This window comes from Thermostichus sp. MS-CIW-41 (assembly GCF_054058915.1).
The window spans coordinates 1-57,671 of record NZ_JBSSBO010000004.1 but is presented as its reverse complement, the minus strand read 5'-3'; the positions used below and the strand labels follow the sequence as shown (position 1 = coordinate 57,671).

Sequence of the window (57,671 nt, the reverse complement as noted above, 5' to 3'; positions counted from 1 at the left end):
AAGGGCTTGGTAAAGAGCTGCCACAGAGCCATGTAAGCTGCCATAGAGTGCAGTTGCCAGTAGATGGGGTTGAGCAGGGCATAGAAGGCCAGATCGTAGTAACCGCGGCGGAAGACCGCGACCAGGTTCAGGTAAATCCCAATGGCGTTGCCCACCAGGAGGTTAAACAAGCCCAGATAAACCAGCCAACTGGGGAAAATGTTTTGCAGCCAATGGGCGCGGGTGATCAGCCAGTAAATAAACAGCAGCCACATGATGGGGCTGGTGAGAAAGGTAAAGAAGCTGCCGCCAATAAAAAACTGGTAAGACAGCCAGTTCTTCAGGCCCAGCTTGCGCAACGAGCGCAGGGGGTTGCGGTTGTGCACCAGCCAAGTTTGCATGTAGCCCTTGATCCAGCGGGAGCGCTGCCGGATCCAGTTTTTAACGGCGCAGTTGGCCTCTTCGTAGGTGGTGGAGTTGATCACGCCCACAGTATAGCCGTGCTGGCTGGCGCGGATGCCCAAGTCGGCGTCTTCAGTGACGTTGAACGGATCCCATCCCTGCAGCTCCCGCAGGCGGTCAGTGCGAAAGTGGTTGCTGGTGCCACCCAGGGGGATGGGCATTCTGAGAGTTTCCAAACCCGGCAGCAGATAGTCGAACCAATAGGAATACTCCAGGGTGAACATGCGGGTGAGGAAGTTCTCGCTGCGGTTGAAGTAGTTGAGGGCAGCCTGGACGCAGACCAAGCTGGGATCCCCTTTTCGGAAGGCAATGACTGCTTTTTTGAGTTGGTCTGGATCCGGAATGTCTTCAGCGTCGTAGATGGTCAAGTATTCGCCGCGGGCAAAGGCCAGTCCATAGTTACAGGCTTTGGGCTTGGTCTTGGGTTTGCTGTCGGGCACCAACAGCAGGCGCACGTAGCGGGGGGGCTTGGCAGCTCGAGCTGCCTCAATGGTGTCTCGGTCGTTTTCCTCCAACAGAATAAGCACATCCAACCGCTCGTGGGGGTAATCCAGCTTAGAGAGAGACTTGATCAAAATCGGCATTACTTCCGGCTCTTTGTAGACCGGCACCAGGATGGTGTAGATGGGCAAGTCGCGATCATCCAAAGCGGCTACTTCCTCATCGGTAATCTGGTGGAAGCGATCGGCGGATCCCACTAGGCTGAGCAGCAGTTTGAACAGGATCGAAGCGACGTAAAAAAGATTGATCAGCAGCACCAAAATGGTCAGAGTCGTCCAGGGAGCAGTGGCCAACCCCAATAGAAATAGCAGCAGCAGGCCGTAGCCCACTGCAATCTGAGAAGGAGTAAACACCCGCGAGGCCGATTCCTCCGGCAGGCGGGCCATCAGCTTGTACACCGCCTCTTGGCTGAAGCGGGATCCCTGGTCTTGGCTGAGCAGTTGCGTGATATCCTGCTCGGTGCCCAGCACCTTTTCAATCCGCAAGCCTGGCCGCCAGCTGTAGAGCAGCTCATCCACCGCCCAGTCCAGGGGGTCATTGACCATCACTGTAAGGGTGTGCTCATCCGTCCAGCTCAAGGGGTAGAAGAGGTGGCGCATCATCACCTCGGGATCAAACTGCCGGCTCAGGCTCTCGTCGCGGTGGAGCAGCCCTGTCCCCATTAGTTCTGAGACAGCGGGGTAGCCCAGCAAATGGGCTAGGATGCTGAGATACTCGGGGGTGGAGAGGTAGCTCAGCCGGGTCAGCACCTGCCCCAGGCTGGAGCCGGTGCGGCGGCGGATCTCCAAAGCCTGCTGCCACTGCTCTAAGGTAAGACGGCTGCCCAGCAGCTCGGCGGCCAGCTTGCGCTCAAGGATGACCGTCAGGATCTGCTTTTCAGTGGCTGGGATCTCCCAGAGTTTTTCTGCTTCCGGGCACAGGTGTTTCACAGACTGCCAAATGGCGGGGAAGCCCGGCTCTTCTGTGGCCACCACAACAGTTTGCGGGTCGAGCCAGCCACAGGGCAAAAAGCGCACCGGCACCAAATCAATAGGCTCAATCAGCCAAGGCAGCTCTGGATCTAGGGAGTGCTTGAGCAGCCAGTCTCTCAGCCTAGGCCGGTCCAGAATCTGGCGACACAAGTTGACAAACTTGCCCGGGTGCATGACTCGCAAGCTCCAAAGAGCCCTAGGCAAGGAGCAACTAGCTGCTTCGCGATACTCCTCAGCCTCAGCCAATTGCTGCCGGGTAAGGTAGCCCGTGCGCAAAAGCGAGGATTTGAGGGACTGGAGCATGGCTGGAAACCCTATTCGCGCAAGTGGGACGGAGTCCTTGCTTGGCTCAAGTCTGGTTTAACCGGAAGTCCTCTGCCAACCCCCCTAGGAAAGGGTGGGCGACTCAGGGCGGCGGGCCAAGCGTTGGTAGGTATTCCAGGCTCCTACTGCCAGCAAAAGGGCCAGCAGCAGCACTAACCAATAGCGGTATTGCCACAACAAAAGCTGCCAACTGAAGCGACCAGGGTAGCGCACTCGATAGCCTGCCGGCGTGAGATCCCAGCTCTGTACTTGGGTGAGATCGGGGGCAGCGGCATAGGCGGTGAGCACGTTTCCCTGTAGCTGGTTGGCCAGGCGGGTGCGCGGATCGGCAAGGCCGCGGCTGAGGCGCTCTGCCAAAGCCGGGTCAGATCCCCACCAGGAAAGCCAAAGGTTCGGCTTACCTTTCAGGAGAAAGTACTGCAAAAGGCCGAGGTTTTCTTGAGGCTGAGCGGCCAAGGCCACCTGCCGGTTGAGGGGATTGATGATTTCAAACTGGGATCCCAGCCGGATGGGGCTATTAAGCTCCACCTGATCTGGCCCAGCCACGATCACCTGCCAGGCAAAGTTCCCCGTCTCCAGGTTGGCTTCCTCTTTGGGCAAAACCTCAAGGGTGGGCAGCAGGGGTCGGGCAGCCAGCCGGCTGAGGGCACCGACCAGGTAGGCGGCAGCCGGCAGCAGTTGGGGATCCCCTACCCACACTTGGCCGGATCCTCGAAGCACCGCCGGGATCTCCTGCAGCTCGCCAGTGGGGGCTTGGTAGCCGCTCCAGATAAAGCCAGAGCTATCCGAGCGCACTTGCAAAGTCAGCGGGGTCAGGGATCCCTGGCAATTACCGGGGCTGGCGCCATAGTCAAAGCGGAGCTCCAGTTGATTAAAGCGGCGCAGCAGGCGGGTGGGGAGGGGGATGGTCTCGTTGAGCTGGGTGCGCCCGGTTAGGTTGTAGGTGCGCAACAGAACGCCATTCAAGAACACGTAGCCGGTGAGGCGATCCCCCACTCGGCCATCCACCGGGTTCATAATGACATCTAGTTGCGCCGCCAGATCCCGCGGCCGCCCCCCCAATTGGGACAGGTTGAAGTTGAAGACCAAAGACTGGCTGCCAAACCCCCGCAACATGGGATCCACGATCCCCAGCTCTCGCAGGCTGAGGCGGTTGGCCCTGAGCGCTCTCTCCAGATCCGCCACCCTTGTCACCTGGATGCCGCGGCTGACCAGCCCCGCCCGCTTCCATTCTTCATAGAGAGCAAGAATAGCTTCCCGGCGGGCGGCCACTCGCAGGCGGGATCCCTCTGGGGTAATTTGATGCTGCAAGTGGGGGGTGAAATTGGCCGGCTCTAAGATCACCTGTGCCCCCTGCTTCGGACGATTGCTCCACAGGATAGGCGTTTGCGGAAACAGGTGAGAAAGGAGGCTGTACAGCCACAGAGCTGCTTCCGCCGTCTCAGAGGAAGGATTGGCCGGCACTACCAAAGTAACCTGAGGATACAGCCGGCCCAGAAAACCGGCCACCGTGGCATCAGGAACGAGGGGCACCAGCTCAAAGAAACTATCCCGCCCTACCGTCAGCAGCAAATTGCCGGTATTCAAGTCGGCGCAAATATCGTCGCTGATGCTCAGGAAAGGCTGCACCGACAAGGTGATAAATCGCTCGCCAGCGGCCAAGCTGGGGATGGGCACCCGCACCACCGGCTCCTGCCGCAGGTCCCGCACCAGAAAAAGGCCCATTAGCTCCTCGTTGATCAGCACCCGCACCGTGGACGTGGGCTTGAGCACCGGCGAGGGATCCAGGCGCAACTGCACAAAGCTGGCCTCAGGGTCAAGGCCGTTCAGGGGGGCAGGGATCCCGATATCTAGACGCGGGTTAGCTCCTTGCAGCAGCACCGAGCGGTCGTAGCCCAGCCTTTGCAGAGAAATGACTTCCGCTGCGTGGACAGCCGTCGGCCCGCAACACCAAAGCAAACCGGCAACCCACAAAGCCCACTGCCTTGCCTTCTGCATCACCTTGACCCCCTCTTGCTTATCCCTCACTTGTCTAGTGCAGGCAAGCCCCTTGGCCTACCTGACCCAGGTTTGCCCGACATGCAGAAATCTGTAAGCTTTCGGGGTCTGTACGCACAAATCGTGGATTCGGATGCCCAGGGGATCCCTTTACTGGCGGGCGTAGTCGTCCTCAAAGCGCACGATGTCGTCCTCCCCGAGATATTCCCCGTTTTGCACCTCGATCAACACCAAGGGAAGGGTGCCGGGGTTTTCCAGGCGGTGCTTGGTGCAGGGGGGAATGTAGGTGGACTCGTTGGAGCTCAGCAGCATCACCTCTTCTCCACGGGTAACCTTCGCTGTGCCCCTGACCACGATCCAGTGCTCGCTGCGGTGGTAGTGCATCTGCAGGCTGAGCCGATGGCCAGGCTTCACCTCGATGCGCTTGATCTTGTACATCGGGCCTTCATCCAAAACCCAGAAGGATCCCCAAGGACGGGTTTCTGCTTGAGAGGGTACCAGCTCAAGCGCTGGAACTGCTGCATCATTCACGCCCCGCACAGCCTGCAACATAAGATCATGTCCTTGCAAAGTCGTCCCCATCCTCTCTCAGAATCCGAGAACCCCTCATCGACAATCTGGCTGAATTGGCCTACGCCAAAACTCGTAGAAAAAGACTCTCAAGACAGGGAATGCTAGTCTATCCCTGTGTCCAGTGCCTAGACACGTCAGCCCATCCCCACGCCCTACTTGAGACATGTTCTCATTAACACTAAATAGCTCTTGAGGCTCGATTGGCGATTTAACCAGTTACCCTCCAATTAATCTCCAATTAATTCTAAATTCTTGAAGCTACTGAAGTAACCCATGTTTCTCAACAGGCTCAGGGCTTTCTTGCGGCTCTTCGGGTCTACCGGGATCCTGTTTCTGCTGCTGGCTAGCCTTCTGTGGGGTTTGAAGGAAGGCTGGAGCTGGGTGAGCTTGGAGATGCAGTTTCTTGGCTACAAGGGATCCGTGGCGGCCTTGGGGCCGGATCCGCGCCTGCCCATTGTGGGCACCACCTTTCCTCCCTTGCTGGTGCTGGCTACGGCCATTCTGGGACAATCCCCGCTGTTGTTGCAGACTGTCTTCGGCTCTCTGGTGCTGGGCTGGGTGTGGCGGCAGTTACGCCGTTTGCCGGTGGAAGTGGGATGGCGCTGGCTGTGGGGTTTGTTGATGGTGGTGCAGCCGGCTTTGATCTTGATGCTGCTGCGCAGCCCCGCTTGGACGGCCACCTCGCTTTTGCTGGGGGTAAACATGGCCTTGTTGTTTCCCCTGGCTGACGAGAAACGAGCAGCGGGGAAGTCAGTGGCGGCAGGGGATGAGCTGCCTATTACCCTGAGGCTGCTGCTCGTTGGGCTGGCGCTGGGGCCCCTGATGGTGCTGCGCTGGGAAAGCGGATGGCTGCTGCCCTGGGCGGGGATGCTGCTGCTGGTGGCCTTTCGCCGAGAAGTCTGGGGGTTTCGCTGGGCCTCGCTGTTGGTGGCCGGCTTTGTCAGCCTAGCCTTGATCCTGAGCTGGCTGTATGTGAATTGGCTGTCGGTAGGGGATCCCTGGGCTTTCACCTACCAGGTGGGCAGCGGTCTGCGGCTGCCGCAATTGCGGGAAGACTTGCAGCAGGCGGGTGGCTGGCGGGGGGTGCTGGAGGCTGGGAAATGGCTGGCGGTGCTGGCCCCTGCCTATCTGCTGTTGGGGCTGGGATCCCTGCTGGGCCGAGGCCCGGGTCGCTGGGTATGGGCTCTGGTCTGGGGGATGCCGCTGGTCATCCTGCTGGCTTCTCTAGGGCAGGGGCTGTTTTTGCGGGAGCTGAGCCGCTTTGGCCTTTTCTGGGTGCCGCTGCCTTTGCTGATGGGCGCCTACTTGTGTCGCGGAGCCGGCCCCGGCTGGGCTAAGCGCCTGTTGATCACTGCCCTCTTGGGGTTGAACTGCCTCACTGCCGGTTATGGGGTGAGCCAAGAGCCGGGTTTCGTCATGCCCCTGGTGGTCGAGGAGCGGGATCTCTGGGAGCGGCTGGTGGCAGGGTTAGTGCCCCTTAGTGGCGAGTTGGAAGCTGCCCAAAACCTGTATGAAGTAACCTCTGCTGGGCAAGCCCTAGAAGACTGGCGGAGGCTGCGGCAGGAAAAGCGCCAGGTTGGGCAGTATCTCTATCGCCACCTGTTGCCCGGACAAAAAGTGCTGGTGGACGATGACATCCACTTTGAGGCTATCTTTTGGGCAAGGGATCCCCGCTCTTTCCTTACTCCTCACCAGTACGAGTTTGCCCTGGCCCTTCAGCATCCCCAGGAAAGGGTGGACTACCTCTTGGTAGCGGGGCTGGCGGATCCCTTGCGGAGCGCCGATCGCATCCTGCAATTTTGGTCTGAGCTCAATTTTGAGGGGCTGCCGGGCTTCAGGGAGGTTTATAGCTCCCCCCAAGTGCGGCTGTGGGCTCGCCAACACCAAGAGGAACCGCAGGAGGAGAGGAGATGAAAAGGAGACGATCCTGGCAGCGGCGACAGGTGCTGCAAGCGGGCGGAGCGCTGCTGGCTGCCTATGGGGTTGCCGGCTGTGGCCAGGAGTTTTTGAGTCAGCAGGGGAGTCGCAGCCTGGAAAATGCCGAGACGGGAAGCATGAACTTGTCAGAGCTGCTGGCCCGCTGGCAGGTGGGCATTGGCGAGGATCCCGGTCGCTTCCTCTGGGAAATCGAGTCGGATCCGCAGGTGGCGGCAGTGGCGCAGGGGTGGGATCCCCATTTCCTGAGCGGCTGGCTGAACAGCTTTGATCACCGCCAGGGGGATCTCTCCTTTTGGCGCAACTGGCACCAGGCCGGGCTTTTGCGGCAGTGGTTTGAGCGGGGCTATACCCTCCACATCATCACCTGGGAAGACGACACCCACCGCCCCTGCGGCGACTACCACATCTCCAAGCAGTTTGTCCAGGATGTAGCCGAATTGGCCGGCTATATCGCTCAAGCCAACCCCCAAGGCCGCCCTACCTATTGGAGCCTGGCCACGGAGTTTTCCTATTGGCGGATCCCAGCAGATACCTACAACGCCGACACTGCTTTCTACTACCAAGCCCTAATGCGCAATGTCCTCACAGCCCGCCAAGCCATCAAGGAGCGGCTGCCGGCAGCCGAAGTAGCCCTGTGCTGGGGGGGCTGGATTGCCACCTTTGACGACCCTTCCCGGGGGGCAGGCCGCAGCATGGTGGAGCCCTTTGCCGAGACCCTGAGCCGGATGGACGGGATCGCCTTCCAGTCGATGCGCCAGCGGCGGCCAGGGGAGTTTAACCCAGAGCTGAACGGCCCGGATCCCGGTAACCCAGAGCAAATCCGCCTCTGTTGCCGCCTGTTTTCCCCCATCCACTCCAACCTGATGTTGGCCCACTACGAGCCATCGATTAAGGACAAGCACCCCAGCGGCGGACGGGCCGACACCGTCCATACAGACTTTCAGCTCATGAGCCAGCCGGAGTGGCTGCAGGAAGTGTCTCAACTGGGGCTGCGGCACCTGTCCTTGATGCACTACGGCCTGTATAAGGGGGATCCCTTCGGAGCGCTGACCGCCGCTCGCCAATTCCGGGCACAGGTGGGCCTACCGGCTGCCACCTCATAGTTAGCAGTCGTTCCAAAGCCGGTTTTGTCCCGGATCTTGGCCCAGAGCTTGATCCTGGGGATACAATCCCCCTGAAACTGCCGGGATCCCTGCCATGGAGAAGCTGAGATTTCTAAGGGCAAGCCTGCTGGCGAGTCTAGTGGTTAGTGCAATGCCGCCGGAGCTGCCGGCCTGGGCAGGATGCGGTTTTCCCCGCGGTGCCGGCAAGACTTTTTTTTCGCTGCAGCCGGAGGTCTATCGGCCTCGCACCCGCTTTGATCAGGGGGGACGCCTGCAGCCGGCCCTTTCGGAGTACGGAGAAACCCGCCTCAACCTTTTCGCCGAGACTGGCCTTAGCGATCAGCTCACTCTCAACCTCAACACCAGCTACGTTTTCATCGAAAATCGCTTTGCCAGCGGGGCTGACACCGTTACCCAGCGCAACCAGGGCCTGCGGGATCTGGAACTGGGCCTGCGCCATACTTGGGGGAACGGGGATCCCTTCCTTTCGGCCCAATTGACGGCCTTGATCCCGCCGGGATACGCCACCCGAGACATCCCCCTGCCCTTGGGGTACGGTGTTTTCGGCTACGATCTCAAAGTTGGGGTGGCGGCCAATACCCAGTTGGGATCCCTGCCTGCCTTTTTCGACTCCTGCCTCACGTTCCGGGACTACCTGGGCTATCCCGGGGATCGGGTCAAGGCCAACCTGACCTTCGGGGCAGACCTGACTCCTGAGCTGCAGGCCATCCTGGCTTTGGATGGGGATTTTACGTTGGGCAACGGCGCGCCTTTGTTGTTCGGGGATTTGGCGGTTCAGGATCCCGACTACGACAACCTCAAGCTTTCTGGCCAGCTCAACTGGCGGCTGGAGGGAGGGTTAACGCTGGGCTTGGGGGGGTTTCAGTTCCTGGCCGGTCGCAACACCAATGCCGGCGGCGGCTTTACCGGCTATGTGTGGCTAAGTTACTGAAACCAAACAAAATGTTGCAGGATATCCCCTACGGTAACAGGGATCCGCAGGGGCAGATCTAGGATGAGTCTTGGCAAACTACGGCCCGGAGAACGGATCCCATGTCTCGATTTGAGAACCTCATTGCCGCTATCGACGGCAGCGGCCCCACTGAGCAAATGGTGCATACCCTTCTGTCTCTGCCGGCCTTTGCCCAGTGCCACGTGACATTGCTGCATGCGGTGCCTTCCCAGACCTCTGCCGAGGAGATGCGGGCTGCCTGGCAAAAGGGGCAGGAACTGTTGGCCCAAACCCTGCAGACTTTCCCCCCCCGCCCAGGGCTAAAGATCAGCACGCAACTGGTGGAAGGGGATCCCAAGGTGGTGGTGCTGCAGGTGGCCGAGTCCCTGCCCAATCCGCTGATTGTGATGGGATCCCGGGGGCGCAACCGCATCATGGCCATTTTGCAGAACTCGGTGAGCCAATATGTGTTCCAGCTCGCCTCCTGCCCAATGCTGCTGGTCAAAGACGACGCCTACGTCAAATACCCCAGCCATGTCATGGTGGCCCTCAACAACTCCCCCGCTGCCCAGGCCGCCTTTGCCACGGCCCTTGACTTGATCTCCGGCATTCAAGGGGCCCAGATCTTCCTGGCCTCTGTGCAGTTGGATGCCGACAACCCAGGTAGAGATGAGGCCCTAGATCGGGCAATCGACATCCTCAAAAACCGGCAAATCGGCCACCAGGTGTTGACGGCTGTCGGGGATCCGGCTACGGAGATTGTCCGCCTGGCTGAAGAAAGCAAGGCCGATCTGCTGGTGATGGGATCCCCGGATCGCCGGCCCAGCATTGCCCGCAGCATCCCCGACCTGGATCGGCTGCTGGGGCGTTCCATCTCCGACTATGTGCGGGTGCACATCGGCTGCCCAGTGCTGATGGTGCGCTCCGTCCAAGACTAAACAGGACTCAAGAGCGAGGGATCCCTAAGGCAAGATAGAGCGGTGCTCTGTAACTCGGTCGCTCTGCTGCTGGCGATCCGGGCTGACGGCCCAAGCTTCAAAGATCAGCTCGGGGACGCCTGGGGGAATGGTCATGCGGGTTAAAGCTTGCCACTGCCCCTGATCGTCGCGGGAGAAGTCCAGCAACCAGCGGGGGCCATCCACCAACGAGCGGGTGCGGCCATGCTTGACCCAAAACTTGATCCAATAAGGTGGCTGGGAGGCGGCGCCGGCGGCGGAGGCAGGGGCCAAGGCCGGCAAACGCAGCACCACATCGAAATTGTCGCCCGCTCGCAATTGCTCAGGCACCAGCAGTTGGGGAGTTGGACAAACCCCAGGCGGAGCGGGGGGCAGCAGCGAGTTTTCAGAGGGAGCTACAGGGCTACTCGGGATCCCGGCTGCCGCTTGCGTTGGCAAGATGGCCTCAGCTTGGGGTGGTGGGGAAGGGGAGGAGATGGGCGATGGCAACTCTGCCGTCTCTGCTTCGGGTAGGGGCTGAGCGGAGGGGTTGGGCGCAGATGGCAGGGGATCCTTTTCCGGGAAGGAGCGGAGGGCTTGGGTCTCGGCGGGCTGAACGGGCGAAGCTGAGTCCTCCTCTCGCTGTTGCTCGGCAACGCTGACGGAAATGGGGGCGCTGTGTTGCCAGATGCGCAACAGCTTTTGCAGGGTGCGTTCGGGAGAGAGCAGGGTTGCGGTCGAGGCAGGACTGGCAGCATCGGCCAGCCTCTCTTCCTCTTGCTGCTGCGGGAGGGGGATCCCTGCGCCAAGAAGTCCTGCCTCTTGGCTGCGACAGCGAATGGAAAAGGGGATGGTCAGGGTCTGAGGCGACGGCTCTGGATCCCACCAGGAGGAGGGAGTAAGGGCCAGTTCTCCCCGTAAAGGACGGGCCCACACTTGGCTGGGCAGGGTGATGGGGATGCTGAACACCGCCGTCCGCGCCCCCGCCGGGAGTTGAATTTGCCGTTGTCCCTGGAAAAGCGGCCTCTCCTCCCCTTCTGGCCAAACCTGTACCCGCAGCTCGCCGCTGCAGCCGATCCGCCCCGTCAACACCAGCACCTCCTCCGGGGATCCCTCCAATTCACTGTGCATTAGGGAAAACAGCTCTGGCGGGATGGCGACCTCTTTTTTCTGGGGGGGCTCAAACCCGGCCTCTTCAGCCACCGGGGCAGGGATCCCTCGTTCCGGCTCCAGAGGGGCAGGCACAACCTGAAAACGGAGACAATTGTCCAACTCGGTTTCACCGAACAGTTCTGCGATCAAGTCGGCATCTCGGCAGTGCAATTCCCAAAACCCAGGGGTGAGGCGGCTGGCGGGCAAAATAATGCCGATCCCTTCATCGTTGGTGCGCACAGAACGGGTTTGGACCTGTGGAGGAGTCGTGCCGGTGTTGGGGCCCTGATTCTGTGGCCCTAGAGGACGCTGCCGGACTTCCACCGTGATGGTGAAGTGGGGCTGGGGCGAACGGGCAACAATGGTGTAGGTATCTTCTTCCAGAACTGCTCCCTCGGCTGGTACCGGCTGCCAGTCTTCCTGGCCGTCCCGCCGAACCCAAAAATTCAACATGGCTCCATCACCTTAGGTGCTCCGCACTGCTGACCCGAATGGGATGCCAGATACTGAATCAGATCGGCTTGCAAAAGGGTTTGCTGTTGCCCTGTAGGCAGGTGCTTAAGCTGTACCTCTCCGGCTGCAGCTTCCGCATCCCCTAGCACAACAGCCCAAGTTGCGCCGCTGCGGCTGGCCCGTTTGAACTGCTTGCCAAAGGCGCTGCCGCTCAGATCCAGCTCGGTGCAGAAACCGGCTCGGCGCAGCGCTTGAGTGATCCGGAGGGATTGGGCCTCAGCCTTCGCCCCACGGGAGATCACGTAAACCTCGACCGGTGCTGGCGGAGCCTCCCCTTGTTTCTTTTGCAACAGCAGCACCAGCCGCTCCATGCCGACGGCCCAGCCCACCGCTGGGGTAGAAGGTCCGCCCAGCTCTTCCACCAAGCCGTCGTAGCGACCACCCCCACAGACGGTACTCTGGGATCCCAAGTCAGGTGAGACGATCTCAAAGGCGGTGTGGGTGTAGTAGTCCAGGCCCCGCACCAAGTAGGGATCCAACTGGTAGGGAATATCCAACATCTGCAGGTGAGCTTGCACCTGCTCGAAGAAAGCCCGCGATTCTGGGCTGAGGTAATCTGGCAGCTTGGGGGCCCCCTCGGCAATCTCGCGGGTGCGGGGATCCTTGCTATCTAGAATGCGCAGCGGGTTGCGGGTGAGACGCTCTTGGGAGTCAGGATCCAGCTTCTCCCGCAAGGGAGTGAGGTAGTCCACCAGGGCCTGGCGATAGGCCCGCCGATCCTGCAGATCCCCCAGGGAATTGAGCCGCAAGCTCAGGTTCTCCGCCCCCACCGCTTGCAACAGCTCCCAGGCCAAGGCGATGACTTCCGCATCGGCGCGGGGATCCCGGCTGCCCAGCAGCTCTACCCCCAACTGGTGGAACTGGCGTTGCCGCCCCGCCTGGGGACGCTCATAGCGAAACATCGGCCCACAATACCAGAGGCGTTGCACATCTCCAGCCATTTGCAGCCCGTGCTGAATGTAGGCCCGCACCACGCCCGCCGTGTTCTCTGGGCGCAGGCTCACCTCTTGCTCGCCACGGGTGCTGAAGGAGTACATCTCCTTGCCCACCACGTCGGTGGCACTGCCAATGCTGCGGGCAAAGAGCTCCGTCAACTCCAGGATGGGGGTGCGAATTTCTTGGTAGTTGGCCCGTCCCAGGATCTCTCGGGCGCTGGCTTCCACCTGCTGCCAGAGCCGCACCTCCTGCGGCAGAATATCTCGGGTGCCCCGCACCGCCTGGATCATCTCCATTCTCGTTCTCCCTCCCTGGGGTGGGCCTGGCCGCCTGCTATGCCAATGGCTGTTCTCGTCAAAGGACTCCGTCCCGCTGACGCAAACGGCCTAGTTATTGATTATCGGCGACAACACTCCCCGTCGCTAGCGGAGCCAAATGACCCCGATCCAAGCTCGAGTCCAACCAGGAGTAGGTGGCGGCAATTTGGCTGGTGGCAACAACAGCGGCGGTGGTAGCTCGCAAGATGGTAGGGCCAAGGGAGACGGACACTCCCCCATATTCCTCAGCCTGCCGACGTTCGGCAACCGTCCAGCCCCCTTCTGGGCCAATGGCTATGGCCAAGACGGGATCCCTGAGCTTTGGCAGGGCTTGCACCAGCGGGGGCGCTTTGTGCCGAGCCACGGCTATACCCCACCAAAAGGACTCCGTCCGAGTAGCGCGAACGGCTTGTAGCTCCGCCAGCCAACTTGTCCAAGGGGTAGGGGGATCGACCTGAGGCCAGCGCAACCGCTCACATTGTTCTGCGGCCTCCCGCACAATTTTTTGCCAGCGTTCCTGCCGCCCAGATCCCGGTTCCAACACGGTGCGCTCCGTCAGCAGGGGAGTAATGCGCGCCGCCCCCAGCTCGGTAACCTGGCGGAGCACCTCGTCAAACCCCTGCCCTTTGACCACCGCCAAGCCCAGATGCAAAGAAACAGGCAATTCCCGCGGCAGCACCTCCACCTCGCCCACAACTCGGGATCCCTGGGCTTGCCAACGGGCCGCCCACAGCTTGCCTGAGCCGTCCAAAACCAAAAAGAGATCCCCCGGCCTGAGGCGGCGTACCCGCTGCAAGTAGTGCTGTTGCAGACCGGTTAAATGGAGAACACCGCTGGGATCCCGCTGCGCTGGGTCAATCGCCAATCGGGGCAAAGCGCTCAGGTCATGCGTGCGTTCAGACAACACCACTCCCCCCGTCGCCAGAGGGCTGCCACCACCCATTCGTTGGCCTCCAGCATCTCCGCCACCAACTTGGCCTGCTCGATGAGGATGCCGCTGAGGATCAGCCATCCCCCCTCCTTCACCACCAGCCGAAACTCCGGGATCATATCCAGGATCACATCTGTCAGGATGTTGCACACCAACCCATCCACCATTTCGGGAATCTGCTCCAGGCTGCCCTGAGCGACCACAATGCGATCCGTCAGGCCGTTGAGATCGCGGTTGTGCATCGTGGCTTGCACCGCCAGGGGGTCGATGTCCACCGCAAATACCCGCTTCACCCCCAGCAGGGCCGCCGCCAACGACAAAATGCCGGATCCACAGCCCACATCCGCCAGCGTCGCCGCCGGGGGATCCCCTCCCCAGCTCTCCAGACGCATTTCCAGCGACTCCAGACAGAGCTGAGTGGTGGGGTGAGTGCCCGTGCCGAAGGCCATACCGGGATCCAGCTGCAACAGGTGACGACCGGGGTGAGAGGGCGGCTCCAGCCAGGCCGGACAAATGAGCAACTTATCCCCGATGGGTTGGGGCTGCCAGTGCTGCTTCCAACTGCTGCTCCAATCTTCCGCCTCTATGCGTTCCCAGCGCAGCTTGGGAACCCGCTGACCGGCAATGAGGGCATCCTGCTGCAGGCGCAGGGAGAGGGCTGCCAAATCCAAGAGGCTGACGTGAGGCCAAGGCAGATAGGCGTGAATGCAAATCTGATCTTCGCCATAGGCTTGGCTGGTCATGCCCCGACAGCCAAAATTCTCCAGCCGCCAAAAGATCAGGTCTTCTTGGGCAGGGGAGGCGATGAGACTGAGATCCCACCAAGCACCAGCGGGGTCCAGCGCTTGTGCGGGCGAAAACGGAGTGGGATCGGCAACAGTTCTGCTCACAGGGATCCCTTCACAAACCTAGGGAAAAACCAAAGTGATGGCCAACAAGATAGCGCTTCATGTCACCCAGCCGGCCAGCACTCAATGCGGCACTTTATATCAAAAATTGCAGCGCTCTGCTCAATTCATAGTTTAGGCTTATTCTGGCTATTCTGGGATTGAAAGGCTCACAGCGTCGGTTCAGCAGCGAAGAAGGGAAGGATCCCCCCAATTGGGGGATGACCCTCAGCGGCTCTTTGGATGACCAGCTCAGCCCTGTGAGATAGATTAAGTCCAAAAGCATTGAACAAGAATTGGATGCAGCGTTGACATTCGTTCCGAGCCTCAGTGATTTTGCGGATAGATGGGGTTTGGCTAGGGCGTACTGAGCAACGATGTAAGGATGAAGAAAGAGCAATGCAGGTGGCGAGGTCGATGTCAACTGATGAGCAATCAGCACAGCAGGGCACTCCCCAGCCCAAGGTGGCTTCTCTAGGAGTTGCCGGGGATCGGGAAGCGCGGAAGAGGGCTGCCCATGAAGATCTTCAGCCGCTCAAAGTCAGCACCCGCAAGGACTCCGTCCCGCTGACGCGATCCGCTCTGATGCGGCGTTTTAACCAGAGCTTTCCGCCTTTTTACAGCCAGTTTGTCAGCAGCGAGGTACAGGCCCAAAATCTGCGCTTGGCTTACACCCTCTACCAGACCCGCAAGGCGGTGGTACAGGTGCAGGACGAAGGTCGCAAGACGGTGGTCTGTCTGGCCTACCGTAATCGACCTTCCCTGCTCAGCGATCTGTTTGGGGTGTTCACTGCTTTTAATCTCTCGGTGCATGGCATTCATCTCTATGGGCAGATCTACTCACCGCACCTGGTGTTTATCCGCACCATTGTCTCCCGCGATGGCCACAGCCTTTCTTCCCAAACCAAGCTCAGCCTAGAACGGGCTATTCACGAATGCCTGGCGGGTGTGTTTCGCGTTCACGAAACCTTGGCACTGGAGTTTGATCTCAAGGCCGGACTAAAAGACGTGCAGGTTTCTTTTTATTTTGACCCGGTGTTTCATTTGCCCACACTTTTGGTGGATGTGGACAACCAGCCGGGCGCGTTCTACCGGGTGATGACGGCCCTCGCGCAGGAGGATTTGACCGTTGTTAACCTCAATTTGATGCTCCGCCGCAAGCAAACGCGCTTCATTTTTTACTTGCTAGGGCCGGATTCAACTCCAACCATGCCGGAGTTCTTAGGGCAAAAATTGGCGTTGAGCATCCAGCAGCGGCTGCAAGGGGATCCCGCCTAAATCTGCACGGGACTGGGAGGCAAGTCAAAAAGGACGGTGTTCATGTAGCGCTCTGCCCAGGCGGGGCCAAAAGCTTTTTCCAAAACGCGGCGGGTGCGGTCGTTCTGCTGTTGCTGGCTGCAATAGCGCTGCTGCCCCTGGTAGTGGGCCAAAATTTGGTCGGGATCCGTCTGCGGGGGAATCTGTTGCGCCAACCGACAGTGAATTTCCAGGAAACGGCGGGCAAAGTGCAAAAAGCGGTCGGCCTCTGCTTCGTCGGCAGGACGGACGAACAGGCAGTAGGGAGAAAAAATCGTGCCCCACTCCGGCAACCGGCGCCGGTGTTGGAAAGGGACGAGATGGGATCCCAACGCTTCCAGCTCCTGGATATAGAGATCGGGCAAGCTGGGGGTCACCGGCGAGAGATCGACAATGGCGGCGCTCACCTGTCCGCGACCGACCACAATGTCGCAACCGAACAGCGGCAGCGGGTACTGCGGCTGCGGAAACATAACGCAATGGAGAATATCCAGGCTCTGCCCGGCCTGGGCCAGCTCCAGGTGCAGTTTGCGAAAGGGATCCCCTTGGTAGCAGCGGTTTTCAATTTGCAATTTTTCGCCCTCTAGGCGGCCTTCCACGTAGCCCAGATCTTCAGGCAGAGGATAGGGGGCTAGGGTGAGGGTAGATCCCCAAACGTTCAGGATTGCCTCAGATAAGCCCTGAATGAGCGGATGCAGTTGGGCAGAGAGAGCAGGAGCGGTGAACATAAGACTCTAGAAGAAAGGCCAAGAACCCCATCCAACCTTGACCTTGGCTCCATGCCAAAGTGTTATGGGGGAACCGCACCGCTGATGCGAAGGGCTTGGGTGGGATCCCCAAAAATCCCAGAGGCCCTAGCTGGGCAAGGCGTTCTAAAAAGGCGTTCTAAAACTGTATGCCTGAAGACGGAAGGGGTGGGATTCGAACCCACGGTGACCTTGCAGTCACAACGCTTTTCGAGAGCGTCACAATCAACCACTCTGTCACCCTTCCAGTCAGCTGTGGGGCTTTACCATCTTAACGGCAAACCGAGTCTCCTGCTTCTTCCCAGCCTCAAAGCCAAGCTTGCTTCCCCCACGGGATGCGGTTGATGGGAAAGTGCTCCGCACCGCTGGCGGGAACGCCCAGATGAGATCATAGGGATATGGCTGCTCTATCCATTCACCACTTTCGCCAGGCCAAACAGGCGGGTCAACCTTTGGTGGCCCTCACGGCTGCCGACTACGCCACCGCTCAGATTTTGGATCAGGCTGGGATCGACTTGATCCTGGTGGGCGACAGCTTGGCCATGACCCACTTGGGGTATACCAGCACCCTGCCCCTGACGCTGGAACAGATGCTCCATCACGCCCAGGCGGTGCGCCGCGGGGTAGAACGGGCCTTTTTGGTGGCCGACTTGCCCTTCTTGACTTATCAAGTCCACAAAGAACAAGCTCTCCTCTCAGCAGGGCGGTTGATGAAGGAGGCAGGAGTCAACGGGGTCAAGCTGGAGGGGGGCTACCCCGACATGGTGGAAACGGTGGCCTTTCTGGTGCAGCGGGGGATCCCGGTTTTGGGTCATATCGGCCTCACTCCGCAGGCCAAACATCAACTGGGAGGCTATCGCCAGCAGGGAAAAACCACTCCGGAGGCGGAGCGTCTGCGACAAGAGGCCCTCAGCCTGGAGCAAGCAGGAGCATTTGCCCTGGTTTTGGAGCACATGCCGGCGGAATTGGCTGCCCAAATCTCGGCCCAAGTGGGGATCCCAACCTTGGGCATTGGGGCCGGGCCGGCTTGCGATGGTCAGATTTTGGTCACCCACGACCTGCTGGGGCTGAGCGAGCGGCTCCCCCCTTTTGCCAAGGCCTATACCAATTTGAGACAGGCGATCCGAGAAGCAGTGGAAGCTTTCGCCGACGATGTTCGCCAAAAAGTATTTCCCCCCCGCTGAAGGGATCCCTTACCCATTCAAAGCTTGGGCAGAGCATGACTCTAGTCAATAATAAGCTCAACTATACTGAAAATAATGTATAATATGTTCAGTACGGATTACTACCAGTTGATCTTTCTGTTTACTTTCGAGTCTGCCAACATGGTAGCCAAAGCAAAGCAGAAAATTGGTAGTAAGACGACACGGAAACTGCGCTTTGGGTATTCTACTCAAAGCTTTGCGGGATACCGCCATTCTGTTTGGACTCCGTCCCGCTGACGCGAATGGAAACAAACAGAATGCTATCGCTGCATAGTTGAACAGTGATGTTCAGCAGTGTTCAGCGTAAATGTATCAGGTGCTATGCCTACGGCACCCCATACTGCTACCTACTGCTACGCAATGCTTATGGGAACGGGAACCGCACCGCTTTCTCAAGGCTGGGCAAGGATAGGGCGACCTCAGGGATCCCTGAGCAGCACCGTCCCGGTCACCACAGCACTTTGACCCAACCGGTCGAAGACCCGCAAGCTGAGCAGGTAGGAGCCGGGCACCAAGCTCAGGGGAGGGCGAATGCGGAAGCGGGTTGTACAGAACACCTCTCCAGACACACAATTCACCTGGGCTGCCGATAGCGTCTGCACCTCGATCCCTGACCACGACACCTGAAACGCCAGCTCCGCCGGGATCCGGCCCGGCACCGATACCGAAACCCCCAGCTCCAAAAAGCCGTTCCGATGTACCACAGAAGGGATATCGCTGCTGGTGATCAAAGGCGGCGGTGGAGTACTGGCCGTCAGCGCATCGGCACCACAACCGACCAAGGCCACGCCCAGCAGGCCCAGCGCCCATCCCCAGGATTTGGATCCCAGCTTCATCACAGGGTTCATCTGAAAACTCACCTTCTCAGTATAGAGGGCGGGGGCAACAGAGTTAGTGTTGGTTCTAGGAAAAGCTAAAAATTTACACTACAGATAGTGGCAAGCTGGATTTTCATCCAGACCATCTGCTACAGTAAGGCCCATAACCTGTCGAGCAGCCTGGATATGGAAGGGGAAGAGGAGCTAAAAGCCTTGCGGGCGCGGGTGCGCAACCTAGAGCGATCCCTCGCCGAATCGGAAGCGCTGTCATTGCAGCAGATTGAGTGCATCCATCGCCTGGAACATCAACTGCTGGAAGCACAGGCCCAGATTCAAGAGCGGGATCAAGCTTTGCAAGCGTGTCAAGAGGAGAAAGCGCGGCTGGCCCAGCGCCCTACCCCAGAGGCTTTTCAGCTTCAGCAACAGCACATCGAAGAACTGCAGAATCTCCTGTGGGAAATGGAGCGCCGTCCAACGCTGGAGCACTACCACATTCTGCAGCAGCAGTTGCAAACCAGTCAGACGGAAATTGAAACCCTCAAGGCGGAATTGCAGCGGCGCGTCGATCCGGCCCGATTTTACCAACTGCAGCAGGAGCTCCTGGAGCTGAAACAGCAGGCCAACCAATTGGGAGAATACGCCGTCAAGTTGCCGCAGGTACAGCTTTTGCAAGCCCAATTGCAGCTCCGTGTACAGCAGCTAGAGGAGGAAAAAGCACAATTGCAAGCGCAAATCCAAGAGTTGGCCGCTCGACCTTCTGCACAAGAACTGGAAACCCTACGGGCGGAGCTAGAGGCTGCCCACCGCCAAGCGGAAGCCGAATGGCAGCGTTTGAAGACCCATCTGGAAACCGAAAAGGCACACATGGAAGCTGATCTGAACACCGCCCGGCAACGTATTCGCGAACTGGAAGAGCGTCCTACCCCAGAGCAATGGGCACGCTTGCAGGCGGAGCTGGATCATCTGCGCCAACAGGCCTCTTTTGCCAAGGCCGAGCGGGCCACCTTGCTGGAAGAGCTGCAGCAGAGTCAGCGGCAGCAGGCCGAGCAAGCCCAACAGATTGCCAAGCTGGAAGCGGAAGCAGCCCAGGCCGCCCACCTCAGGGAAACAGAGTCCTCACAGGCGCAGCGAATCCTTGCCCTGGAGGAGCAGGTGCAGGCTTTGACCCGCGAGCTTGGTGCTTTGCGAGCCGAGCGGGATCAGCTCATGCAAGAGTTGGCCCAGCGTCCCACCCTTGCCCAGTGGCAGGAAGTTCAGCAGCAGGTGCAGGACACCCGAGAAAGCCTGGAAGCAGCCCGGCGGGGGCGAGAACTGGCCGAGGCCCATCATCTGGTCAGCCAAAAGCAAATCGAGAAGTTGCAGCAGCAGGTGATGGCTTTGAAAACCGAGTGTGTGCAGGCCCACGCCTACGCGCAAACCCAAGAAAAGGAAGTGGCCCTGCTGCAGCAGCGCAATCAAGAACTGGAAGAGCAACTGGCCACACTGCGTCAGTCGGCCTCCGCTTCCCCTCAGCCAGCGGTTGTCGAGCCCAGGTCGAATCATCGGGCCCAGGAACGGATTCCTGCCGCGGCTGACGAGTCTGCTCCTTCCCCGGCCACCACCTGGAGAACACCCACCCCAGGGATCCCGCCGCTCACCCTGGACGAGCGGGAAGAAAGTGCCCCGCTCGGCTGGCGCCAACGGACAGAAAGGCTCCTGAAACGCTCCGCTTTGGCCGCTTCACGGGCAGGAGGGGAAACGGGCAGTCGCAACCGGATTGAGTTGCCGACTTTTGTGCAGCGGCGGCCCTAGTAAACTACCCGACTCCGACCGCTAAGCGGTACGGAGCGGGCTTTCAGTAGCCCTGAGCCTGTTCTGCTCTACCAGAGAACAAAACAAGCCCGGACCTCTAGGCTGGTTTACGACAGCCCCCAAAAGCGCAATCACATTCGCACCATTTAAATCCGCATCCCCTTCCCATCCACAGTGTCCACACTTAAACTTCTTTCCACTGCGGTAGGATTGCGCAGGGTCGGGATGAATGTGCAAACACCGGTGGCAGGTCTGCGACGTGTAGGCAGGCGGCACAAGAATCAGAGCAACCCCCGCACGCAGAGCCTTGTACTCCAAAAATTGACGGAGTTGATAAAACGCCCAACTATTTGCCCGCCTACGCTCTGTCTTGCTGCGTGGCTGTTGATTGACCCTTTCCCGAATCCCTGTCAGGTCTTCCAGAGCAATAGCGCTATTTGTCGCCTTTGCCCTAGAGACAACAGCTTTGGAGATGCGATGATTGACCCACGCCTGAAAGCGTCTCTCCTTGCCAGACAGCCGTTGCAGCAGTTGACGGCATCTGCGCCGCGAACTGCGGGTGCCCTTACTGGCTTTGCGTTGGAGTGCCGCCCTCAGCTTGGAGTAGTGGTCGCGGACTCGGTTCAACTGCTGTCCATTCCAGTTATCCCCTTCTGACGTATGGGCGATATCCGTCCTGCCCAAGTCCACCCCGATCACCCTGTCGGTATCTTGTTGCTTGGGCGGGTTTTTCTCTACGCAAATCTGGATGTAGTAGGAGCCGTCTTTCCGCTTGACCAGGGTGGCAGATTTTGGGTTGGAACCAGCCAGCATCCCACGCTGGTAGTTGCCAATGGCTAGTTCAAAGCGCTCTCGCCCCTCCACCGTGGTCAGCGACACCGTCCAGTTTTTCTCGCGAAATGAGAAGATACGTGCATCGTAGGTAACGAACCTACGCTTGAACTCTTTAACCGGACGGTTGCGCTGTCTCGCCACTTTGCGAGCGCCTGCCACCCGTCTGCACACCTGTTGAGCCAAGTTACTGGACAAGCCGAACCGGGCTCGAATCTCGTAGTAGCAAAGGGATTGCAGTTTGACCGCGTTGACGATCTTCTCCGGCGTGTTCTGGTTGACCCAGTTCAATACCTGCACAAAGACATCCATCGTCGCGTCCAATTTGGCGGCTTGTGACGGGAACGCCTTGAGCTTACAGGATATGGTCAGGACTTGGCTCATAAGTTCATTGTACTTCATCAAAGCGCATTCCTCCCGGCACTGACCCTACGGGTACAGTGCGGGGCTCCTGCGATTTCTAGCTGAGCGCTCCATTCTCGGGGATCCAACCGTTCTCCAGCTTGAAAACGAGGCCAAGCCCAGCGCAACAGGGCTCCCAGCTGGGCATGAAACCGCTCTGGGGCAAATTGCAGAGCATGGGCCCGAATCCGCTGCGGATCCCATTCCTGTCGATCCGCCTGCCGCAGCCCTTCCACCAGCGCTTCCACACTGGCCTCGGGAATGAGGATGCCGGTTTGGCCGTGGATGACCGTCTCTTGGGCACCTCCCCGGTTGAGGGCAACCACGGGGCGGCCGCAGGCCTGGGCCTCCACTGCCACTAGGCCAAAATCCTCCTCCCAGGGGAACAGCAGCAGCCGGCAATTGGCTAGCAGTTCCCGGAAACGATCGGGGGGCTGATGGGGCAAAAACTCCACCTGCGGCCCCGCCAGTCGCTTGAGCCGAGCCAGCTCCGGCCCTTCGCCCACAACCAGCAGCCGACGACCCAGCCGTTCACAGGCGGCAATCGCCAGATCCACCCGTTTGTAGGGCACCAGTCGGCCTGCCACCAGGTCATAATCGGCGCTGGGATCCGCCACCGGCTCCAACCCCTGCAGCGGAACGGGCGGGTAGATAACAACAGCCTCGCGGCGATAGAGCTTGGCAATGCGGCGGCGAATGTGCTGGGAGTTGGCGATCAACAGATCTGGACGTTGAGCTGCCAGAAAATCCCATTGGCGCAAGCGGTGCAGCAGCCATTGGCCAATTGCGCCAACAGGCCCGCTTCTCCCCAGCCCTTCTCGCTGCAGATACAGCTCCCGGTTCTCCCAGAGGTAACGGGTGGGGCTGTGGATGTAGCTCAGGTGCAGGGTAGAGGCTCCCGTCAGGATCCCTTTGGCAAAGGCGTGGCTGCTGGAGATCACACAGTCATAGCCGGAGAGGTCGAAGCTCTCGTAGGCCAACGGCATCCAGGGCAGCAGATACTTGAGGCGGGCGTGGTAGTCAGGGCGCAACACCCCCAGCCACTTGGCCCAGCCTTGCAAAAAGGAGGTGTGAATTGTCAGCTCCTGCCAGCTCGGCGGCAGGGTGTGAGCGGAGAAGAGACTGACGTAAAGGGGGGCCTGGGGGGCAAAGGCCACCAGCTCCTGCAGAACCTTTTCCGATCCCCCCGGCCAGATCAGGTACTCATGCACCAACGCCAGGCACCTAGGCCAAGCGAATGCTGGCCCGGGAGAGGGGGAAAGGCCACAGGAAGGGATCCCCAAGGCTCAGGCACGGTCAGGACTTGGCAGAGCGGCGCTTTTTGCCAATTGGGCCGCTCACCTGCTTGGCTTTCTCGTCGATCCGCTCATTGATGTAGTTGTAGATCTCGCGGAAGCGAGGCAAGGCCCGCATCTCCAGGCGACTGCCGTCCTTGAGGGTGAGCACCATATCTCCCCACACGCCCAAGCCCCGTGGCACCATAACCACCTTGGCAATCTCGCCGTAGATTACATCTGAGCGCTCCTTGCCGCCCCATCCCCCAATCACGGTGATGCGACGATTGGTAATCCGATAGTGTACCCACAGCTTACGCACCAGTGCCCCCACAAACAGAGGCAAGCCGACAAGTGTAGCCCCAATGAAGGAGTTCAACACCAAATCGCCACTGTGGGGGCCGCCCTCAAAAAAAACCTCCTCTTGCACCGCCATGCAGAGCACCGTCCGGTTGTTTAGAGTGTTGCCGTTAACGATCTTAAACGATTTCTCAGCTTTCCCCAACTGGGGCTAACGGCAGGTTCGGGATTGGGTCAGCCTTCGGACGGCTTGTAGGGAACGGCAGGTGGCCAAGACCAGGTAAACAAACAACACCATCACCACCACCGCCACCGCTGCGGCTCCGGCATTACCCAGCCAGCCCCACCCTTCCAGCCCCGTCAGGGCCACCAAAGCCCAAGAAGCCGGGTGCAGCATTCCCCCCAACAGGAGAATTTGCGAGAGCATTTGCCCAGCCGTAAAGCGGGATCCCAGCACCACCAGGGCCAGTCCGCCGCCGATGTTGATCAACCCCATGTTGCCCAAAAAGGCGTAGCAAATGTGCCAGGCGTACTTTTGTTTGGGCACCTCCTGCCAGAGGAGGGGCTCGGCAGGGATCCCCGAAGCCTCCTGGGGGGCGAGCGGCAACGGCTGAACTTGGCTGAGGATCCAGCCGAGGACAATGGCGGCAACCAGCATCGCCACGCCCGCCTTCACGTTCAGCTTGCCGGGGATGGTTAGCTCGGGGTGGGCCAACATCGCAGATCCTCCTGCAACCCGTCCTAGCCTATCCTGTCTTTGCCCCAAATTGGCCAACAGCCTCAATCCCTTGGATAGAGCAGTGTGCCGCAGCGCTTGCAGAATTGGGCATCCCCATCGTGCTGGGAGAGGCCACAGCCTGGGCAGGCCCATTGCACCGAGTTGCCGCTTTTTACCAGTTGCTTGATCAACTCCCCCACTTGCCAAGGGATCAGGGCTATGCCCGTCAAGATCATCAGCACCGTCAGCAACCGACCCAGCTCAGAAGTGGGGGTGAGATCCCCAAACCCCACCGTGGTCATGGTAACGACGGAAAAGTAGAAAGCATCCAAAAAGGTGGCAAAAGCGCCAGGATTCACTGGATGTTCTACCTGGTAGATCAGCCCAGAGTAGACGAAAACAATGGCAAAGAGGGTGAAGAAAATGCGCAGCAAAATGCGGCTATCGGCGGAGATCACTTGCCCAAACAGGGTTTTGCCCTCTACCAGGCGCAGCAGCCGCAAAATGCGAAACCAGCGCAAGAGGCGGATGAAGCGAATATCGGTTAGCCCGGCAAAAAAAGGCAAAATGGCGAGCAAATCGATGAGCGAATACAAGCTCACGACATAGCGCAACTTCTGCGGGGCCGCTGCCAGTCGGAGCAGATATTCCACCACAAACAAGCCGAGAATGAGGCGATCCACCCGCTCCAGCCAAAGACGTACCTCAGGGGGAATGGGATAGGTTTCCACCACAAAGAAGGTGGACGAACAGAAAACCAGCGCCGCCACCAGCAAGTTCACCCAGCGGCTTTCCGGAGTGTCTTGATCCCCCCAATAGCGCTGGAGGATCCCAGAATGGGCAAGATCGAGATCAGCTTGGGTGGGGAGAGTGGTCACAAACGGGATCCAGCTGGGAAGATATCGAGAGAGTTTCCTTTCAACGCCCATCAGGCGCATACTAACTAAGCTAATGGAAACTAGCTCACAGAACGAACTTCCCCTAAGCAAACGTCCAGGCTTTGGGTGTTAATTAAGTGTTGAGTCGATGTTGCCTCCTATCGTACTGGCCTCGCAATCCCCTGCCCGCCGCCAATTGTTAAAGGCTGCCGGGATCCCTTTTCGCGTTCAGCCCAGCTATTTTGACGAAAGCCAAATCCAAAGCTCTAATCCGGTGGAGCTGGTCCAGAAGCTGGCCTCGGCGAAAGCCGAAGTGGTGGCGGCCCAGCAACGGGAGCCCGTCTTGGTCGTGGGGGCCGACTCCGTGCTCTACCTAAATGGCGAGATCCTAGGTAAGCCGCCCAATGCCCTAGAGGCGGAACGGCGCCTGCGGCAAATGCGGGGCGAAGTGGGAGAGCTCTACACAGGCCATGCCTTGATTGACACGAAGCAGAACCGCCGCCTCACCCACTATGCGGTGACGCGGGTGTTTTTTGCCAAGCCCAGCGACGAGGAAATCCGCGCCTATGTGGCCACCGGTGAGCCGCTCAATTGTGCTGGCTGTTTTGCCATCGATGGCCGCGGCAGCCTGTTTGTGGAGCGGATCGAGGGGTGCCCCGGCAATGTTATCGGGCTGAGCTTGCCCCTGCTGCGGCGCATGATGCAGGAGTTGGGCTATTCCCTCACCGATGCTTGGAGCTAGCCGTCGAGGTGTTGCTTGAGCAGGTCGTTGGCCAGCTTTGGATCTGCCCGTCCCTGAGTTTTTTTCATCAATTGCCCGACAAAGTAGCCGAAGAGCTTGGTTTTGCCCCCCCGATACTGCTGCAGTTGCTCGGGGTTTTCTGCCAGCACCTCGGCGATCATCTGCCCCAGCAGAGCGCTATCCGAGATTTGGGTCATGCCCTTAGCTTCCACCAGGGCGCGGGCCGATCCCCCTTTTTCCAGCAGTTCCGGCAGGATCTCCTTGGCGATTTTGCTGGAGATGGTGCCCTGCTCGATGAGGCCAATCAGCTCGGCCAGGGTTTCCGGCTTCAGGGCAATGTCGGGATAGTCCAGCTTGTGGGTGTTGAGGTAGCTGGCGATGTCGCTCATCATCCAGTTGGCGGCTGCTTTCGGGTCGGCACCGGCGGCGATCACGGCTTCAAAGTATTCGGCGGTGTTGCGTTCATCGCTGAGGTAGCGGGCATCGTACACCGAGAGGCCGTACACCTCCTGATAACGTCGCCGCTTCACACCGGGCAATTCCGGCAGCTCTGCCTGCCAGCGGGTTTTCTGCGCTTCGGTAACGCGAATGGGCGGCAAATCGGGCTCGGGGAAATAGCGATAGTCGCTGGATCCCTCTTTCTTGCGCATGCTGATGGTGCGCTGGCTGTTTTCTTCCCAAAGGCGGGTCTCTTGCACGATCCGCTCGCCCGCCTCCACAACCTTGACCTGGCGGTTGAATTCGTACTCGATGGCCCGTTGGATGGCGTTGAAGGAGTTCATGTTTTTAATTTCCACCTTCGTGCCAAAGGTCTGGGATCCCAGCGGACGCACCGAGATGTTCACATCACAGCGCAGGGATCCCTCCTGCAGGTTGCCATCGCACAGCCCGGCATAGCGCAGGATGCGGCGCAGCTCTTGCACATACTCGGCTGCCTCTTCCCCGCTGCGGATGTCCGGCTCGCTGACGATCTCGATGAGGGGAACCCCCGCCCGGTTGAAATCCACCAAAGAGTAGCTGGATCCCGATAGGCGGTCGCTGCCAGCGTGGACCAGCTTGCCCGCATCTTCTTCCATGTGCAGACGGGTGATGCCGATGCGCTTGGTACGACCGTCGCTGAGCTGGATCTCAATCCAGCCGTGGGTAGCAATCGGCAGGTCGTATTGCGAGATTTGGTAGTTTTTGGGCAAGTCGGGGTAAAAGTACTGCTTGCGGTCGAACTTGCTGTAGGGGGCAATGGTGCAATTCAAGGCCAAACCCGCTTTGACCGCGTACTCCAGCACCTTTTCGTTGAGTACCGGCAGGGTGCCGGGCAGGCCCATGCAGATGGGGTCAATCTGGGTGTTGGGGGGAGCGCCAAAGGCTGTCGCGCTGCTGGAGAAGATCTTGGAGCGAGTGCTGAGCTGGCAGTGAACTTCCAGCCCAATCACAGCTTCGTATTGCACTTTGGCGGGGGCAGCAACAGTCATGGGATAGGAAAAACTGGCGGTGTAACCATTCTAGTGTGACCTTGCAGGGATCCCAGCTCACAGACAGTTTCTGGGGACGGCAGCCCAGAACCCAGGACGAGGCCGGAGCAGCCCAGCTTGAAGCAGATCCTCAGAACAGCGAAACTTCCTCAAACGGTAGGGCGAATCTCAAAAGTGGGTAGACCTTCCGGCGGCTCGGAACGTTGCTCAATGGCCTCCACAACCGAACCGGGGCTGCCCTGTTGGCACCAGCGCAGCATCGCCTCCACCGCAGCAGGGGATCCTTCAAAAACGGCCTCGACGCGACCATCCCGCAAGTTGCGCACCCAGCCGCCAACACCGGCATTGCGGGCCATGGCTTCGGTGTGGGCGCGAAACCCCACCCCCTGAACCCGCCCCCGTACCCAGACGTGAACGCGAACCCTGTCACTCATGCCGACGGGGATCCCTCCGTTGTGCTGCAGGGTTCTGGCGACTCGGTCGGCTCCTCCGGAGTCTCTGAGGTCTGCCGATCCAGCCACCCCACAAGAACGTTGACCAGGGCAACCAAGCCTAGGAGCCCCAGCGAGATCCCACAGGCATACCCAATCGCTTGCCACAGCACGGAAGACATGAACCCAACCTCACGAACGCTTGTGCAGAGGATCCCACCCTTCATGCACCGTGACATCCTCCCGGCGCTCGTCCTACGGACAAAGCGCGGGCCACCCTTCCCGTCAGCAGGACGGAGTCCTTACCTCGCGGCTGGGCATTCCTGCCCCACGCCACTTGTCTGGGTCTACAACCCCCGACAGAACAACTGGACAGGCGGTTCCCCTTCCCCAGCCTCCCTGGCTACTGCCAGCTTGCAAAACAAGTCTAATCCACAGGGAACGGTGCATCGGCAGGCAGGATGGACTCCTGCACCCAGGAACCCCTGTCCACCGGACAAGAGCAAGAGGCATCTGGATCAATCCGGTACTTGTAGGTTACCGCCAGCATAAGTAGGTTTTACTACAGATTTCGCTCAACAGATTTCGCTCAGAGGTATGGCGGGGATCCCTGTATCCCGGTGCTCACCCTGCGGGTAGAGTGCAGGACTGATTGCCCCTGCACCCCCGTTAGTTACCGCTAGCTACACCGCCGGGAAGCCCCGCCCTCTATTAGTTAGTGGCTAGTGAATAGTGAATAGTCACTATCCACTAACCACTATCCACTATTCACTATCCAGGCTGAGGGTCGGGATGAAAGGCGGGGACATGATGTTTTGTCCTTACTGGTGCCATAAAAAGTAGCGGGGTTTTATACACTGCCGCTATAGACATCAAGTACAGGGGCGGGGCATCCCGTCCTTTTCGCGTTAGCGGGACGTAGTCCTTAAGCCCAGGAAATGTCCTTTTCGCGCTAGCGGCGCGGAGCGCTAACCGGAGTCACTGTTCGCGTCAGCGGGACGGAGTCCTTGAAGCCCCCACTCTCTCGCTTTAGCGGCGCGGAGCGCTTTGCATCAACATGAGTGCGGGAGTATGTCACTTAAAATGACTACACCAGTCTTGTTCAGCACCAATCTATTGGGTTAGCTTATGGGGGTGTGGGGGTAGCTAAGCCCCGCACTGTACCCGTAGGGTTAGTGCCGGGATACAGATACCCCCACATGGTGTATGATAGGAGTAGTTGCACAAAACGGCTTTTGCCGGAATCTGGTGCAACTACGCGGTAGGACATTCCGTGTCTGCTCGTGGAGGGTTCTTGCGTAGGCTCCCCGATGAAGCGAGAAGCCCGCTCCGTACTGCCAGCAGTCGGGGTCGGGAGTATGTCACCGCAACACCAGGGCTAGAGCAGTCCCTTGGGATCCCGTCTCGACCAACCGCAAGTCCCCCCCGTGGGCCTGCAGGATGCGCCTGGCGATATATAGCCCCAGACCTCCTGAGCCGGTTGGGTAGTGGTGGCCGGCAATGTGAATGGGCTGGGTCACGTAGGGTTGGGCCAACTCTCCTAGGGGAGCCGGCAAGCCGGGGCCATCATCCTGCACCTGGATCTGGCGGGGGCTGACAGTGAGCACCACTGCATGGCGTGCGTAGCGCAAGGCGTTGTCCACCAGATTCACCAGCGCCCGCTCCAGCTCTGCCTCATCGGCGTTGCCCCACCCTTCTCCTTCGACTCGCAGATCGATCCCCCGCTCCTGGGCCAGGGATCCCATGCGCTCGGCCACCTTTCTGGCCAGGGATCCCAGATCGCAAGGCCGAGGATGCAGCTCGATCTCTCCCCGCTCCAGGCGGTGGGCCTCCACCATTTTCTGCACCAGCGAGAGATTGTGTTGGTTTTCCTGCAGGATGCGATCCAGCAGAGCGCGACGTTGCTCCGGATCGAGCTGTTGATCCTGTTTGAAGGCGCTCAGCAGGTGCCCAAAGGCGATGAGGGGAGTTTTCAGGTCGTGAACGAGGGTGGCGGTAAAGGCTTCTCGCCGCATTTGGTCGATCTGGATCTGGCGCAGCAACTGGGCAAAAGCCTGCCGCAAGATCAGGGCTTCCTGGGGATCCCCGGGGCGGAGCAGCAGATTCCAACGGGCGGGCTGGTTGATCAAGGTTTCCAAATGAGCCAACTCGCGGGCCAGCAGGGTGAGGGGGCGCAAAATCATGGAGGACAGAGCATAGCCCACCACCGCCGACAGCACCGCCAGCAACGGGATCCACAGCAGCAGCAGGAGGATCCCTTCAGTGCTGAACTGCGTGTCGGGCCAGATCCACTGCACCGACAGGATGAAAACCAAGTTGGGGACGAACGAAAGGCTGGCAATGACCAATGCCACCTGGGTGCGCAAGCTGTGGGGAAAGCGGCGGCGCCAAAACTCAAGTACGCGGAGTGGTTGCTGTTTCAAACTCGGTGTGCTCGCTTTGACAAGACCTGCTTAAATAGTGAACCAACCGTAGGCAAAGAATAAACATCCCCTCACGGTCAAGGCTGAAGAGTTCTTTCCTAGGTCTTAGAATGACCGTTATGTCTTGAGCCACTTCATCCCCATGAATAAAGAAGGATGCCGTAACCCCAGCTTTTAGGATACCCAGCTACCCCATTCTTTAGAGAAGCCGCGCCGTATTCCGGTTGGCAAAGCTGTGGACATCACGGCAAAGAAAGACAGCTTGATCCCCAGGCGTAACCAACGTTGAGCAATCATAGTCGTTTCAGGTTAGGGTGAGGCGCCTGGGCCATTGAGAAAAGCCTTTGGCCGCATGCATTATTGCTCGGCAACGCTGACGCGACGACGCGACCAACGTTTTGGGTGTAGTGTCCCAGTTTGGGTCAAAGGACTACAAGTTCAACAGATCAAGATCGAGGGGCAGAGCGGAGCTCTCAAGCTCCTGAGGCATGAAAAAACCTCTGGGAGTCTGTCCGTGTTTCGACCCCAGAGGCTTCTTCTCTTCACTCCTCACCACTATTGAGCGTAGCCGCCCTTCCAAAGGCTGTCAAGCACTTTCCCATTGGGGTTGGCGTGTGGGAAATTGCGCTAGGGTGGCACTGCCGTACAGGATCATCTGCTGGGGCTGCAAGTTCACCCGGTCTACCCGCAGCTCAGTGCCTCGCAAGGCGAGCCGATCCAAATCCAGAAGCTCATTCAGGCAGCGTACCAAAGCTTGGCTCAAGGCTAGCTCCTCTTCTGTACCGCTTTCAAACACTGGATCTGTAAAGCGGATGCGACGCCGCTCCAGCACCTCAACCTGGGCGGAAAAACCGACGCAGAAAGCCCTGGCTTCTCTCTGCTGTACATTTGCCTGGAATTGCAGTCGTCGCGCCGGGGTGATGCTGATATGGACGTGATGGAAGGATAGGGGGCTATCATCCTGCTTTCCTAAGGCCAGCCTATTCAGCACAAAAGGTGTGTTAAACGATTGCGCCAGATCGTCTTCGCTCAGCACCACGCGCATTGTGGCCTGTACTGGCTGGCGCAGCTTGATCTTCCCCTGCCAAATTTGGCTGAAATCGATGGCCACCGCATTGCAGAATAGCTCCAGAGCCGAAAGCCTCAGGCCGTTGTACATCTGCAGATGCTGGCCCAACAGTTCAAAGCTGTCGATACGACCCTGCAACAATTTGGCAACAGGCTCCACTCGCACGCGCGCCTCCAGCCGCTCTGCATGCTTAAAGAGGGCACGAATGGCTGCGCCTACCCCTCGGCTAACCCAATCGACAGCCATGGGATTCTGCAGGGAAAGTTGGGGCAGGAGTCCTGTAGCCATGGGAAGAGGTAAAGAGCGCCTACAGGGATCATAACCAACCATTAAGAAAAGTTACAACCTTTGCCAACGGAGAGGCTGTTCTCTCAGGGGTAGGTGCGTCCCTCCTGCATAGCCGAGCGGGCCACGGCTGCGATCCCCTGGTCGGTGGCACGGGGCAGATGAAAGTACCGTCCGCCCGCCAATTCCGCCAGCTCGGCGCTGAAGCCGGTGGTTACAAAGCGGCTTTGGGAATCGATCAAAAGCAGCTTCAACCCCAGGGCGCGGATGCGCAGGGCGATCTCCCGCAGCTCTTGCTTGAGGTCGATGGGATCCGTTCCCGACTGGGGTTTGCCATCGCTCCGTCCCAAAGAGCGGCTGAGGGGGATGTTGGCCCGGCCATCGGTGAGGGCCACCAGCATCACCTGGCCCACGTCGCCGGCAGCACGGGCATTGACTCCCATGCGCACGGCTTGGGTGAGGGCATGGGCGAGAGGGGATCCCCCGCCGCAGGGCAGAGATTCCAAACGGCGGCGGGCCAGCTCAATGGAGCGGGTGGGGGGCAGCAGCACTTCGGCAGTTTCTCCACGAAAGGCGATGAGGGCCACCTTGTCGCGGTTCTGGTAGGCTTCTGTGAGCAGGCGCAGGGCCGCTCCTTTGGCCGCTTGCATGCGGTTGAGGGCCATGGAGCCGGAGGCATCCACCACAAAGATCACCAGGGCTCCGGCCTTGCGAACCAGCTTTTTGGCGCGGATATCGCTCGGTTCCACGACGACGGCGCGTCCCGGTTGTCGCTGGCGGCGGCTCTTCTGGTAGGGAGCAGCGGCTCGCAAGGTGGCATCGACGGCAATGCGGGGGTTGGATCCGTGGGGCAGGATGGGCTTGATGTAACGGCCTCGGTCGGCGCTGAACACCAGGCTGCGGGATCCCGTTTTTCCCTGCTGGTTGAGGGACTGGGCAAAGGCCAGCAGGCGCGGGTCCAGGGCCACCTGCTCAGGATCGAAAAAAAACTCTTGCGGCAGGCTGAGGCTTTCCGGCTGGGGATCCGTCTCCTCCTGGTCCTCGCCGGTGTCGTCGGAATTGCTTGGGGAAGGATCGGGCTGTTGGGATTGGGGTGGGGGGGGAGGCGGGGGCTGGTCGGGGTCGTAACGGGCGCGGGGCAGCAGCACCAGCTGCACGGCCTGCTGCAGATCCTCGGCCAGGAGGCGATCCCGCCCCTCCAGCGCCGCCAGGGCACAGGCGGCTCGCAGGGCAAATTGTTCTCCCCGGTGCCCTTGGACGTTGCCGCGGATGGCCTCCTGCACCAGGTAGAGGAGCTGTTCCCGCTGCGGCTTGACCTGGGGCAGCCACTCCCGCGCCAGGAGGATGCGGGTGCGGATTTCCTCCAGTTCCGCCTGGTGCTCGGCCAGGAAGGGCTCGGGAGCATCGACAAATTGCGTTGCCCGTTGGACAATTTCCCCTCGCTCTTCTAGGCTCAGCTCCTGCCCCACCGGCACCACCAGTGCCAGGCGATCCAGCAGGTGGGGGCGCAGGGATCCCTCTTCGGGGTTGTAGGTGGCCACCAAGAGAGGCCGGCAGGGGTGTTGCAGACTCAGCCCCTCCCGTTCCAGGCGGTTGACCCCATCCCCCACCACCGTCAGCAACAAGTTGACGATGGCGTCGTCCAAGAGGTTGATGTCATCCACATAGAGCACGCCCCGGTGGGCGGCAGCCAAGAGCCCTGGCTGGAAGACCGTTTCCCCCTGCCTGATGGAGGCCTCCACATCGACGGATCCCAGCAGCCGATCTTCGGTGACGCCCAGGGGAACCTGGACAAAGGGGGGCGATATCACTTGGGTGGGCGGCACCTCTCCGGCTGGGTAGCGAGCCTTGGCCCAGTCGGACCAGGTATCCGGCTGCGCTGGATCGTCGTTGCAATAGGATCCCTCAATCACCTCGATGGGCGGTAGCAAGGCGTGGATCCCTCTGGCCAAAACCGACTTGGCGGTGCCGCGAGGCCCCACCAGCACCACACCCCTTAGGCTGGGATCCACTGCTGCCAGCAGCAGAGCCAGCTTGGCCGCCTGTTGCCCCACTACAGCGGTGAGGGGAAAGGTACAAGGAGCGGATAGAGTTGCGGATCCCATGGTTGGCGGGTAGGCTTGGCGAGCAACGGTTCAATCGAGCAGATTCGCAGCGGAGCGGGAGCTGTACACCCCAGTCTATCGCTTGAGTGCTCCGCACCGCCTTTGCAACTGAGATTTTCTGGGGAGCATGCCTCTAACCCCCAAAACCCTGAACTTTGCTGAATTTACTGAGCTTTAGGCGGTTTGGCAAAAGTCATTGAGAGGGATATAGTAGACCAAGTTTCCCCCTGATCCTTGAGTCCACCGCAACGGTTGCCGGGAAGTGAAGGGGGAAAGCGCTCGGGGGGTATTCCTCAGGGCTTTGCGGGATACCGCCTTCCTGCTCAGAGATAGGCAGGATGCGATCGCTTCTTTCCTGAACCATGTTCAGGAGAGTTCAGCGTGAATGTATCAGGTTCCAAACCGGCTCCAGACAGTTCCCCAAGCCCTCTCCCAAGGGGAAGGGGTAGGTCGGAATCAAGGCCACCAATGGCCTACGGCGACTGGGAATACCCCTGGTGAGCCGCCGCTGTTTGGTGGTCATCTTCTGTTCAAAATGGGCATCACTTCAGCGGGTTGCAATCATCACGTGTTTGGTGATTTGGTAGTCGCGCACCGCTTCTGCCGAGAGATCTTTGCCAAATCCCGATTGCTTAAAGCCGCCATGGGGGGCCTCAGAGGCAATGGGAATATGGTCGTTGATCCAGACGGTGCCGAACTCCAGATCGGCGGCCAACCTCATCGCTCGTCCGATGTCTTGAGTCCACACAGAAGCCGCCAGCCCGTATAGGACGTCATTGCCCAAGCGTAGCGCTTCCGCTTCTTCGCGAAACGAGCCGAGCGTGAGAACCGGCCCAAAAACCTCACTCTGTACGATCTCCGCTTTTTGATCGACATTGGCAATCACCGTGGGTTCATAGTAGTAGCCCTGGGCAAGCTGGGAAGGGATCCGACCGCCGGTCAGCACCTTGGCTCCCTCTGCTTTGGCCCGCTCCACAAATCCCATCACCCGCTCCCGCTGGGCTGCTGAGACCAAAGGCCCCATCTCCACTCCCGCCTCGAAAGGGGATCCCACCGTTACTTTGCGCATGGCTTCTACAATGGCCTCTTGCGCCTGCGCCAGCTTGCTCTCGTGCACATAGACGCGGGTGGCTGCCGTACAGTCTTGGCCGGTATTGACGGTGGCAGCAAATGTGGCCTTGGCAGCAACGGTCTCTACGTCCGCATCCTCGAAGACGATAAACGGCGCTTTGCCCCCCAGTTCCAAATGCACCCGCTTCAGGGTATCTGCCGCTGTCCGCATCACCTGCTTGCCGGTGGCGGTAGAGCCGGTAAGGCTGACCATGCGCACCTGGGGGTGCTCCACCAGGGCTTGGCCGGTGGCATTGCCTCCGGTAACGATATTGACTACCCCGGGCGGGATCCCAGCCTCGGCGATCAGTTCCCCCAGCATCAGGGTGGTCAGGGGGGTGGCAGGAGCGGGCTTGAGCACCACCGTACAGCCGGCGGCCAGGGCGGGGCCGATCTTCCAGACGGCCATCATCAGCGGATAGTTCCAGGGGGTAATTTGAGCGCACACCCCCACCGGCTCTTTGCGAAAGAGGGAGGTGTAGCCCTTGGCATATTCCCCGGCGCTAAAGCCATGGATGTCGCGGGCGGCAGCGGCGAAGAAACGCAGATTATCCACCGCAAACGGCAAATCTCCCCCCAAGCTGAGGAACTCGTAGGGCTTGCCGGTGTTTTCCGATTCCACACGAGCCAGTTCTGGGGCACGAGCCTCGATCAGATCTGCCAATTTCCAGAGGGCCAGGGATCGCTCGCCGGGGGTGAGTTTCGACCAACGGCCATCGTAGAAGGCTGTTTGGGCGGCCTGCACCGCCCGATCCACATCGGCAGGGCTGGCATCCACCACCTCTGCCAGTTTCTCGCCGGTGGCCGGGTTCTCGATGGTCATCAACCCCCCCCCTTGGCTATCGACCCATTGGCCGTCGATCCAGAGTTTGTAGGCCATAGCGATGTCCTCAACAGCTTGGTGAAATGGCTCTCCCCATTGTGCCGAATCTTTTTGGCTCGGCTTGAATCATAAGCTTCATTCAACTTTGGCAACTTTGGGGTGCAGAGATGGGATCCTTTGGGATTGGGATGGCCAAAACGGCTATTCGCAAAGCGGGCCGTAGACTGTGGCCAACGGCGCACTGGTGAGGATCCCGCATCTGCTAACTAACGGAGGTGCAGGGGCAATCAGTCCTGCACTCTACCCGCAGGGTGAGCACCGGGATACAGGGATCCCCGCCATACCTCTGAGCGAAATCTGTAGTAAAACCTACTTATGCTGGCGGTAACCTACAAGTACCGGATTGATCCAGATGCCTCCCAACAAGCCGCTCGCGGTAGCGGGACGGAGGCCTTGCTGTTGGCGTGGCTGGAGATTGGCCGGGACGTATACAACTACACTTTGCGGGAAACCTAAGGAGTGGATAGCATCTTGCTCTTGGCCGGTGGACAGGGGTTCCTGGGTGCAGGAGTCCATCCTGCCTGCCGATGCACCGTTCCCTGTGGATTAGACTTCCCTGTGGATTAGACTTGTTTTGCAAGCTGGCAGTAGCCAGGGAGGCTGGGGAAGGGAAGCCACTTGTCCAGTCGTTTTGTCGGGGGTTGTAGACCCAGACAAGTGGCGTGGGGCAGGAATGCCCGACCGCGAGGTAAGGACTCCGTCCTGCTGACGGGAAGGGTGGCCCGCGCTCTATCCACAGGACGAGCGCCGGGAGGATGTCACGCATCCACCCTAGCTCTGGATTGGGAAGGATGGCCAGCGCTTTTGCACAGGCGCAGCAGGGCACAGTCTCAGTACCCTGGTTGATTGAGTCAATGCAGAGGTGGGATCCCTCTGTTGGGATAGCCGTTAGGGAGGCAGGTTCACGATGCAACTGCGAACAGCTCTGCCGCTGTTGTGCCTTTCTCTCTTGGTAGCTGCTTGCCGGCCCGGCGGGCCACCTCGCAGCATGGGGGGTGAAGGGGGCGGAGAAGGCCAACCCACACCAGTGGCCGTCGGCAGGGTAGAGGAACAGCAAATCGAAGAGACTTCAGAGTTCATGGCCAGCCTCGGATCCCAGCAGGTGGCCAGTATCCGCCCTCAGGTCAGTGGACAGGTGACCCAGGTGTTCGTGCAGCTGGGATCCCAGGTGGCTGCCGGAGCCCCTCTCTTTGAGATCGACAGCCGGCAGCAACAGGCAGCGGTGGCCGGCCAAACGGCGGGGATTGCCGCAGCCCAAGCCAACCTGGAGAGCGGCCGGGCCGTGCTCAGCCAGTTGCGGGCGGATCGGCTGCGGCTGGAGGCAGCGGCGGAGTTTGCCCGGGAGCAGCACGAGCGCAACCTGCGCCTCTTGGCCGAGGGGGCCATCAGCCAGGCGCAAGCGGATCAATCCAGCCGCGACCTGCGCCAGGCGGAGGCGGCTTTGGCGGCGCAACAGGAGCAGATCCGCGCTCAGGAGGCCGCGATCTTGCGGGCAGAGCGGGAGGTGCAGCGAGCCCAGGCCGAGGCGGAGCGGCAACAGGTGCAACTGCAGTTTTTCCAGGTTACAGCTCCCTTTGCCGGCATTGTGGGGGATGTTTTGGTGCGGCAAGGGGACTACGTGACGCCTCAGACGGTTTTGACCACCTTGACCCAAACCCAGGCGCTGGAGCTCAACCTCAACATCCCGTTGCAGCGGGCCCCCCAGCTGCGCATTGGCACGCCGGTGCAGATCCTGGATAGCCGCGGCGAGGTGATCGGCAGCAGCCAAATCTCTTTCATTGCTCCCGAAGCCAACGCCGCCACGCAATCGGTGCTGGCCAAGGCTCTTCTGGAGAACCCTGCCGGCCAGTTGCGCTCGGCCCAGTTTGTGCGGACTCGGGTCATCTGGGAGGAGCGGCCGGCCTTGCTGGTGCCGGTGACGGCGGTGGCCCGCTTGGGGGCGCAAACCTTTGTCTACACGGTGCAGACAACGGAGCCGCCAGCAGAGGGCATGCCCCCGGGGGCGGTGGCGGTGCAAAGGCCGGTACGGCTGGGATCCATCTACGGAAACAGCTATGAGGTGCTGGAGGGTTTGGAGGCCAATGAGCCAATTGTGCTGAGCGGCCTGCAGAAAATCCGCGATGGCGCCCCGATTGTCGATGAGGTGCTTTTTCAGCAGAGGATGCAGCCACAAGGGGGAGGGAGACCTCCTGGATCCCCGCCCTAGGTCCTCTCTCTCCGGCGGTTTCCCAACTCAGCTATCCCCTTTCACTCCTCACTGCGCTGGACTATGTTTGTTGACTTTTTCATTCGCCGCCCTGTTTTTGCCAGCGTCTGCTCCATCCTGATCGTGCTGGTGGGGGCGGTGAGCATTCCCCTACTGCCGGTGGACTACTACCCACAGGTGGCGCCGCCAGCGGTGAGGGTGACTGCTGTTTATCCTGGGGCCAACGCCGAGACGGTGGAGACGGCGGTAACCAATGTGCTGGAGCAGGAGATCAACGGCGTCGAGGGTATACGGTCTATCGCCTCGGTGAGCAGCAGCAACGGCACCAGCCAGATCACCGTTACCTTCAGCCCGGATCGGGATCTGGACACGGCGGCTGTGGATGTGCAGAACCGGGTGGCGCGGGCCCAGGGCCGGCTGCCGGCGGAGGTGATCCAAAACGGCATCAGCGTGGAAAAGGCCGGCGACAGCGCCTTTGTGCTGGTGTTGGCGCTGCGCTCAGAGGCGGGGGAATACGACGAGCTGTTTTTGAGCAACTACGCGGAGCTGTTTGTGCGGGATGCTTTGCGGCGCATCCGCGGCGTCAGCGATGTCATCATTTTCGGGGAGCGCACCTATGCCATGCGCATCTGGCTGGATCCGACGCGGCTGGCCAGCTATGGTCTGACAGCTCTGGATGTGGTAAACGCAGTGCGCCAGCAGAATATCCAGGTGCCCGCCGGCCAAATTGGCGGCCAGCCCAGCCCCCCGGATCAGGAGTTTCAGATCAGCGTCCAGGCCACGGGGCGGCTGTCGCAGCCGGAGGAGTTCGCCCAGATCGTTCTCAAGGCCAACGCCGATGGCAGCTTGGTGCGCATTGCCGATGTGGGCCGGGTAGAGCTGGGGGCCCAAAGCTACGATACGTTCTTCCGCATCGGGGGGCAGGAGGCGGTGGGGATCGCCATCACCCAACAACCGGATGCCAACGCCCTAGAGGTGTCGCGGCAGGTGCGGCAGACGTTGGCGCAGCTGGCGGAGAGTTTTCCGCCCGGCTTGATCTACGAGATCCCTTTCGACGCCACCCTGTTCATTACCGAGTCGGTGCAGGAGGTGATTTTTACCCTGCTGCAGGCTATTGCCCTGGTGGTGCTGGTACTGTTCATCTTTTTGCAAGATTGGCGCGTCACCCTCATTCCCACCGTTACAATTCCGGTGGCGCTGCTGGGGACCTTCGCCTTTGTGCGCCTGTTTGGCTTTTCCATCAACACTTTGACTCTGTTCGGCCTCACCCTGGCCACTGGCTTGGTGGTGGACGACACCATTGTGGTGGTGGAGAATATCTCCCGCTACATCCGCGACCGCGGCATGCGGCCTCTGCAGGGGGCCTCGGCGGGGATGAACGAGGTGTTGGGGGCGGTGATCGCCACGACGCTGGTGCTGCTGGGGCTATTTGTGCCTGTTGCTTTCTTTCCTGGCACCAGCGGTCGCATCTACCAGCAGTTTGCCGTCACCATTGCCGTGTCGGTTTCGCTGTCCACGTTTAATGCCATTACCTTGGCTCCGGCTTTGTCGGCGCTGCTAATTCGCCCCCGCTCAGAGCAGATGTTTTGGCTGCTGCGCTGGTTTGACCGCGCCGTGGAAGGGATCCGAGCGGCCTACTGCCGCCTGCTGGAGCTGGTGGTGAAGCTGCGGCTGTTGGTGGTGACGGGGTTTATTGCCTGTTTGGGCCTCACCTACTGGCTGTTCCAAATTGTGCCGACGGGGTTTGTGCCGGATGAGGATCAGGGCTTTTTCATCACCATTGTCCAGGGGCCGCCGGGGGTTTCCCTTCACTACACCGACGGGGTGATTCGGCAAGCCACAGCCGTTTTGGAGGGGATCCCTGAGATCGAAAATCGGGTGATCGTGGGGGGGTTCAGCTTTACCGGGCCCTCGCCGGGGAATGGGCTGATCTTTGCCACCCTCAAGCCCTGGGAAGAGCGGCGGCAACCGGAGCAATCGGCGCAAGCGATTGTCAACCGGCTATTTGGGCCTTTTTTGGGCGGGATCAGCCGCGCATTGGTGATCCCGATCCTGCCGCCGGCCATTCCCAATTTGGGGGTTGCGGGCGGGTTTACTTTCCAGCTTCAGGATCGGGGGGTGAACGATTTCAACCTCTTGGAGCAGACGGCCAACACCCTGTTTTTTGTGGGCAACTCGCCGCCCCAGCCGGGCCAACCCCTCTTGGGCTTGCGGATTAACCCGCCCACCTTCAACGCCAATTCGCCGCAGCTAGAAGTACAGGTGGATCGGGAGATGGCCCAGTTGTTGGGGATCCCTCTGTTGGATGTCTTCGGCACGCTGCAAACGCTGTTGGGGGGCACCTACGTCAATGATTTCGACCTGTTCAACCGCAATTACCGGGTCTACGTGCAGGCAGATCAGATCTTCCGGGCCAACCCAGAGAGCATCGGCCAGTTCTACGTGCGCGGGGGCCAGGGGCAATTGGTTCCGCTGAGCACTTTGGTGCAGGTGGAGGAGACCACCGGCCCGGCCATCATCAACCACTTCAACCTCTTCCGCTCGGTGGAAATTCAGGGCAGCGCCCTGCCGGGCTTTAGCTCAGGGCAAGCGATTCGGGCTATGGAAACTCTAGCCGCCCAGTTGTTGCCGCAGGGGTTTGGCTTCGAGTGGTCGGGCCTGTCGCTGGAAGAAATCGAGTCGGGAGGACAGGCGCCGCTGATCTTTGCTTTGGGCTCGGTGTTCGTCTTCCTGGTGCTGGCGGCGCAATTTGAGAGCTATGTGGATCCCTTGATCATTTTGTTGGCGGTGCCGCTGGCGGTTCTTGGGGCTCTTTTGGCGCAACTGCTGCGGGGCTTGACCAACGACGTCTTCTGCCAAGTCGGGTTGGTGATGTTGATCGGGCTGGCCAGCAAAAACTCCATCTTGATTGTGGAGTTTGCCAACCAGTTGGTTGCCCAAGGGATCCCCCTGGTTAAGGCTGCAGTGCAGGCGGCAGAGACCCGCTTCCGCGCGATTCTCATGACGGCCTTGAGCACCATACTTGGCATTTTCCCGCTGGCAGTGGCCAGCGGGGCCGGGGCCGCCAGCCGTCAGTCTCTGGGCACGGCGGTGATCGGCGGCATGTTCGTCTCGACAATGCTCAGTTTGCTGGTGGTGCCGGTGCTCTATGTCGTGATCAAGGGGATCCAGGTGCGAATTTTGGGGGGATCCCCTTCACCTGTGGATCTGGCGCATTTGCCGCCGCCGGAGGATCCCAAAGAGGTGCTGCCTGGTGGCGACAGCGTTGGGTAGGTAGCCAGGGGAATCTGCTTGATGCTTGTCTTTTGGCGGAAAAGTTCCGTTGCCTTGCTTCCTAGCTCTCCCTTCGGGAGAGATTGGGGGTGGTCGCGGAAGCGGCGCAGGGCGTTTGGGCGGCACCGCGGAGCAGTTGAGAAGTGTCTTAGTCTAACTTGAAATGACTGTACACCTTGGTTCCGTACTGCAAAGGACTTCCAGCGCTTTTGCACAGGTTTGGGGAGGCTCTCGTTCATCGCTTTCTCATCCACCGCAGGCCCTGTCCTCGAGCAGTTCGGACTCGGCTTCGCTGGGCATTTTTTCCCAGAACTGAGCCAGGTGTTGCAGGCCCACAAAGCCCAACTGCCAGAGGATCAAGGCTAGAGGGCCGTGCTGCTGCCGTTGGATCTTCAGGGCCAGAGCCAGTTGTTTGGGCTTGAGGAGCTGTTGCTGCTCAGCAAACTGGCAGAACTGTCGATCCCATTGGCTAAGGGCTTGTAAATCCGGCAGGGTCGGTTCCATAGGTTTGGCCGGGCAGGAAAGGATTGAATGTCGAGGATCGGGATCCTCGTACTGATTCTGGGGATCTTCTTGCGGATCCCTTGCAACAGGTTTCTTCCAGGGTACGTGAGCGCCCAGGCATCCCCAAGGCCAGTTCGGGCAGAGAGCACTGAGCTTTGTTGCAAAGCTTGCTTATAGGTCCTGGCAGGATAGTCTATCCCCAGGGGTCGTCGTCGAAGGGACTATCTGACCAATAGCCACTCTGCTGGGATGGGGGGGGCTGTTGGGGGAGAGGAGGCGTGTAGGCAGGGGGTGGCGTTGGGATGGGGGTGGGTTTTTCCAGATCCTCAAGTCGAGGCAGGTCGGCGGGCTTGGGCTCGACACCAAGGCTTCTCAGCTTGGCTTGCGTTTCTTGCACTTGCGCATTGAGCTCTTCCAGGTAGGCGCGGTAGTGGTTGGCAGCTTCCAGGTACTGCTTGGCTTTCTTTTCATTTTCCCGGACGACCGCCTCCAGTTCTTTGGTGCGAACGGTGTAATCGGCCTCTTGATTGGTGAGGTTTTCGATGGCTTGGTTGAGTACAGCCCGCCGTCGCTCCAGTTGGGCTACAATTTCCGACAACTGTCGTTCTCGCTCGCTAAGGCTGCGTTCCCGGTTTTGAGTTTGTTCCAGTTGAAAGCTGGCCTGGCTGAGCTGCTCTCGCAAATACATCACCTGGGGCTCCGTCTCGTTGCGTTCCTGTTGCAACTCAAAGACCCGCGCTTCCAAGTGATCTTTTTCCTGCTGCAACACTTCCCGCTCGTTCAAAAGACGGGTGTAGAGCTGGTTGAGAAAGTCCACCTCCATCACCACTTGGCTAAGCTGAGTGGCGTATTCCCCAACCAAAGCCAACTCCCGAGCGAGGTTTTGGGTTTCACTGGTGGCTTGATCGGTGAAAAACTGGGGAAGTTGGGTGGTTTCTCTGAGGCGTTGGGTAAATTGCTTGAAGCGGAAAGAAAAGTTGCTCGCCATTGCCGGTGCGGTAGCCTCGAAGCTCAGGGGAATGCCGATGGTTCGATTTCACGATGTCTGGATTGCTTCCAATCTAACATTGAGCTACAGCTTTTGCGGAAGCTTGCCTTAGGTGGGATCGGGGGGAGTTTCAGGGGCCGGCATGGCAACTTCCCCAGAGGGATCCCGCTTCTCGGATTCCGGCTGGGGGTTTTCTGTCGCTCTGTTTTTATCCTTGTCTTTTTGGTCTTTCGAGGTGCCTTCTGAATCCTGGCCGGAGATGCGGCGCAGCAGCCGTTGCAGGAGTGGGCTGCGGCGATCGCCGAGGACGGAGAAGCGGCTTTCAATCTCCTCGACGGGGACGGGATCCATTTGAGCCAGCTCCGGCTCGCTGAGGAGGAGTACCCGTATCGTTGCAATGGGGATCTGCAAGAACAGGTTGGATCCCCAAAATCCAAAGGCAGCTATGGCTAGGCCTGCCAGACGGGTGCCGTTGCCAGGGGTGAGCGGGGCAAAGAGGGGGGCAAAGTCGTAGAGGCGCTCACCGACTTCCAGCATCAGGATTGCCGCCAACAGCGTCAAAATCTTATGTTCGGGGCTGAGGAAGGCGGCCAAGATGCGGCGCTGGTCGGGGGTAAGTTCTTCCGGGGGGACAGAGGCCACCCACAGGCTGAAGATATCCAATGGCTTGCGCCACTGCAGGGCAAAGACCGGCCCAATGCCCACCACGGCCACCCAGGCCTGCTCTACCCCCACCGGCAGGAGGGGATCCCCTGTGGCCAGCCCGATCAGGGTCAGCCCCACCCACAAGGGGAAGAGGAGGATGCCGGCGGCATGGATCCAGAGGAAAGGTTCCTGCCAATGGCTGCGCATGGGGAGATGCCAAAAGGGACGGGGGAGAGCAGGGCTAGGGGCGGGATTTGTCCACCACTTCCAATTCTGTGAGGCGGAAGGTGACTAATTTGTCCCAGTTGCCGCCTTCAAAGAGGACAGCGGCATGGTTGTCGGTAACCCGCTGTACCTGGCCCTCAAAGCAGTAGTAGGTGTCGTTGGGGTTGATGACCCGCACGGCAACGCCGGGGTAGATCGGGGGAAGGGCTTCGAGGAGGGTTGGGGTTGGAGTCGTGTTCACGTTTCAGCTATCCTCTTTTTTTGCAGAAGCTCTGCCTTACTATTATGGGGGAAAGCCCCTCTCTTGCCGAGTCTCCCCCTCGTTGAGCTTCTTCCCACAGCGGTTCGCCGAGGGTTGGGCAATGGCTGAGGTGTGGCTGCCAGCCCGCTAACGGGAAAGGAGCCTGTACTGCAACTTCGACGGTCAACACAGCTCCCCCTCAAGGCCCCAGACCATGGCTACCGGCGCACAGTCTTCCCCCTCCCAAATCTGGCATGTGTTGGTGATCGATGATGAACAAGGACGGCGGGCTGTGGCCCTCAGTGCTGCCACCTATTCCATCGGCAGGGATCCCAGCAATGCGATTGTCATTCATTCGGCGGCGGTTTCCCGGCAACACGCGCTGCTGCTGCGGCTACCCCAAAAAGATGGCCAGTATACCTACCGGCTGCTGGACGGCAATATCGAGGGCAAGCGCAGCACCAACGGCGTCTCGGTGAATGGGCAGAGATGTTTGAGCTGGGATCTCAAGGATGGGGATCAGATCCTGTTGGGGGATCGGGTGCGGATGCAGTACTGCATTCGTCGGTTGTCGGACGAAGATTTTCAGCAGTATCTCCAGTCTGTAAGCTTTCGCAGCGTGAAGGCGGAGGTGGTGGATCGACGCTCCACAACCATGCAGCGGTTTGATCCGCCCTCGATGCAGGCAATTTTGCCCCAAGAGGAGACGACGGAGAGAATTGACGTGAAGCCTCAACGCCGCAATCCGCTGCGGCTGCTGTTGCAGACCCTCTGGGGGCGTTTGAGGGGAAAGCTGAGATAATTTAGCCCTCAGGAATGCCCACCCGTTCTGAGTCTGGGAGCGATGACGCGGTCTCGTCGGCGCCGACTTTGCGCTCTTGCTCTGACGCTTCTGCCTGCAAGTCCAGGAGGGAGGGGGAGTTGGCTTCCTCGATCAACACTCCCCGCAGCCAGAGGGGAGCGACAAAGGTGGTGGCAATCACCATGACGATAATGCTGACATCGAGGGCATCGGAGAGAACCCCACTGGCGGCCCCCACACCGGCAAACACCAGGCCCACCTCACCCCGGGGAATCATGCCCACTCCGATGGCGTAGCGGTTGATGCCCGGCTTGCCAAAGGCCCCCAAGCCCGCTGCTAGCTTGCCCACAATGGCAACTCCGATCAAGAAGACGGCAATGATCAGCCCCTCTCGGTTGACGGGGAGGGTGGGGTTGAGTACGGCAAGGTTGGTTTTGGCCCCAACGCAGACGAAGAAGATGGGCACCAGTAGGTCGGAAATGGGCTTGATCTGTTCTTCCAGCTCTTGCCGTTTCTCGGTTTCGGCCAAGATTAAGCCAGCGGCAAAGGCGCCCAAAATCGCTTCTAGATGAATGATTTGCCCCACATAAGCCAGCAGAAAGGCCAGCACGAGGGCGGGCAGAAGGGGGTTACCTCGGGTCTTCAGGCTGTTGAGAAGGGCCACAAAGTAGGGGCTGAGAAGGCGCCCCAAAACAATGGAGCCGACCAAGAAGACGATGGCACTGAGGATGATGATGCCGATATCGGAAAGGTTGACTTCTCCGTTTTTGGCCAAGCCCGCCACCACGGCCAAGATGATGATGCCCAACACGTCATCCAAGACGGCGGCGCCGATGATCACCTGTCCTTCTGGGGAGGTGAGTTTTTGCAGCTCGGCCAAGACGCGGGCGGTGATGCCGATGCTGGTTGCTGTGAGGGCAGCGCCGGCAAATATGGCGGGGATAACGGGCACATGAAACAGGTAGAGCAAGCCCAGGGTTCCGGCCAGGAAAGGCACAGCGACCCCGATGACGGCTACGGCTGCGGCTTGAGGGCCGACCCGCAACAGCTCGGCCAGATCCGACTCGAGGCCGATTTCAAACAAAAGGACGATCACCCCGATCTCGGAGAGGATGTCGATGATCTGGCTTTGGGAGGAGAACACCTGTACCAGGGATCCCTCGTCGAGTCCGGCAGTGGCTTGCAGAAGTTGCATCAGTGCTGAGGATTGAGCCAAGGTGTGCAGCTCTTGGCCGGAAACTTGTCCTTCCGGGAAGACCAACAACCCCAGCGCGGAGGCCCCTACCGCGACGCCCCCCAGCAGTTCTCCCAACACGGGGGGAAAACTCAGGCGAACGGCGATTTCTCCGGCAATACGGCTGGCCAGATAGATGACCACCAGAGCCATCAGCACCGCCGCCAAGATCAGGGGTAAAAGATTGGCAGCCCCTTCCGGTTCAAGGGGGGCAGCGGCTTCAACAGCAAGCAACACTGAATCTAGGTTGTTCAACAGCAAGATCTCACCCTCAAATGATGAACAGCTTTTTGTCTCGGGCCGGCCCTGGTGGGAACGCTGCCGTTCCCATTCCTTTCGCCCTTCTGCTGGAAGACTGTTACAGAAGCTAACCTCCCTTGGGAACTGTTGGCAACGCCCAGGTAGGCACTCTTATACTCCAGATAATTGAACGCTACCTGCACCTGCACATCAAGCCAGAGCAGACCGGGGTGCATATCGTCAACAAACTATTGCGGCGGCTGGGGTTAGAGCCAAAAGCGATTGCCCGCCCGGGGACAACCGAGCGAGAGCGGGTGTACCAAGTGGTCTCAAGCGAATTGCGGACTGCCCTGTTGGGGGCATACCGTCGCCGGTTGGACAGCCTACGTCCACCGTTTTCATCCAATAATCTGGAGGTAAACCTAAATCGTGGACGGGGTGTCAGTACAGAACTCCCACTAGTCATGCCAATCGGTGTAGTTAGGAGCACACCTGGTCATAGGCAATCCCTGTGGCTCCCAACGTTCCCCCCAGCGCCGCCTGATACCGTTGTCCCCAGTGGCACAGCCATTGATCTCGCCCCGCTGGTGCAATGAATGTGATGCCGGTCGGTAAACCGTTGGGCTGTCTGCCGTTTGGTACTGCCAAAGCACACAGGTCGAGTAAATTGACAAAGTTGGTGTACCGTCCCAACTTGCGATTCAGGGCGATGGGATCGGCCAGCACTTCCGCCACCCGGTAAATCGTCCCCGTAGTCGGCAAAACCAGCAGGTCCATCTCCGCCCATTGCGCCTCGGTTTCCCGTTTCAGCGCCGCCAGACGGTACATATCCCGGAACACCCGCACCCCAGAAATGGCCTCACCCGCCAAGATAATTTGCCGCACCACCGGGTCAACCCCCACCTGAGACTGGCGGAGAAATTCCCCCACTGCCGCCGTGCGTTCGGCCAACCACGCCCCCTCGTACAACAAATCACCCGCCGCCAAAAACGGCAGGACATCCACCGTGACCAAGGTACAGCCCAACCCTGCCAACCGAGTCAACGCCTGCTGGTAATTGTCTGCCGCCGCCTGATTCCCAAAAAAATCCAGCTGCTCCCTAGGCGGCACTCCCACCCGCACCCCCGGCGGTTGATCCGTCCACTGGGGCGAGCGAGAAAACGGGTCCAGCAGGTCAAACCCAGCAGCCACCTGGAGAATCGCCTCGGCATCCCGGCACGTCAGGGCAAAGATGGACACACAATCCAAACTCCGCACCGCGGGCACCACCCCCTGGGTGCTCAGGTAACCCCGGGTCGGTTTCAAGCCCACAATTTGGTTAAACGCCGCTGGCACCCGCCCCGAACCCGCCGTATCCGTCCCCAAACTAAAACTCACCAGCCCCGCCGCCACTGCCACCGCTGACCCGGAACTTGACCCCCCCGGAATGTACTCCGGGTGAAAGGGATTGCGGCAAATACCATAGGGCGAACGAGTACCCACCAACCCCGTCGCAAATTGATCCATATTGGTTTTACCGATGGGTATGGCCCCGGCAGCCAGCAATTTTGCCACCACCGTCGCCGACTCCTTGGGCACATAAGCAAAACTGGGACACCCTGCCGTCGTCGGCACCCCCGCCCAATCCACATTGTCCTTGATGGCAAAGGGAACCCCGTATAGGGGCAACTGGCTCGGTTCGGTTTGGGTCAACGCCTGCGCCCGCCGTAAACTTTCCTCCCTGGGAGCCAAATAAATCCACACGGCCGGGTCAGCATAGCGTTCAATCCGTTCATACACCGTTTCCACAACGTCCACCGGGGTCACCTGTCCCGTGCTGTACGCCTGGCGCAAGGATTGCAAATCAAGGCTCAGGATCATCCATCGTCCCCAAAAGTTACCAAAGCGGCAGGGTAGTCAACGTAGGCCCTAACCCAACCGTCTCAGGACTGGAAGGGCATGAAGAAACCGGAACGCCTAGACAAGCACCGCTGCCTAAGCCACCAACGCCGGAGCAGGGGCATCCGCCCGTCCTTGTTGCCGCAGGATGCGCACCAATTCATCCCGGTAGTCATGAAAAGCTGGATGGCGTTTGATGGCCATCACCCCCAAACTCCGATCCGGCAATTCCACATGTATCTCCCGACAAATGCGCCCTGGACGAGCACTCAACGCCAAAATCCGGTTGGCCAAAAATACCGCCTCTTCCACATCGTGGGTGATCATGAACACCGTGAGACGGGTACGCTGCCACAGTTGCACCATAAATTCATACATGGTTTCCCGGGTGTGCAAATCCAACGCCCCAAACGGCTCATCCAGCAACAGAATTCGTGGTTCGGTTGCCAACGCTCGAGCAATCGCCACCCGCTGTTTCATCCCCCCAGACAACTGCCGGGGCAACGCTTGGGCAAACGCCGTCAACCCCACCACCTCCAGGTAATACTGCGCCTGTTCCCGCCGCACCTGGGGGGAAATCCCGTGCAATTTCAGGCCAAACTCCACATTCTCCTGCACCGTCATCCAGGGGTACAGAGAGTAATGCTGAAAAACGATCCCCCGGTCTGCCCCCGGCCCGGTCACCCGCTGCCCATCAATCCACACCCCACCACGCGTCGGCTGATCCAACCCGGCAATCTGCCGCAACAGAGTGGACTTACCCGAACCCGAAGCCCCCACCGCACAGACAAACTCCCCGGCAGCCACTGAGAAATTAATATCTTCCAGGGCTACCAACGTACCCCGCTTGGTCGGGAAATGCTTGCTCAACTGTCGCACCTGTAAAAACATGAATGAACCTCCAAATTAGCAATAGAAAAACTCATTTGGTATCCGCCCAAGGACAGGTCAAGCGCACCAAATATTGAAACAACAAATCCAACACCAATCCAATCAGGCCAATCACGATAAGGCCCACAAAAATTTCATCCGTCCGTAAAAATCTGCCTGCCAAACTAATCCGTCGCCCCAACCCCTCGGTTGCCGCTACTAATTCCGCCACAATCACCAACTGCCAAGCCGCCGCCAAATTGATCCGACAGGCATCCAAAATCCCCGGCAGCACGTGGGGAAAAATCACTTGCATCACCGTCGCTACTCGATTTCCGCCTAGCATATAAGTGGTTTCAATTAACTCTTTGGGCACAAATTTCACCGTATCCATCACCATCAGCGCATTGAAAAAAAACGTGCCAATAAAAATCAGCGTCACCTTAGGTGCTTCTCCCACCCCCTGATACAAGATCAACAGGGGAATAAATGCCGGAGCAGGCATATAGCGCATCAGCCCAAACAAGGGTTCTAGCAACGCCCGCACACTGGCAAAACTTCCCATCACCAATCCCACCGGAATTGCCACCAACGCCGAGAGGGTAAACCCGGCCCCGATCCGCCCCACACTCGCCCAGGTATCCTGCCACAACTCTCCCGAACGCCCCAGACGAATCGCCGCCTGTACCACCTGTCCCGGCGAGGGCAAAAACTTTGGGTCCACGGCCCCCACCCAGGTCACCAACCCCCACACCAGCAGCGGGAACAGGATAGAGAGCGCCGCCAACCGCCAGTACAACCGGGGGGGAATGTCCTCAGCCAGCCGCCAAAACACGGACGGGCGCAACCGCCGGGGCTGCAACTGGTCACGAATGCGCTGGGAACGGTCGGGGTCGATCATGGGCGTTCCTTGTACTGGGGGACGTTTGGGTTTGGACACGGGCGGCATAAGCTCTCACAAACCGGTCGTCGAACAATTTGCTCAAATCCGGCTGCGTTTTCGCTAAACCAACTTGCGTCAAAAAGGCACTGATTTTTTTAGCGGCAAAGGGCAACGAGGACATATCATTGCCAGGTTGAAAAGCAGTGATATTTTCCTGTACTGTAAAAATGCGAGTGCCGCCTGCATATTGCTTGTATTCTTCCACGGAAACATTAGCTTTTTTGGCCATAATGGCAATGGCTTCATCGGGATTGGTTTCCAGAAATTTCGTCGTTGCAAACCAGGCATCTACTACTGCCTGTACCTGTTCGGGATGCTCATTTACAAAGCTACGGGTAAACACCAAATGATCCGAAATTGCTCCCGGAAAATCCTTGGAACTAAATAATTCCTTACTGCCCGGACGTTTGAGGGCTTGGGTAGTAAAAGGTGCAAACACTCCCACCGCATCTACTTGTCCGGCAACAAATGCGGTTGCGGCTTTCCCCGTCTCCATAGGCACAAACGTAATATCTGAAGGTTTCAATCCCGCTTTTTCCATCCCCAAAAGCAGGAGAAAATGATCCACTGTGCCCTCTTCGGCAGCTACTTTTTTCCCCCGCAAATCCGCAATGGTATTAATCCCTTCCCGGACAATAATCTTGTCATTGCCCGTCGAATTATCATTCACCAAAACAATCACCTGATCCGCACCACCAGCTACGGCACTAATGGTGTCATTAAGGGTCTGAGAATTGGCGTCTAACTGTTGGGCCGTCAGGGCATTAATGGAGTCCAAATAGCTGTCAAACCACTTCAAATCCACCTGCACATTTTTGGCGGCAAAAATCCCTTTCTCCTGAGCGACCTGCCAGGGAAACCAACCCGGCCACGCACTAAAACCCAGGCGTACCGTGGGAGTTTGATCCTCTGCCCCAGGACGGACACAACTGACGGTAAATACTATTGCCAACACAAACAACAGCCCTTTCCAGGCGTGGGATTGCCATCTCATGCCACCCGTAAACTCCAAAAAATGAACCGGAACCGAACTGTTCCTCACCAGGGAAAGGAGTGAGAAATCGTGAGGACTTCACCCCCCAAGACCAATGCTCCCTGTACGGCTTAAGCATCCCCAAACCAAATTGGGAAAAACAGTATCTTGGGATACACTTTTTAAAATTTGCTGGGCATATATAGGAAAAAAACCAAACGAACAGGTTGTAAATTTTTGTAAAAAGTAACAAAAGTAACTGTTTTTTGTAGGGGGTGGGTTAGGATGGGTTTAGCAGCCAGCAGGAGAGCTTCTAGGGTTCCGGCAGCGGTGGTGACTGCTGCGGCTGGTCCAAGAGAAGCAGGCCGTTGCCCTAGCGGGTGCGGTTACACGGCGGGATAAAAGCCCGGGAGGTCGTGCGGTTAGTCTGAAAGGCAGGCTAGGTCGCATCATCTCCTGGGCTGTGTCGTTTGGTAACCCACGCAGGAGGTACAGGTATGGTGGCAACGGTGTGCGAGACAGATATTCCCGCAGAATTGGTGGTTTGGTCGGAGAAGGTGCCGGGGGGAGGCTATTGGCACGGGGTGATTCCCCGCTGGCAGACCCTACGGATTACGGATTTGGGGGGGTCCCAGGGGGTAGCGATGATTTGCTACAACGCGGACCGTCCAATGGAGCGGCTGAATGTGGCGGATACGGCCAAAATCCAGTTCAGTGCCTTTTTGCGCCAGGGGATGGTGCTGTACTCGGATATGGGACGGATTTTGTTTTCCATCACGGCGGATACGTCCAACGGCCATGACCTAATCTGCGGGTGCAGTACGGCAGCGAGCAATCGGGCCAAGTACGGGCATGGGGGCATCGGCACGGACATTCACGGTCGCCAGGATTTTCACAATGCCCAGGATCAGTTTCTGCGGGCGTTGGGCAAGTGGGGGATGTCCCGCCGGGATTTGATGCCGAATGTGAATTTCTTTAGCCGGGTAACGGTGACACCAACAGGGGATTTACAGTACGATGCCGGAGCGGCTAAACCCGGTGCTTACGTGGATTTGCGGGCGGAAATGAATGTGCTGGTGGTGATTGCCAACTGTCCCCATGTCCTGCACCCGGATACGGTGTACCGACCGCAGCCTATCCAACTGACGGTGTGGCGTTCCCCGGAGCCTGGCCCCGATGACCCTTGCCGCACAGCCAACGAAGAAGTAGTGCGGGGATTCATCAACACGGACACCTGGTGGCGGCAACGACCGCTAGCTCCCCATTACGCTCTCTAGGGAATGTAATTGTTTTGTACTAATTTCTGCATTAACTTCTTTTCAGGAGGTACAAACGGTATGGCGACGATGGCAATGGCGACCCCGACGCTGGACCCGGCCAAGGCGATTTATGACTACGAATTGCCTGCCCGCCAGCCCTGGTCGAAGGTGGTGTACAAGGGGCAGATTTTACGGATTGTGGATTTAGAGGGGAATCAGGCGGTGGACACCCTGATTTACAATGCCGCCGATACTTCAGAGCGCTACAGTGCGCCGGATACGGTGGTGCGTCAGAGGAATATCTTTATCACGGCGGGGACGCAGTTGATGTCCAATGCGGGCAATGTGCTAATGACGGTGCTCAATGATACCTGTGGCCGTCACGATACTTTGGGGGGTGCGTGCAGTATGGAGAGCAATTCGGTGCGCTACGGGTTGCATAAGAAGCATCTGCACGCCTGTGTGGAAAATTACCTGCTGGAGTTGAGCCAGTACGGGATGAACAAGCGGGATTTGGTGAGCAATATCAATTTCTTTATGAATGTGCCAGTGGGCCCAGATGGCCGCTTGGAAATCGTAGATGGAATTTCTGAGCCAGGGAAGTACGTGGATTTGCGGGCGGAAATGGATGTGCTGGTGTTGATTTCTAATTGCCCCCAGATCAACAACCCCTGTAATGCCTACCACCCCACGCCGGTGCGGTTGCTAATTTGGGATGCGGAGGGCTGATGTTTGCCAAAGTATTGGTCGCCAATCGGGGGGAAATTGCCCTACGGATCATCCGCACGTTAAACCGGTTGGGGATTGCCAGTGTTGCCATCTACTCGGAACCGGATCGCCATAGTCCCCACGTGGACGCGGCGACGGAGGCTCTGGCGTTGGGAGGGACACTGGCCAGCGAAAGTTATCTGCAAGGGGACCGGGTGTTGGATTTGGCGGTGCAGGCGGGGGCGGCGGCGATTCATCCGGGGTACGGGTTTCTTAGCGAAAATGCGGATTTTGCCACTGCCTGTCTGCAACGGGGGCTGGTGTTTATTGGACCTAAGCCAGAGCACATTCGCCAGTTTGGTCGCAAGCACCTTGCCCGTGATCTGGCTGCCCGTCAAGGCATTCCCCTGGTTCCCGGCACGCCTTTATTAAATAGTCTGGAAGAGGCGCAGGCGGCGGCAGAGCAGATCGGTTACCCGGTGATGCTCAAAAGTACGGCAGGGGGTGGGGGGATTGGGATGCGTCGGTGCGAGAATGCGGCGGAATTGGCAACGGCCTACGACCAGGTGCAACGGCTGAGCCAGGCCAATTTCCGGGACGGGGGGGTGTTTCTGGAGAAATATATTTCTGTGGCCCGCCATGTGGAGGTGCAAATTTTTGGGGATGGTCAGGGACGGGTGTTGACCCTGGGGGAACGGGATTGTTCGAGCCAACGACGTAACCAAAAGGTGATCGAGGAAACGCCAGCGCCGGGGTTAGCGGAATCGGTGCGGCAAGGACTATACCAGGCGGCGCAACGGTTGGGGGAAGCGGTGCAGTACCAGTCGGCGGGCACGGTGGAATTTATTGTGGATGGGACAACGGGGGAGTTTTATTTCCTGGAGGTCAATACCCGGTTGCAGGTAGAGCATGGGGTTACCGAATTGGTCTGCGGCATTGACTTGGTGGAATGGATGGTACGTTTGGCTGCTGGGGAACGGGATTTTTTCGACCGCTATTGCCACCGGCCTCAGGGTCATGCCATCCAGGTCCGGATTTACGCCGAAGACCCCCACAAAAATTACCAACCCAGTAGTGGGGTGCTGACCCACGTGCATTTGGCTGAGGGTGCCCGGTGGGATGCCTGGATTCGCAGTGGGAGTGAGGTGACCCCGTTCTACGACCCCCTGTTGGCGAAAGCGATGGTGCATGGGGAGAACCGGGCAGCGGCGATCCAAAAGTTGCAAACGGTGTTGGCGCAGACGACTCTGGCAGGGATTGCAACCAATCTGGAGTACCTGCAACAGGTGGTGGCGACCCCGGAGTTTCAGCGGGGCGAAGTGAGTACCCAGTTTCTTGCCCAATTCACCTATCAGCCTCAGACAATCGACGTGTTGGCACCCGGTACCTTTACCACCGTGCAGGACTATCCGGGGCGGTTGGGATATTGGAATGTGGGGGTGCCGCCTTCCGGGCCGATGGATCACCTGGCCTTTCGCTGGGGCAATCGGTTGCTGGGCAATCCCCTGGGGGCGGCTGGGCTGGAATGTACGATGACAGGGCCGACGTTGCGGTTTAATGCGCCTACCCGGATTTGTTTGACCGGGGCCATGATGCCAGCAACTTTAGATGACCAACCGGTTCCCTACTGGCAGACGGTGACGGTACGGGCAGGGAGCGTGTTGACGCTGAAGGCCGTGCAGGGGCCTGGGTGTCGCACCTATATCACGGTGCAGGGGGGGCTACCGGTGCCGGAGTACTTGGGCAGTCGGGCAACCTTTACCCTGGGGCAGTTTGGCGGGCATGGCGGTAGAGCGTTGCGGGCGGGGGATGTGTTGCCGCTGGCGCCCTGGGATGGACAAGATCAACCCGCAGCTTTGCCCCCCGAACTCATTCCTCAATACACTGATACCTGGGATATCGGGGTCATGGTGGGTCCGCACGGGGCACCGGATTTTTTTACCCCGCAGGATATGGAGATGCTGTTGAGCCACGCCTGGGTGGTGCATCACAATTCGGCCCGCACGGGGATTCGGCTGATAGGGCCAGCGCCAACTTGGGCCAGACCCGATGGGGGAGAAGCAGGATTACATCCTTCCAACATCCACGACAACGCCTATGCCATTGGCACGATTAACTTTACCGGCGATATGCCGATCATCTTGGGGTGCGATGGGCCAAGTTTGGGGGGGTTTGTCTGTCCGGCGACGATTGTGCAGGCGGAATTGTGGAAAGTAGGGCAGTTGAAACCGGGAGACCGGGTGCGGTTTTTTCCCATTGATGAACCGACGGCCCGTGCCTGGGAACAGCGACAGGAACAGGAATTAGCTCGCCTGGAACCCCTACCCCCGATCCCAGCCGTACCGGTGGCCACAGAACCCATCTTGCAGCAGATGACGGATGCCCATCCTGTGGGGGTTACCTACCGGCAAGCGGGGGACAAATATGTATTGGTTGAATACGGGCCATTAACTCTGGATTTGACCTTACGGTTCCGGGTGCATGGGTTGATGACCTGGCTACAAGCGCAAAACATCCCCGGCATTATTGACTTGACCCCCGGCATTCGTTCGCTACAAGTGCATTACGACAACCAACAGTTACCCCGTTCTGAACTTTTACATATCCTAGCAGCGGCAGAGGCGGAACTACCGGCTGTGGATCAGATGGTCGTACCCACCCGCATCGTGCATTTGCCCCTGTCTTGGAATGATGAATCCATCCAGCTTGCTATTGCTAAATACATGCAGTCGGTGCGACCGGATGCCCCCTGGTGTCCGAGCAATTTGGAATTTATCCGGCGGGTGAACGGGTTGGCGGACGTACAGCAGGTGTATGACATTGTGTTCGGGGCGAGTTATTTGGTGCTGGGGCTGGGGGATGTGTATCTGGGGTCACCGGTGGCTACACCCCTTGATCCCCGGCATCGGCTGGTCACAACCAAATACAATCCGGCTCGCATCTGGACACCGGAGAATGCGGTAGGCATTGGCGGGGCGTACCTGTGCATTTACGGCATGGAAGGGCCGGGGGGGTATCAGTTGGTGGGGCGTACCGTGCCTGTGTGGAATCGCTATTACCGGACTGCCGATTTTACCCAGCCCTGGTTGCTGCGGTTTTTTGACCAGATTCGCTTTTTCCCGGTCACTGCGGCGGAACTCCAGCGCTACCGAGAGGATGTGATCTATGGACGGGTGAAACTGGACATCCACGAGGAAACGTTTCATCTGGGGGAATATCAACGCTTTCTCCAAGAAAATGCGGATGCCATTCGTGCCTTCAAAACCCAACAGCAAAACGCCTTTCAAGCAGAGCGAGAGCGGTGGGTAGCGGCTGGGGAATTTGACCGCCCCGATACGGAAGCGGTGACAGTCCCGCTAGAGCCGACGGAAATTCCCATTCCCCCAGGGCAGGTGGCAGTGCGGGCGGAAGTCAGCGGTACGGTTTGGCAAGTGGTGGTACACCTGCAAGCAGTGGTTCGTGCCGGGGAAAAGTTGGTCATTCTTGAAGCGATGAAAACCGAAATTGAGGTACTTAGCCCCACAGATGGCACTGTCGCCCAGATTCTCTGTCAGCCGGGGCAAGCGGTTACGGCAGGGCAAATAATTCTTTTACTCATCCCGGCGACGTGAGGGTTCCCAGCGCACCACCCGCCCGGCGGCCAAGGCTTGCATCGTTCCATCTGCTCGTTGCACCTGCAAGCGTCCCCAGGCGTCAATCCCCATTCCCATCCCGCTGATCATCCCATCGGGCGTATGGACAACCAAAGGACAACTGTACAGCACATCCCGCTGGCGCAGTTGGGGCAAAAGCCCGGTCAAACCCTTCTGCCGGATCACCCCATGCGCTTGCAAAAGGTAATCCCGCAATTTGGTCAACAAGGGCATCACTTCCGGCGGCGCATCGTTCACTTCCGACAGACTCGCCACCTGTGCCGGGGATAAATGGATGGATTCCGTTGCCAACACCTGTGGCCAATCTACCTGCCGATTCAGCCCCACCCCAACCACCGCCTGAGGAAACCGGGCTTCACACAGCACCCCTGCCACCTTTCGCCCCCAAAGCAGCACATCATTTGGCCATTTGATGCCCAGAGCCAGGGCAGGCAAAGTCATCAAATCTTCCACCGCATAGATCACCGCCAAGCCTGCTGCCAAACTCAACCAGGGCAATTCCGGGGGGGCAAGCGGTTGCAGTACAAACGAAGCGGTTAAAACGCCTGCTGGCGCATACCAAGAACGCCCTTGCTGTCCTCGCCCTGCCGTCTGTCGGGGGGTAAAAACCACATCCCCTTGAGTTAATCTGTCCAGCGATTGTAATGCCCAAGTGTTGGTACTCGGACACTCATCCAGCCAATGCAACCAAGGGGGCAAAGACATGACCCAATTGTAGTTTGATTGATGTACAATACCAAATTACAGTCTTTTGTGCTATTATGGGATACAAACCATAAAAATGAGAGGACAAAGAGATGCCTACACATTCCTTAGATTTACGGCAAAGAATTGTAGCTGCATACCAAGCGGGAGAACAATCCGGGAGGTAGCTAAGCGGTTTATGGTAACTAAAAGGACAGTACATCGCCTCGTACAACAGTATAAACAGACTCAAGACTTAACACCTAAAAAAGTAGGGACAAAGCGAGTTGGAATTTTAGAACAAAATAAAGTTGAGATTTTAGCCATTGTTGAAGAGTATCCAGATAAGTGTTTGTGGCAATATGTTGAGATTATTGGAGAAAGGCTAGGAATCCATGTGAGTATTAGCACCTTGCATTCTTTCTTGAAAAAGCATAAAATCACTCTAAAAAAAGACATTCCGCAGTGAAAAAGCCAAGAGTGAATTTATGCAGGAACAACGCCTAGGACACTGGCATACAGTCTTTTTGTTGATTACAGGGTACAACTCGAATCCCTTCCATCGGTGTATGGACAACTCTCCCATACCCCAAAATCTCTGAAAAGACTGTAAATTAGTTGAAACAACCTGGATACTTTCTGCGAATATTGTTGCCCATCTCATCCTCTGATGTGGCGTAGCCGTAACCTTGCTATTCAAGTCTATGATAGTTTTTCGATAAAATTGATAGGGAGCATATTACTTTATCTTCACCATTATCCATGGGCGCTTCGCAGGTTGGGAAAACCAAGGCACCAACGGAGTGGCGGGAGTATCCCGAACCGATTGATAACCAGCGGGTCATCCGCACCCTCGAGCAAGCGTTGCAGGATTTGGAGCAGATAGGGGACGTTACCATTCCCAAGGAAACGCATCTTGCCATCCGTGAGATTGAAGATGCCAAACTCAGAGAGGAACGCATTTTTGCAGTCCTAGAAGCGGCGGGGGTAGCCTCCCTCCCCTTTAGGTTGTGTTGATCTTTCATTTGAGCCAAAAGAGAGCACTGACGAGATAGAGAAAACTCAAGAAGTTCCTGGCCAATTTGTCAAAACGAGAA

At 58.8% G+C, this 57,671-nt stretch carries 46 protein-coding genes, 1 tRNA gene, 1 pseudogene and 1 riboswitch (1 of these 49 running past the window's edge); of the genes and pseudogenes, 16 read left to right on the top strand and 32 right to left on the bottom strand.

All coding sequences use genetic code 11. The features are described 5' to 3' along the window. The 3 genes from ACVWXE_RS02260 to ACVWXE_RS02250 form a co-directional block, all read right to left on the bottom strand. Nucleotides 1-2,216 carry the 5' portion of a glycosyltransferase family 2 protein gene (locus ACVWXE_RS02260; protein WP_457489480.1) on the bottom strand. It extends 79 nt beyond the left edge of the window, so the window shows 2,216 of its 2,295 coding nt (coding positions 1-2,216); the start codon lies at nucleotides 2,214-2,216; the stop codon falls past the left edge of the window. Between the two features lie 84 nt (nucleotides 2,217-2,300). Continuing rightward, the gene (locus ACVWXE_RS02255) at nucleotides 2,301-4,235 is read right to left on the bottom strand and encodes a cellulose biosynthesis cyclic di-GMP-binding regulatory protein BcsB (RefSeq protein WP_457489479.1); all 1,935 of its coding nucleotides are present in this window, start codon (nucleotides 4,233-4,235) and stop codon (nucleotides 2,301-2,303) included. Between the two features lie 150 nt (nucleotides 4,236-4,385). Beyond that, nucleotides 4,386-4,787 (bottom strand): cupin domain-containing protein, encoded by a 402-nt coding sequence (locus tag ACVWXE_RS02250; protein WP_414356659.1) that lies wholly within the window; start codon nucleotides 4,785-4,787, stop codon nucleotides 4,386-4,388. Nucleotides 4,788-5,081: 294 nt separating this feature from the next. Here ACVWXE_RS02250 and ACVWXE_RS02245 point away from each other — a divergent pair, with 294 nt between their 5' ends. The 4 genes from ACVWXE_RS02245 (at nucleotide 5,082) to ACVWXE_RS02230 (ending at nucleotide 9,739) form a co-directional block, all read left to right on the top strand. After that, nucleotides 5,082-6,722: a hypothetical protein gene (locus ACVWXE_RS02245; protein WP_457489478.1), complete on the top strand. Its 1,641-nt coding sequence runs from the start codon at nucleotides 5,082-5,084 to the stop codon at nucleotides 6,720-6,722. After that, a complete protein-coding gene (locus ACVWXE_RS02240) occupies nucleotides 6,719-7,849 on the top strand; it encodes a hypothetical protein (RefSeq protein ID WP_457384108.1) in 1,131 nt (376 codons plus the stop codon). The genes ACVWXE_RS02245 and ACVWXE_RS02240 overlap by 4 nt, the downstream gene beginning before the upstream one ends. 139 nt (nucleotides 7,850-7,988) lie before the next feature. Beyond that, nucleotides 7,989-8,801, top strand: a complete 813-nt coding sequence (locus ACVWXE_RS02235; RefSeq protein ID WP_457489477.1) for a hypothetical protein — start codon at nucleotides 7,989-7,991, stop codon at nucleotides 8,799-8,801. A 101-nt stretch (nucleotides 8,802-8,902) separates the two neighbouring features. Continuing rightward, complete coding sequence (locus ACVWXE_RS02230) at nucleotides 8,903-9,739, top strand: universal stress protein (RefSeq protein ID WP_414332210.1); 837 nt, start codon at nucleotides 8,903-8,905, stop codon at nucleotides 9,737-9,739. A gap of 24 nt (nucleotides 9,740-9,763) precedes the next feature. Here the strand turns inward: ACVWXE_RS02230 and ACVWXE_RS02225 are convergent, their stop codons facing one another. The 4 genes from ACVWXE_RS02225 to prmA form a co-directional block, all read right to left on the bottom strand. Further along, on the bottom strand, nucleotides 9,764-11,341 hold the full coding sequence (locus tag ACVWXE_RS02225; protein ID WP_457489476.1) for a hypothetical protein: 1,578 nt from the start codon (nucleotides 11,339-11,341) through the stop codon (nucleotides 9,764-9,766). Next, complete coding sequence (gene hisS / locus ACVWXE_RS02220) at nucleotides 11,335-12,633, bottom strand: histidine--tRNA ligase (protein WP_457489475.1); 1,299 nt, start codon at nucleotides 12,631-12,633, stop codon at nucleotides 11,335-11,337. The genes ACVWXE_RS02225 and hisS overlap by 7 nt, the downstream gene beginning before the upstream one ends. A 94-nt stretch (nucleotides 12,634-12,727) precedes the next feature. Next, nucleotides 12,728-13,561: a 16S rRNA (uracil(1498)-N(3))-methyltransferase gene (locus ACVWXE_RS02215; RefSeq protein ID WP_457489498.1), complete on the bottom strand. Its 834-nt coding sequence runs from the start codon at nucleotides 13,559-13,561 to the stop codon at nucleotides 12,728-12,730. After that, on the bottom strand, nucleotides 13,534-14,475 hold the full coding sequence (gene prmA, locus ACVWXE_RS02210) for a 50S ribosomal protein L11 methyltransferase (RefSeq protein WP_457489474.1): 942 nt from the start codon (nucleotides 14,473-14,475) through the stop codon (nucleotides 13,534-13,536). Before prmA ends, ACVWXE_RS02215 begins: the two co-directional genes overlap by 28 nt. A gap of 414 nt (nucleotides 14,476-14,889) precedes the next feature. On the opposite strand from prmA, the gene ACVWXE_RS02205 reads away from it, so the two are divergent. Further along, on the top strand, nucleotides 14,890-15,750 hold the full coding sequence (locus ACVWXE_RS02205; protein ID WP_457489473.1) for a hypothetical protein: 861 nt from the start codon (nucleotides 14,890-14,892) through the stop codon (nucleotides 15,748-15,750). Here ACVWXE_RS02205 and ACVWXE_RS02200 read toward each other — a convergent pair. Both ACVWXE_RS02200 and ACVWXE_RS02195 read right to left on the bottom strand, forming a co-directional pair. Then, nucleotides 15,747-16,496 (bottom strand): phycocyanobilin:ferredoxin oxidoreductase, encoded by a 750-nt coding sequence (locus ACVWXE_RS02200; RefSeq protein ID WP_457489472.1) that lies wholly within the window; start codon nucleotides 16,494-16,496, stop codon nucleotides 15,747-15,749. The two genes, ACVWXE_RS02205 and ACVWXE_RS02200, sit on opposite strands and share 4 nt — an antisense overlap. 178 nt (nucleotides 16,497-16,674) lie before the next feature. Then, nucleotides 16,675-16,761, bottom strand: a tRNA-Ser gene (locus ACVWXE_RS02195). Nucleotides 16,762-16,912: 151 nt separating this feature from the next. Here ACVWXE_RS02195 and panB point away from each other — a divergent pair. Further along, nucleotides 16,913-17,698, top strand: coding sequence for a 3-methyl-2-oxobutanoate hydroxymethyltransferase (gene panB / locus ACVWXE_RS02190; RefSeq protein ID WP_011432343.1), 786 nt, complete (start codon nucleotides 16,913-16,915; stop codon nucleotides 17,696-17,698). A gap of 440 nt (nucleotides 17,699-18,138) precedes the next feature. Here the strand turns inward: panB and ACVWXE_RS02185 are convergent, their stop codons facing one another. Further along, nucleotides 18,139-18,567, bottom strand: coding sequence for a hypothetical protein (locus ACVWXE_RS02185; RefSeq protein WP_414374163.1), 429 nt, complete (start codon nucleotides 18,565-18,567; stop codon nucleotides 18,139-18,141). 87 nt (nucleotides 18,568-18,654) lie between these two features. Between ACVWXE_RS02185 and ACVWXE_RS02180 the strand changes: the two genes are divergently transcribed. Beyond that, nucleotides 18,655-20,328: a hypothetical protein gene (locus ACVWXE_RS02180; protein WP_457440444.1), complete on the top strand. Its 1,674-nt coding sequence runs from the start codon at nucleotides 18,655-18,657 to the stop codon at nucleotides 20,326-20,328. A gap of 21 nt (nucleotides 20,329-20,349) precedes the next feature. On the opposite strand, the gene ACVWXE_RS02175 is transcribed toward ACVWXE_RS02180, so the two are convergent. The 5 genes from ACVWXE_RS02175 to ACVWXE_RS02155 form a co-directional block, all read right to left on the bottom strand. Continuing rightward, entirely contained in the window at nucleotides 20,350-21,543 is a 1,194-nt protein-coding gene (locus tag ACVWXE_RS02175; RefSeq protein WP_457489497.1) for an RNA-guided endonuclease InsQ/TnpB family protein, read from the bottom strand. Nucleotides 21,544-21,560: 17 nt separating this feature from the next. Continuing rightward, entirely contained in the window at nucleotides 21,561-22,772 is a 1,212-nt protein-coding gene (locus ACVWXE_RS02170; RefSeq protein WP_457489496.1) for a glycosyltransferase, read from the bottom strand. Nucleotides 22,773-22,857: 85 nt separating this feature from the next. Beyond that, nucleotides 22,858-23,271 (bottom strand): PH domain-containing protein, encoded by a 414-nt coding sequence (locus ACVWXE_RS02165; protein ID WP_011432347.1) that lies wholly within the window; start codon nucleotides 23,269-23,271, stop codon nucleotides 22,858-22,860. A 75-nt stretch (nucleotides 23,272-23,346) separates the two neighbouring features. Beyond that, nucleotides 23,347-23,853, bottom strand: a complete 507-nt coding sequence (locus ACVWXE_RS02160) for a hypothetical protein (protein WP_011432348.1) — start codon at nucleotides 23,851-23,853, stop codon at nucleotides 23,347-23,349. Between the two features lie 62 nt (nucleotides 23,854-23,915). Further along, nucleotides 23,916-24,731: an ion transporter gene (locus tag ACVWXE_RS02155; protein WP_457489471.1), complete on the bottom strand. Its 816-nt coding sequence runs from the start codon at nucleotides 24,729-24,731 to the stop codon at nucleotides 23,916-23,918. Between the two features lie 148 nt (nucleotides 24,732-24,879). On the opposite strand from ACVWXE_RS02155, the gene ACVWXE_RS02150 reads away from it, so the two are divergent. Further along, nucleotides 24,880-25,473 (top strand): Maf family protein, encoded by a 594-nt coding sequence (locus ACVWXE_RS02150; RefSeq protein ID WP_457489470.1) that lies wholly within the window; start codon nucleotides 24,880-24,882, stop codon nucleotides 25,471-25,473. Here ACVWXE_RS02150 and gatB read toward each other — a convergent pair. The 7 genes from gatB to ACVWXE_RS02115 all read right to left on the bottom strand — a co-directional run bounded on the left by gatB (nucleotide 25,470) and on the right by ACVWXE_RS02115 (nucleotide 35,245). After that, entirely contained in the window at nucleotides 25,470-26,942 is a 1,473-nt protein-coding gene (gatB, locus tag ACVWXE_RS02145) for an Asp-tRNA(Asn)/Glu-tRNA(Gln) amidotransferase subunit GatB (protein ID WP_457445322.1), read from the bottom strand. The genes ACVWXE_RS02150 and gatB overlap by 4 nt on opposite strands. Before the next feature lie 149 nt (nucleotides 26,943-27,091). Continuing rightward, nucleotides 27,092-27,376, bottom strand: coding sequence for an acylphosphatase (locus ACVWXE_RS02140; protein ID WP_414351467.1), 285 nt, complete (start codon nucleotides 27,374-27,376; stop codon nucleotides 27,092-27,094). Further along, the gene (locus ACVWXE_RS02135; RefSeq protein ID WP_041436250.1) at nucleotides 27,373-27,555 is read right to left on the bottom strand and encodes a hypothetical protein; all 183 of its coding nucleotides are present in this window, start codon (nucleotides 27,553-27,555) and stop codon (nucleotides 27,373-27,375) included. Before ACVWXE_RS02135 ends, ACVWXE_RS02140 begins: the two co-directional genes overlap by 4 nt. A 1,179-nt stretch (nucleotides 27,556-28,734) precedes the next feature. Then, on the bottom strand, nucleotides 28,735-29,796 hold the full coding sequence (locus tag ACVWXE_RS02130; RefSeq protein ID WP_457489469.1) for a sensor histidine kinase: 1,062 nt from the start codon (nucleotides 29,794-29,796) through the stop codon (nucleotides 28,735-28,737). Nucleotides 29,797-30,382: 586 nt separating this feature from the next. Beyond that, nucleotides 30,383-31,111 carry an LmeA family phospholipid-binding protein gene (locus ACVWXE_RS02125; protein WP_457489468.1) on the bottom strand — a complete coding sequence of 243 codons (729 nt, stop codon included), beginning with the start codon at nucleotides 31,109-31,111 and terminating at the stop codon, nucleotides 30,383-30,385. Between the two features lie 125 nt (nucleotides 31,112-31,236). Beyond that, nucleotides 31,237-33,255 (bottom strand): magnesium chelatase ATPase subunit D, encoded by a 2,019-nt coding sequence (gene bchD, locus ACVWXE_RS02120; protein ID WP_457489467.1) that lies wholly within the window; start codon nucleotides 33,253-33,255, stop codon nucleotides 31,237-31,239. A 547-nt stretch (nucleotides 33,256-33,802) separates the two neighbouring features. Beyond that, on the bottom strand, nucleotides 33,803-35,245 hold the full coding sequence (locus ACVWXE_RS02115) for a gamma-aminobutyraldehyde dehydrogenase (protein WP_414344852.1): 1,443 nt from the start codon (nucleotides 35,243-35,245) through the stop codon (nucleotides 33,803-33,805). Between the two features lie 318 nt (nucleotides 35,246-35,563). Between ACVWXE_RS02115 and ACVWXE_RS02110 the strand changes: the two genes are divergently transcribed. The 3 genes from ACVWXE_RS02110 to ACVWXE_RS02100 all read left to right on the top strand — a co-directional run bounded on the left by ACVWXE_RS02110 (nucleotide 35,564) and on the right by ACVWXE_RS02100 (nucleotide 40,727). Then, complete coding sequence (locus ACVWXE_RS02110) at nucleotides 35,564-35,704, top strand: hypothetical protein (protein WP_457489466.1); 141 nt, start codon at nucleotides 35,564-35,566, stop codon at nucleotides 35,702-35,704. A 451-nt stretch (nucleotides 35,705-36,155) separates the two neighbouring features. Then, complete coding sequence (locus ACVWXE_RS02105; protein WP_457489465.1) at nucleotides 36,156-37,454, top strand: efflux RND transporter periplasmic adaptor subunit; 1,299 nt, start codon at nucleotides 36,156-36,158, stop codon at nucleotides 37,452-37,454. Nucleotides 37,455-37,517: 63 nt separating this feature from the next. Then, a complete protein-coding gene (locus ACVWXE_RS02100; RefSeq protein ID WP_457489464.1) occupies nucleotides 37,518-40,727 on the top strand; it encodes an efflux RND transporter permease subunit in 3,210 nt (1,069 codons plus the stop codon). A 246-nt stretch (nucleotides 40,728-40,973) separates the two neighbouring features. Here ACVWXE_RS02100 and ACVWXE_RS02095 read toward each other — a convergent pair whose 3' ends face one another. From ACVWXE_RS02095 to ACVWXE_RS02080, 4 genes are all read right to left on the bottom strand, one after another. Further along, nucleotides 40,974-41,231 (bottom strand): DUF2949 domain-containing protein, encoded by a 258-nt coding sequence (locus ACVWXE_RS02095; protein ID WP_011432361.1) that lies wholly within the window; start codon nucleotides 41,229-41,231, stop codon nucleotides 40,974-40,976. A gap of 193 nt (nucleotides 41,232-41,424) precedes the next feature. Continuing rightward, nucleotides 41,425-42,219, bottom strand: a complete 795-nt coding sequence (locus tag ACVWXE_RS02090) for a hypothetical protein (RefSeq protein WP_414344360.1) — start codon at nucleotides 42,217-42,219, stop codon at nucleotides 41,425-41,427. Nucleotides 42,220-42,327: 108 nt separating this feature from the next. Next, nucleotides 42,328-43,071 carry a low-complexity tail membrane protein gene (locus tag ACVWXE_RS02085; protein WP_457489463.1) on the bottom strand — a complete coding sequence of 248 codons (744 nt, stop codon included), beginning with the start codon at nucleotides 43,069-43,071 and terminating at the stop codon, nucleotides 42,328-42,330. Nucleotides 43,072-43,105: 34 nt separating this feature from the next. Next, nucleotides 43,106-43,330 carry an NAD(P)H dehydrogenase subunit NdhS gene (locus ACVWXE_RS02080; RefSeq protein WP_011432364.1) on the bottom strand — a complete coding sequence of 75 codons (225 nt, stop codon included), beginning with the start codon at nucleotides 43,328-43,330 and terminating at the stop codon, nucleotides 43,106-43,108. Between the two features lie 214 nt (nucleotides 43,331-43,544). Here ACVWXE_RS02080 and ACVWXE_RS02075 point away from each other — a divergent pair, with 214 nt between their 5' ends. Further along, the gene (locus ACVWXE_RS02075; RefSeq protein ID WP_457489462.1) at nucleotides 43,545-44,132 is read left to right on the top strand and encodes an FHA domain-containing protein; all 588 of its coding nucleotides are present in this window, start codon (nucleotides 43,545-43,547) and stop codon (nucleotides 44,130-44,132) included. 1 nt (nucleotide 44,133) lies between these two features. Here ACVWXE_RS02075 and ACVWXE_RS02070 read toward each other — a convergent pair whose 3' ends face one another. The 5 genes from ACVWXE_RS02070 to ACVWXE_RS02050 form a co-directional block, all read right to left on the bottom strand. Beyond that, complete coding sequence (locus ACVWXE_RS02070; protein WP_457489461.1) at nucleotides 44,134-45,621, bottom strand: cation:proton antiporter; 1,488 nt, start codon at nucleotides 45,619-45,621, stop codon at nucleotides 44,134-44,136. Nucleotides 45,622-46,086: 465 nt separating this feature from the next. After that, nucleotides 46,087-47,466, bottom strand: coding sequence for an allophanate hydrolase (gene atzF, locus ACVWXE_RS02065; protein ID WP_457489460.1), 1,380 nt, complete (start codon nucleotides 47,464-47,466; stop codon nucleotides 46,087-46,089). A gap of 114 nt (nucleotides 47,467-47,580) precedes the next feature. Continuing rightward, nucleotides 47,581-48,375: an ABC transporter ATP-binding protein gene (locus ACVWXE_RS02060; RefSeq protein ID WP_457489459.1), complete on the bottom strand. Its 795-nt coding sequence runs from the start codon at nucleotides 48,373-48,375 to the stop codon at nucleotides 47,581-47,583. 31 nt (nucleotides 48,376-48,406) lie between these two features. Beyond that, on the bottom strand, nucleotides 48,407-49,255 hold the full coding sequence (locus tag ACVWXE_RS02055) for an ABC transporter permease (RefSeq protein WP_457393103.1): 849 nt from the start codon (nucleotides 49,253-49,255) through the stop codon (nucleotides 48,407-48,409). Further along, nucleotides 49,221-50,291 carry an ABC transporter substrate-binding protein gene (locus ACVWXE_RS02050; RefSeq protein WP_457489458.1) on the bottom strand — a complete coding sequence of 357 codons (1,071 nt, stop codon included), beginning with the start codon at nucleotides 50,289-50,291 and terminating at the stop codon, nucleotides 49,221-49,223. The genes ACVWXE_RS02055 and ACVWXE_RS02050 overlap by 35 nt, the downstream gene beginning before the upstream one ends. A gap of 281 nt (nucleotides 50,292-50,572) precedes the next feature. Next, nucleotides 50,573-50,685: riboswitch (guanidine-I (ykkC/yxkD leader) on the top strand. An 82-nt stretch (nucleotides 50,686-50,767) separates the two neighbouring features. Here ACVWXE_RS02050 and ACVWXE_RS02045 point away from each other — a divergent pair. The 3 genes from ACVWXE_RS02045 to uca all read left to right on the top strand — a co-directional run bounded on the left by ACVWXE_RS02045 (nucleotide 50,768) and on the right by uca (nucleotide 55,848). After that, on the top strand, nucleotides 50,768-51,547 hold the full coding sequence (locus ACVWXE_RS02045) for an urea amidolyase associated protein UAAP1 (protein ID WP_457393109.1): 780 nt from the start codon (nucleotides 50,768-50,770) through the stop codon (nucleotides 51,545-51,547). Nucleotides 51,548-51,616: 69 nt separating this feature from the next. Then, entirely contained in the window at nucleotides 51,617-52,258 is a 642-nt protein-coding gene (locus ACVWXE_RS02040) for an urea amidolyase associated protein UAAP2 (RefSeq protein ID WP_457393118.1), read from the top strand. After that, nucleotides 52,258-55,848 (top strand): urea carboxylase, encoded by a 3,591-nt coding sequence (gene uca / locus ACVWXE_RS02035; RefSeq protein WP_457489457.1) that lies wholly within the window; start codon nucleotides 52,258-52,260, stop codon nucleotides 55,846-55,848. Before ACVWXE_RS02040 ends, uca begins: the two co-directional genes overlap by 1 nt. On the opposite strand, the gene ACVWXE_RS02030 is transcribed toward uca, so the two are convergent. Next, entirely contained in the window at nucleotides 55,828-56,595 is a 768-nt protein-coding gene (locus tag ACVWXE_RS02030; RefSeq protein WP_457393115.1) for a biotin--[acetyl-CoA-carboxylase] ligase, read from the bottom strand. The genes uca and ACVWXE_RS02030 overlap by 21 nt on opposite strands. 92 nt (nucleotides 56,596-56,687) lie before the next feature. On the opposite strand from ACVWXE_RS02030, the pseudogene ACVWXE_RS02025 reads away from it, so the two are divergent. After that, nucleotides 56,688-57,086: pseudogene (locus ACVWXE_RS02025) on the top strand (IS630 transposase-related protein); the annotation flags it as partial. Nucleotides 57,087-57,671 lie beyond the last annotated feature (585 nt).

Bases quoted from the DNA above. Each gene is read 5' to 3' on its own strand.
- ACVWXE_RS02205 (WP_457489473.1), top strand. From the start codon at position 14,890: ATGTCAACTGATGAGCAATCAGCACAGCAGGGCACTCCCCAGCCCAAG.
- gatB (WP_457445322.1), bottom strand. From the start codon at position 26,942: ATGACTGTTGCTGCCCCCGCCAAAGTGCAATACGAAGCTGTGATTGGG.
- panB (WP_011432343.1), top strand. From the start codon at position 16,913: ATGGCTGCTCTATCCATTCACCACTTTCGCCAGGCCAAACAGGCGGGT.
- ACVWXE_RS02125 (WP_457489468.1), bottom strand. From the start codon at position 31,111: ATGGCTGTCGATTGGGTTAGCCGAGGGGTAGGCGCAGCCATTCGTGCC.
- ACVWXE_RS02175 (WP_457489497.1), bottom strand. From the start codon at position 21,543: ATGAGCCAAGTCCTGACCATATCCTGTAAGCTCAAGGCGTTCCCGTCA.
- ACVWXE_RS02055 (WP_457393103.1), bottom strand. From the start codon at position 49,255: ATGATCGACCCCGACCGTTCCCAGCGCATTCGTGACCAGTTGCAGCCC.
- ACVWXE_RS02090 (WP_414344360.1), bottom strand. From the start codon at position 42,219: ATGGCGAGCAACTTTTCTTTCCGCTTCAAGCAATTTACCCAACGCCTC.
- ACVWXE_RS02050 (WP_457489458.1), bottom strand. From the start codon at position 50,291: ATGAGATGGCAATCCCACGCCTGGAAAGGGCTGTTGTTTGTGTTGGCA.
- ACVWXE_RS02255 (WP_457489479.1), bottom strand. From the start codon at position 4,235: ATGCAGAAGGCAAGGCAGTGGGCTTTGTGGGTTGCCGGTTTGCTTTGG.
- ACVWXE_RS02160 (WP_011432348.1), bottom strand. From the start codon at position 23,853: ATGTTGGCCCACCCCGAGCTAACCATCCCCGGCAAGCTGAACGTGAAG.
- ACVWXE_RS02135 (WP_041436250.1), bottom strand. From the start codon at position 27,555: ATGTCTTCCGTGCTGTGGCAAGCGATTGGGTATGCCTGTGGGATCTCG.
- hisS (WP_457489475.1), bottom strand. From the start codon at position 12,633: ATGGAGATGATCCAGGCGGTGCGGGGCACCCGAGATATTCTGCCGCAG.
- ACVWXE_RS02185 (WP_414374163.1), bottom strand. From the start codon at position 18,567: ATGAACCCTGTGATGAAGCTGGGATCCAAATCCTGGGGATGGGCGCTG.
- ACVWXE_RS02230 (WP_414332210.1), top strand. From the start codon at position 8,903: ATGTCTCGATTTGAGAACCTCATTGCCGCTATCGACGGCAGCGGCCCC.
- ACVWXE_RS02045 (WP_457393109.1), top strand. From the start codon at position 50,768: ATGGTGGCAACGGTGTGCGAGACAGATATTCCCGCAGAATTGGTGGTT.
- ACVWXE_RS02030 (WP_457393115.1), bottom strand. From the start codon at position 56,595: ATGTCTTTGCCCCCTTGGTTGCATTGGCTGGATGAGTGTCCGAGTACC.
- ACVWXE_RS02150 (WP_457489470.1), top strand. From the start codon at position 24,880: ATGTTGCCTCCTATCGTACTGGCCTCGCAATCCCCTGCCCGCCGCCAA.
- ACVWXE_RS02060 (WP_457489459.1), bottom strand. From the start codon at position 48,375: ATGTTTTTACAGGTGCGACAGTTGAGCAAGCATTTCCCGACCAAGCGG.
- ACVWXE_RS02240 (WP_457384108.1), top strand. From the start codon at position 6,719: ATGAAAAGGAGACGATCCTGGCAGCGGCGACAGGTGCTGCAAGCGGGC.
- ACVWXE_RS02140 (WP_414351467.1), bottom strand. From the start codon at position 27,376: ATGAGTGACAGGGTTCGCGTTCACGTCTGGGTACGGGGGCGGGTTCAG.
- ACVWXE_RS02075 (WP_457489462.1), top strand. From the start codon at position 43,545: ATGGCTACCGGCGCACAGTCTTCCCCCTCCCAAATCTGGCATGTGTTG.
- ACVWXE_RS02040 (WP_457393118.1), top strand. From the start codon at position 51,617: ATGGCAATGGCGACCCCGACGCTGGACCCGGCCAAGGCGATTTATGAC.
- ACVWXE_RS02250 (WP_414356659.1), bottom strand. From the start codon at position 4,787: ATGTTGCAGGCTGTGCGGGGCGTGAATGATGCAGCAGTTCCAGCGCTT.
- uca (WP_457489457.1), top strand. From the start codon at position 52,258: ATGTTTGCCAAAGTATTGGTCGCCAATCGGGGGGAAATTGCCCTACGG.
- ACVWXE_RS02100 (WP_457489464.1), top strand. From the start codon at position 37,518: ATGTTTGTTGACTTTTTCATTCGCCGCCCTGTTTTTGCCAGCGTCTGC.
- ACVWXE_RS02095 (WP_011432361.1), bottom strand. From the start codon at position 41,231: ATGGAACCGACCCTGCCGGATTTACAAGCCCTTAGCCAATGGGATCGA.
- ACVWXE_RS02085 (WP_457489463.1), bottom strand. From the start codon at position 43,071: ATGCGCAGCCATTGGCAGGAACCTTTCCTCTGGATCCATGCCGCCGGC.
- ACVWXE_RS02165 (WP_011432347.1), bottom strand. From the start codon at position 23,271: ATGGCGGTGCAAGAGGAGGTTTTTTTTGAGGGCGGCCCCCACAGTGGC.
- bchD (WP_457489467.1), bottom strand. From the start codon at position 33,255: ATGGGATCCGCAACTCTATCCGCTCCTTGTACCTTTCCCCTCACCGCT.
- ACVWXE_RS02245 (WP_457489478.1), top strand. From the start codon at position 5,082: ATGTTTCTCAACAGGCTCAGGGCTTTCTTGCGGCTCTTCGGGTCTACC.
- atzF (WP_457489460.1), bottom strand. From the start codon at position 47,466: ATGATCCTGAGCCTTGATTTGCAATCCTTGCGCCAGGCGTACAGCACG.
- ACVWXE_RS02115 (WP_414344852.1), bottom strand. From the start codon at position 35,245: ATGGCCTACAAACTCTGGATCGACGGCCAATGGGTCGATAGCCAAGGG.
- ACVWXE_RS02225 (WP_457489476.1), bottom strand. From the start codon at position 11,341: ATGTTGAATTTTTGGGTTCGGCGGGACGGCCAGGAAGACTGGCAGCCG.
- ACVWXE_RS02200 (WP_457489472.1), bottom strand. From the start codon at position 16,496: ATGTTCACCGCTCCTGCTCTCTCTGCCCAACTGCATCCGCTCATTCAG.
- ACVWXE_RS02110 (WP_457489466.1), top strand. From the start codon at position 35,564: ATGCTGGCGGTAACCTACAAGTACCGGATTGATCCAGATGCCTCCCAA.
- ACVWXE_RS02105 (WP_457489465.1), top strand. From the start codon at position 36,156: ATGCAACTGCGAACAGCTCTGCCGCTGTTGTGCCTTTCTCTCTTGGTA.